The 53,904-nt window shown below is 61.4% G+C and carries 66 protein-coding genes and 2 tRNA genes (2 of these 68 only partly in view); 7 read left to right on the top strand and 61 right to left on the bottom strand.

Features of this window, described 5'->3' with window-relative positions:
- Both lysC and STHERM_RS02695 read left to right on the top strand, forming a co-directional pair.
- On the top strand, positions 1-756 hold the 3' portion of the coding sequence (lysC, locus tag STHERM_RS02700) for a lysine-sensitive aspartokinase 3 (RefSeq protein ID WP_013313356.1). Its footprint begins 588 nt before the window's first position; only the last 756 of its 1,344 coding nucleotides appear in the window; its start codon lies off the left edge, out of view; the stop codon is at positions 754-756.
- A 52-nt stretch (positions 757-808) separates the two neighbouring features.
- A complete protein-coding gene (locus STHERM_RS02695; protein ID WP_013313355.1) occupies positions 809-1,210 on the top strand; it encodes a J domain-containing protein in 402 nt (133 codons plus the stop codon).
- Positions 1,211-1,213: 3 nt separating this feature from the next.
- Here STHERM_RS02695 and STHERM_RS02690 read toward each other — a convergent pair whose 3' ends face one another.
- From STHERM_RS02690 to murG, 5 genes are read right to left on the bottom strand one after another with little or no spacing between them, the layout of a single operon-like run.
- Complete coding sequence (locus STHERM_RS02690; RefSeq protein WP_013313354.1) at positions 1,214-2,575, bottom strand: sigma-54-dependent transcriptional regulator; 1,362 nt, start codon at positions 2,573-2,575, stop codon at positions 1,214-1,216.
- Complete coding sequence (locus STHERM_RS02685; protein ID WP_013313353.1) at positions 2,572-3,738, bottom strand: two-component system sensor histidine kinase NtrB; 1,167 nt, start codon at positions 3,736-3,738, stop codon at positions 2,572-2,574. Before STHERM_RS02685 ends, STHERM_RS02690 begins: the two co-directional genes overlap by 4 nt.
- Positions 3,735-4,907 (bottom strand): DNA polymerase III subunit delta', encoded by a 1,173-nt coding sequence (locus STHERM_RS02680; RefSeq protein ID WP_013313352.1) that lies wholly within the window; start codon positions 4,905-4,907, stop codon positions 3,735-3,737. Before STHERM_RS02680 ends, STHERM_RS02685 begins: the two co-directional genes overlap by 4 nt.
- Before the next feature lie 11 nt (positions 4,908-4,918).
- A complete protein-coding gene (locus tag STHERM_RS02675) occupies positions 4,919-5,449 on the bottom strand; it encodes a CvpA family protein (protein WP_013313351.1) in 531 nt (176 codons plus the stop codon).
- On the bottom strand, positions 5,446-6,561 hold the full coding sequence (murG, locus tag STHERM_RS02670) for an undecaprenyldiphospho-muramoylpentapeptide beta-N-acetylglucosaminyltransferase (protein WP_013313349.1): 1,116 nt from the start codon (positions 6,559-6,561) through the stop codon (positions 5,446-5,448). Before murG ends, STHERM_RS02675 begins: the two co-directional genes overlap by 4 nt.
- A 66-nt stretch (positions 6,562-6,627) precedes the next feature.
- On the opposite strand from murG, the gene STHERM_RS02665 reads away from it, so the two are divergent.
- The 4 genes from STHERM_RS02665 (at position 6,628) to STHERM_RS02650 (ending at position 10,158) form a co-directional block, all read left to right on the top strand.
- A complete protein-coding gene (locus STHERM_RS02665; protein WP_041623183.1) occupies positions 6,628-7,398 on the top strand; it encodes a DUF6675 family protein in 771 nt (256 codons plus the stop codon).
- 84 nt (positions 7,399-7,482) lie between these two features.
- Entirely contained in the window at positions 7,483-8,136 is a 654-nt protein-coding gene (gene phoU / locus STHERM_RS02660) for a phosphate signaling complex protein PhoU (protein ID WP_013313348.1), read from the top strand.
- Between the two features lie 8 nt (positions 8,137-8,144).
- Complete coding sequence (locus STHERM_RS02655) at positions 8,145-8,825, top strand: response regulator (protein ID WP_013313347.1); 681 nt, start codon at positions 8,145-8,147, stop codon at positions 8,823-8,825.
- Positions 8,767-10,158, top strand: coding sequence for a sensor histidine kinase (locus STHERM_RS02650; protein ID WP_013313346.1), 1,392 nt, complete (start codon positions 8,767-8,769; stop codon positions 10,156-10,158). The genes STHERM_RS02655 and STHERM_RS02650 overlap by 59 nt, the downstream gene beginning before the upstream one ends.
- Positions 10,159-10,311: 153 nt before the next feature.
- Here STHERM_RS02650 and STHERM_RS02645 read toward each other — a convergent pair whose 3' ends face one another.
- The 55 genes from STHERM_RS02645 to STHERM_RS02380 form a co-directional block, all read right to left on the bottom strand.
- Positions 10,312-12,231 (bottom strand): beta-1,3-glucanase family protein, encoded by a 1,920-nt coding sequence (locus STHERM_RS02645; protein ID WP_013313345.1) that lies wholly within the window; start codon positions 12,229-12,231, stop codon positions 10,312-10,314.
- Positions 12,232-12,715: 484 nt separating this feature from the next.
- Positions 12,716-13,060: a VOC family protein gene (locus STHERM_RS02640; protein ID WP_013313344.1), complete on the bottom strand. Its 345-nt coding sequence runs from the start codon at positions 13,058-13,060 to the stop codon at positions 12,716-12,718.
- 124 nt (positions 13,061-13,184) lie between these two features.
- A complete protein-coding gene (gene pstB / locus STHERM_RS02635; RefSeq protein WP_013313343.1) occupies positions 13,185-14,021 on the bottom strand; it encodes a phosphate ABC transporter ATP-binding protein PstB in 837 nt (278 codons plus the stop codon).
- An 8-nt stretch (positions 14,022-14,029) separates the two neighbouring features.
- Complete coding sequence (pstA, locus tag STHERM_RS02630; protein ID WP_013313342.1) at positions 14,030-14,932, bottom strand: phosphate ABC transporter permease PstA; 903 nt, start codon at positions 14,930-14,932, stop codon at positions 14,030-14,032.
- Positions 14,929-15,855 (bottom strand): phosphate ABC transporter permease subunit PstC, encoded by a 927-nt coding sequence (pstC, locus tag STHERM_RS02625; protein WP_148223852.1) that lies wholly within the window; start codon positions 15,853-15,855, stop codon positions 14,929-14,931. Before pstC ends, pstA begins: the two co-directional genes overlap by 4 nt.
- Positions 15,856-15,963: 108 nt before the next feature.
- Positions 15,964-16,896 (bottom strand): PstS family phosphate ABC transporter substrate-binding protein, encoded by a 933-nt coding sequence (locus STHERM_RS02620; RefSeq protein ID WP_013313340.1) that lies wholly within the window; start codon positions 16,894-16,896, stop codon positions 15,964-15,966.
- A gap of 82 nt (positions 16,897-16,978) precedes the next feature.
- Positions 16,979-17,332, bottom strand: coding sequence for an SH3 domain-containing protein (locus STHERM_RS02615; protein ID WP_013313339.1), 354 nt, complete (start codon positions 17,330-17,332; stop codon positions 16,979-16,981).
- Entirely contained in the window at positions 17,329-19,314 is a 1,986-nt protein-coding gene (gene uvrB / locus STHERM_RS02610; protein WP_013313338.1) for an excinuclease ABC subunit UvrB, read from the bottom strand. Before uvrB ends, STHERM_RS02615 begins: the two co-directional genes overlap by 4 nt.
- 8 nt (positions 19,315-19,322) lie before the next feature.
- Positions 19,323-20,540, bottom strand: a complete 1,218-nt coding sequence (locus tag STHERM_RS02605; RefSeq protein ID WP_013313337.1) for a S1C family serine protease — start codon at positions 20,538-20,540, stop codon at positions 19,323-19,325.
- A 67-nt stretch (positions 20,541-20,607) separates the two neighbouring features.
- Positions 20,608-22,140 (bottom strand): YifB family Mg chelatase-like AAA ATPase, encoded by a 1,533-nt coding sequence (locus STHERM_RS02600; RefSeq protein WP_013313336.1) that lies wholly within the window; start codon positions 22,138-22,140, stop codon positions 20,608-20,610.
- Positions 22,141-22,183: 43 nt separating this feature from the next.
- Entirely contained in the window at positions 22,184-22,615 is a 432-nt protein-coding gene (gene rnhA, locus STHERM_RS02595; protein ID WP_013313335.1) for a ribonuclease HI, read from the bottom strand.
- The gene (locus tag STHERM_RS02590; RefSeq protein WP_013313334.1) at positions 22,612-23,235 is read right to left on the bottom strand and encodes a class I SAM-dependent methyltransferase; all 624 of its coding nucleotides are present in this window, start codon (positions 23,233-23,235) and stop codon (positions 22,612-22,614) included. The genes rnhA and STHERM_RS02590 overlap by 4 nt, the downstream gene beginning before the upstream one ends.
- On the bottom strand, positions 23,232-25,751 hold the full coding sequence (locus tag STHERM_RS12625) for a cache domain-containing protein (protein WP_013313333.1): 2,520 nt from the start codon (positions 25,749-25,751) through the stop codon (positions 23,232-23,234). The genes STHERM_RS02590 and STHERM_RS12625 overlap by 4 nt, the downstream gene beginning before the upstream one ends.
- 147 nt (positions 25,752-25,898) lie before the next feature.
- Entirely contained in the window at positions 25,899-26,342 is a 444-nt protein-coding gene (gene rplQ, locus STHERM_RS02580; protein ID WP_013313332.1) for a 50S ribosomal protein L17, read from the bottom strand.
- Positions 26,326-27,417 (bottom strand): DNA-directed RNA polymerase subunit alpha, encoded by a 1,092-nt coding sequence (locus STHERM_RS02575; protein WP_013313331.1) that lies wholly within the window; start codon positions 27,415-27,417, stop codon positions 26,326-26,328. The genes rplQ and STHERM_RS02575 overlap by 17 nt, the downstream gene beginning before the upstream one ends.
- 9 nt (positions 27,418-27,426) lie before the next feature.
- Positions 27,427-28,062, bottom strand: a complete 636-nt coding sequence (gene rpsD, locus STHERM_RS02570; RefSeq protein WP_013313330.1) for a 30S ribosomal protein S4 — start codon at positions 28,060-28,062, stop codon at positions 27,427-27,429.
- Between the two features lie 12 nt (positions 28,063-28,074).
- The gene (rpsK, locus tag STHERM_RS02565) at positions 28,075-28,446 is read right to left on the bottom strand and encodes a 30S ribosomal protein S11 (protein ID WP_013313329.1); all 372 of its coding nucleotides are present in this window, start codon (positions 28,444-28,446) and stop codon (positions 28,075-28,077) included.
- A gap of 12 nt (positions 28,447-28,458) precedes the next feature.
- Positions 28,459-28,824, bottom strand: coding sequence for a 30S ribosomal protein S13 (rpsM, locus tag STHERM_RS02560; RefSeq protein WP_013313328.1), 366 nt, complete (start codon positions 28,822-28,824; stop codon positions 28,459-28,461).
- Positions 28,825-28,833: 9 nt separating this feature from the next.
- Positions 28,834-28,947 carry a 50S ribosomal protein L36 gene (rpmJ, locus tag STHERM_RS02555; protein WP_013313327.1) on the bottom strand — a complete coding sequence of 38 codons (114 nt, stop codon included), beginning with the start codon at positions 28,945-28,947 and terminating at the stop codon, positions 28,834-28,836.
- A gap of 11 nt (positions 28,948-28,958) precedes the next feature.
- The gene (gene secY / locus STHERM_RS02550; RefSeq protein WP_013313326.1) at positions 28,959-30,281 is read right to left on the bottom strand and encodes a preprotein translocase subunit SecY; all 1,323 of its coding nucleotides are present in this window, start codon (positions 30,279-30,281) and stop codon (positions 28,959-28,961) included.
- Entirely contained in the window at positions 30,271-30,747 is a 477-nt protein-coding gene (gene rplO, locus STHERM_RS02545) for a 50S ribosomal protein L15 (protein ID WP_013313325.1), read from the bottom strand. The genes secY and rplO overlap by 11 nt, the downstream gene beginning before the upstream one ends.
- Positions 30,744-30,941, bottom strand: a complete 198-nt coding sequence (gene rpmD / locus STHERM_RS02540; RefSeq protein ID WP_013313324.1) for a 50S ribosomal protein L30 — start codon at positions 30,939-30,941, stop codon at positions 30,744-30,746. The genes rplO and rpmD overlap by 4 nt, the downstream gene beginning before the upstream one ends.
- 2 nt (positions 30,942-30,943) lie before the next feature.
- Complete coding sequence (gene rpsE / locus STHERM_RS02535) at positions 30,944-31,432, bottom strand: 30S ribosomal protein S5 (RefSeq protein WP_013313323.1); 489 nt, start codon at positions 31,430-31,432, stop codon at positions 30,944-30,946.
- An 8-nt stretch (positions 31,433-31,440) separates the two neighbouring features.
- Positions 31,441-31,809, bottom strand: coding sequence for a 50S ribosomal protein L18 (rplR, locus tag STHERM_RS02530; RefSeq protein ID WP_013313322.1), 369 nt, complete (start codon positions 31,807-31,809; stop codon positions 31,441-31,443).
- 11 nt (positions 31,810-31,820) lie between these two features.
- Positions 31,821-32,366 carry a 50S ribosomal protein L6 gene (gene rplF / locus STHERM_RS02525; protein ID WP_013313321.1) on the bottom strand — a complete coding sequence of 182 codons (546 nt, stop codon included), beginning with the start codon at positions 32,364-32,366 and terminating at the stop codon, positions 31,821-31,823.
- Positions 32,367-32,376: 10 nt separating this feature from the next.
- Positions 32,377-32,775 carry a 30S ribosomal protein S8 gene (gene rpsH / locus STHERM_RS02520; RefSeq protein ID WP_013313320.1) on the bottom strand — a complete coding sequence of 133 codons (399 nt, stop codon included), beginning with the start codon at positions 32,773-32,775 and terminating at the stop codon, positions 32,377-32,379.
- A gap of 9 nt (positions 32,776-32,784) precedes the next feature.
- Complete coding sequence (locus STHERM_RS11420) at positions 32,785-32,970, bottom strand: type Z 30S ribosomal protein S14 (protein WP_013313319.1); 186 nt, start codon at positions 32,968-32,970, stop codon at positions 32,785-32,787.
- A gap of 10 nt (positions 32,971-32,980) precedes the next feature.
- A complete protein-coding gene (gene rplE / locus STHERM_RS02515) occupies positions 32,981-33,541 on the bottom strand; it encodes a 50S ribosomal protein L5 (protein ID WP_013313318.1) in 561 nt (186 codons plus the stop codon).
- A complete protein-coding gene (gene rplX, locus STHERM_RS02510) occupies positions 33,541-33,876 on the bottom strand; it encodes a 50S ribosomal protein L24 (RefSeq protein ID WP_013313317.1) in 336 nt (111 codons plus the stop codon). The genes rplE and rplX overlap by 1 nt, the downstream gene beginning before the upstream one ends.
- 11 nt (positions 33,877-33,887) lie before the next feature.
- Entirely contained in the window at positions 33,888-34,259 is a 372-nt protein-coding gene (gene rplN / locus STHERM_RS02505; protein ID WP_013313316.1) for a 50S ribosomal protein L14, read from the bottom strand.
- A 17-nt stretch (positions 34,260-34,276) separates the two neighbouring features.
- Positions 34,277-34,576 (bottom strand): 30S ribosomal protein S17, encoded by a 300-nt coding sequence (gene rpsQ / locus STHERM_RS02500; protein ID WP_013313315.1) that lies wholly within the window; start codon positions 34,574-34,576, stop codon positions 34,277-34,279.
- 6 nt (positions 34,577-34,582) lie between these two features.
- Positions 34,583-34,771, bottom strand: coding sequence for a 50S ribosomal protein L29 (gene rpmC, locus STHERM_RS02495; protein ID WP_013313314.1), 189 nt, complete (start codon positions 34,769-34,771; stop codon positions 34,583-34,585).
- 5 nt (positions 34,772-34,776) lie between these two features.
- Positions 34,777-35,199 carry a 50S ribosomal protein L16 gene (gene rplP, locus STHERM_RS02490; RefSeq protein ID WP_013313313.1) on the bottom strand — a complete coding sequence of 141 codons (423 nt, stop codon included), beginning with the start codon at positions 35,197-35,199 and terminating at the stop codon, positions 34,777-34,779.
- Positions 35,200-35,201: 2 nt separating this feature from the next.
- Complete coding sequence (gene rpsC, locus STHERM_RS02485; protein WP_013313312.1) at positions 35,202-35,906, bottom strand: 30S ribosomal protein S3; 705 nt, start codon at positions 35,904-35,906, stop codon at positions 35,202-35,204.
- Between the two features lie 12 nt (positions 35,907-35,918).
- Entirely contained in the window at positions 35,919-36,278 is a 360-nt protein-coding gene (gene rplV, locus STHERM_RS02480) for a 50S ribosomal protein L22 (protein ID WP_013313311.1), read from the bottom strand.
- Between the two features lie 12 nt (positions 36,279-36,290).
- Positions 36,291-36,569 (bottom strand): 30S ribosomal protein S19, encoded by a 279-nt coding sequence (gene rpsS / locus STHERM_RS02475; protein WP_013313310.1) that lies wholly within the window; start codon positions 36,567-36,569, stop codon positions 36,291-36,293.
- Positions 36,570-36,578: 9 nt separating this feature from the next.
- A complete protein-coding gene (rplB, locus tag STHERM_RS02470) occupies positions 36,579-37,403 on the bottom strand; it encodes a 50S ribosomal protein L2 (protein ID WP_013313309.1) in 825 nt (274 codons plus the stop codon).
- A 14-nt stretch (positions 37,404-37,417) separates the two neighbouring features.
- On the bottom strand, positions 37,418-37,705 hold the full coding sequence (rplW, locus tag STHERM_RS02465; RefSeq protein WP_013313308.1) for a 50S ribosomal protein L23: 288 nt from the start codon (positions 37,703-37,705) through the stop codon (positions 37,418-37,420).
- Positions 37,706-37,715: 10 nt separating this feature from the next.
- Positions 37,716-38,342: a 50S ribosomal protein L4 gene (rplD, locus tag STHERM_RS02460; protein ID WP_013313307.1), complete on the bottom strand. Its 627-nt coding sequence runs from the start codon at positions 38,340-38,342 to the stop codon at positions 37,716-37,718.
- Positions 38,343-38,354: 12 nt separating this feature from the next.
- Positions 38,355-38,981, bottom strand: a complete 627-nt coding sequence (rplC, locus tag STHERM_RS02455; protein WP_013313306.1) for a 50S ribosomal protein L3 — start codon at positions 38,979-38,981, stop codon at positions 38,355-38,357.
- A 10-nt stretch (positions 38,982-38,991) separates the two neighbouring features.
- Positions 38,992-39,300: a 30S ribosomal protein S10 gene (gene rpsJ / locus STHERM_RS02450; protein ID WP_013313305.1), complete on the bottom strand. Its 309-nt coding sequence runs from the start codon at positions 39,298-39,300 to the stop codon at positions 38,992-38,994.
- Positions 39,301-39,363: 63 nt separating this feature from the next.
- Positions 39,364-40,554 (bottom strand): elongation factor Tu, encoded by a 1,191-nt coding sequence (gene tuf, locus STHERM_RS02445; RefSeq protein ID WP_013313304.1) that lies wholly within the window; start codon positions 40,552-40,554, stop codon positions 39,364-39,366.
- Between the two features lie 240 nt (positions 40,555-40,794).
- A complete protein-coding gene (gene rpsG, locus STHERM_RS02440; RefSeq protein WP_013313303.1) occupies positions 40,795-41,265 on the bottom strand; it encodes a 30S ribosomal protein S7 in 471 nt (156 codons plus the stop codon).
- A gap of 10 nt (positions 41,266-41,275) precedes the next feature.
- Positions 41,276-41,650: a 30S ribosomal protein S12 gene (gene rpsL, locus STHERM_RS02435; protein ID WP_013313302.1), complete on the bottom strand. Its 375-nt coding sequence runs from the start codon at positions 41,648-41,650 to the stop codon at positions 41,276-41,278.
- Positions 41,651-41,723: 73 nt separating this feature from the next.
- Positions 41,724-45,932: a DNA-directed RNA polymerase subunit beta' gene (gene rpoC, locus STHERM_RS02430; RefSeq protein WP_013313301.1), complete on the bottom strand. Its 4,209-nt coding sequence runs from the start codon at positions 45,930-45,932 to the stop codon at positions 41,724-41,726.
- Positions 45,933-45,943: 11 nt separating this feature from the next.
- Positions 45,944-49,438 (bottom strand): DNA-directed RNA polymerase subunit beta, encoded by a 3,495-nt coding sequence (gene rpoB / locus STHERM_RS02425; protein WP_013313300.1) that lies wholly within the window; start codon positions 49,436-49,438, stop codon positions 45,944-45,946.
- Between the two features lie 124 nt (positions 49,439-49,562).
- Positions 49,563-49,949, bottom strand: a complete 387-nt coding sequence (gene rplL, locus STHERM_RS02420; RefSeq protein ID WP_013313299.1) for a 50S ribosomal protein L7/L12 — start codon at positions 49,947-49,949, stop codon at positions 49,563-49,565.
- An 81-nt stretch (positions 49,950-50,030) separates the two neighbouring features.
- Positions 50,031-50,561 (bottom strand): 50S ribosomal protein L10, encoded by a 531-nt coding sequence (gene rplJ, locus STHERM_RS02415; protein ID WP_013313298.1) that lies wholly within the window; start codon positions 50,559-50,561, stop codon positions 50,031-50,033.
- A 10-nt stretch (positions 50,562-50,571) separates the two neighbouring features.
- Entirely contained in the window at positions 50,572-51,252 is a 681-nt protein-coding gene (gene rplA / locus STHERM_RS02410; RefSeq protein ID WP_013313297.1) for a 50S ribosomal protein L1, read from the bottom strand.
- 1 nt (position 51,253) lies between these two features.
- Complete coding sequence (gene rplK, locus STHERM_RS02405; RefSeq protein ID WP_013313296.1) at positions 51,254-51,685, bottom strand: 50S ribosomal protein L11; 432 nt, start codon at positions 51,683-51,685, stop codon at positions 51,254-51,256.
- A gap of 68 nt (positions 51,686-51,753) precedes the next feature.
- Positions 51,754-52,308 (bottom strand): transcription termination/antitermination protein NusG, encoded by a 555-nt coding sequence (gene nusG / locus STHERM_RS02400; protein WP_013313295.1) that lies wholly within the window; start codon positions 52,306-52,308, stop codon positions 51,754-51,756.
- A gap of 15 nt (positions 52,309-52,323) precedes the next feature.
- Positions 52,324-52,503: a preprotein translocase subunit SecE gene (secE, locus tag STHERM_RS02395; RefSeq protein ID WP_013313294.1), complete on the bottom strand. Its 180-nt coding sequence runs from the start codon at positions 52,501-52,503 to the stop codon at positions 52,324-52,326.
- A 23-nt stretch (positions 52,504-52,526) separates the two neighbouring features.
- Positions 52,527-52,600 (bottom strand) — tRNA-Trp (locus STHERM_RS02390).
- A gap of 13 nt (positions 52,601-52,613) precedes the next feature.
- Positions 52,614-52,784: a 50S ribosomal protein L33 gene (rpmG, locus tag STHERM_RS02385; protein WP_013313293.1), complete on the bottom strand. Its 171-nt coding sequence runs from the start codon at positions 52,782-52,784 to the stop codon at positions 52,614-52,616.
- A gap of 31 nt (positions 52,785-52,815) precedes the next feature.
- Positions 52,816-52,888: transfer RNA gene (locus tag STHERM_RS02380), tRNA-Thr, on the bottom strand.
- A gap of 90 nt (positions 52,889-52,978) precedes the next feature.
- Between STHERM_RS02380 and pgl the strand changes: the two genes are divergently transcribed.
- Positions 52,979-53,665: a 6-phosphogluconolactonase gene (gene pgl / locus STHERM_RS02375; protein ID WP_013313292.1), complete on the top strand. Its 687-nt coding sequence runs from the start codon at positions 52,979-52,981 to the stop codon at positions 53,663-53,665.
- Positions 53,666-53,714: 49 nt separating this feature from the next.
- On the opposite strand, the gene STHERM_RS02370 is transcribed toward pgl, so the two are convergent.
- Positions 53,715-53,904, bottom strand: partial view of an Lsa36 family surface (lipo)protein gene (locus STHERM_RS02370; protein ID WP_013313291.1) — the end only. 983 nt of this gene lie beyond the right edge of the window; 190 of the gene's 1,173 nt are visible here — the last part of the coding sequence; the start codon falls outside the window, past its right edge; the stop codon is at positions 53,715-53,717.

Raw genomic sequence — 53,904 nt, 5'->3', positions numbered from 1 at the left:
ACCACGAGCACACTGGGGAGGGGAGGATCGGACTACAGTGCCGCCATCGTGGGAGCCGGCCTGCATGCCTCGCGGATCGAGATATGGACGGACGTACACGGCGTGATGACGGCCGATCCCCGTATCGTTCCGGAGGCACAGCCGATCCCCCAGCTCAGCTACGAGGAGGCGGCGGAACTCGCCTACTTCGGAGCCAAAGTGGTCCACCCGTCCACCATCCAGCCGGCGGTGGAGAAGAACATCCCGGTCCTGGTGAAGAACACCATGGACCCGAACGGTCCCGGCACCACCATCACGCACCGGAGCCCGTACAAGGGCCTCAAGGCCATCGCCACCAAGCGGAACATCACGCTCATCACGATACAATCCTACCGTATGCTCAACGCATACGGGTTCTTGAGCAGGATCTTCGACGTGTTCGCAGAATACAGGACACCGGTGGACCTCATCGCCACCTCAGAGGTCTCGGTCTCCATGACCATCGACAACAAGGCGAACCTCCATCCCATCACGCGGGAACTCTCCAAGATAGGGAAGGTCGTAGTGGAAGAGGAAAAGGCGATCATCTCCCTGGTGGGCGAGGACGTGTGGAAGACCCACGAGACGATCCTCAACGCCTTCTCCGCCCTCCAGGGCATCCCGGTGAGGATGATCACCATGGGCTCCTCCCACATCAACCTTTCCCTCGTGGTGGCCGACGGGGACGGAGAGGAGTCCGTGCGGCGACTCCACCGAGCCTTCTTCGAAAAGGGATGAGACCGTTCTCCCGCGGGAGATACGGGAGGACGATACCCGAAACGGTGAGACCATGGATCCACTCATAGAACGAATGTTCCGTATCATCCGCGCGGAGCTCGCATCCTTCCGCCGCTCGCTGGGGTTCCTCACCGACGAGGAAGCCGACCCCTACTATCGGGAGGCGTGGGAGGAACTGGAAGCGTCGCTCGACGGGTACGCCGGTTCCTTCCACACTCGTGACCGCGTGCGCCCCTCGCTTTCCCCCGAGATCCTGGCGGCCTTTCGGGTCCTTGGGGTGGAACCGGGCAGCCCGTACGACACGGTGAAACAGGCCTATCGCGAAAAGCTCAAGAAGGTCCATCCCGACCGGGCCGGGAAGGAACAGGAGGAGGCGGCCACCCGCGAGACGCAACGTCTCAACGAGGCCTTCGAGACCCTCTCTGCCTGGTACCGGGAGGGACGATCGAGGTGAGCGTCATGGAACGACTTCCTCGAGACCGTATTCCTGGATCTTCCTGTGGAGCGTCTTCCTTCCTATGCCGAGTATCTGCGCCGCCCTCGACTTGTTCCCCTTGCAGTAGGCGAGCGTTGCGCGGATGATCTCCTTCTCCGCTTCCTCCAGCGAGGTGCCCACGGCGATACGGATGAGCCCTCCCCCTTCCGCCTCCTCACGGATCTGTGGAGGGAGATCCTCGGCCAGGATGATGGTCCCCTTGCACATCACCACGGCACTCTCAATGCAGTTGCGGAGTTCCCTCACGTTCCCCGGCCAGGAGTAGTTGTAGAGGATGGCACGTGCCTTGGGATCGATCCCCTCGATCTTCTTGCCGTTCTCCTCTGCGAGCTCCTTGAGAAAGGCCGCAATGAGGAGAGGGATGTCCTCCTTGCGCTCCCTCAACGGCGGCACGTGGATGTGCACCACGTTGAGGCGATAGTAGAGGTCTTCCCTGAACCGCCCTTCCTCTACCTCCCTCTTAAGGTCCTTGTTGGTGGCGGCGATGATCCGCACATCCACCTCGATGGTTCTCTCCCCTCCCACCCGCTCGAACTTCTTCTCCTGGAGCACGCGGAGGAGCTTCACCTGGACCGCAGGGCTTATCTCCCCTATCTCGTCGAGGAAGAGGGTACCCCCGTCCGCGAGCTCGAACCGCCCCCTCCGGGTGGCGTGCGCCCCGGTGAAAGCACCCTTCTCGTGACCGAAGAGCTCGCTCTCCAGGAGACTCTCCGCGAGGGCCGCGCAGTGGACTTTGATGAGTGGTTTGTCCCTCCGGTTCGAGAAGTAGTGGATGGCATCGGCGATCCGCTCCTTCCCGACCCCGCTCTCCCCGGTGATGAGGACCGAAGCCCGGGTGGGCGCCACCTGCTGGATCACCTCGAAGATCTGCTTCATCTGGGGACTCTTCCCGATGAGCATCCCGAACTTCTTCTGGCGCTCAAGTTCCCGCTGCAACTCCCTGTGCTGAAGCACCAACTCCCGGGTGGAGAGAGCCCGCTTCACCAGGAGGCCCAACCTGTCGAGGTTGAGGGGTTTGGTGAGGAAGTCGAAGGCGCCGTCCCTCATGGCCTGGACCGCGCTCTCGATGGTCCCGTGACCGGTGAGGATGATGACGGGCACCGTGGGATATCCACCAACCACGTATCTGAGGAGCTCATCCCCCGGCATGCCGGGCATCTTGAGGTCGGCGATCACCAGGTCGATGTCCTCTTCGTCGAGGATCTTTTTCGCCCGGTCACCGTCTTCGGCCAAAAAGACTTCGTACCCTTCCATCTCGAGAAAGGTCTTCAGCCCTTCCCTGATGTTCTTCTCATCGTCGGCGACGAGCACGTTGAACCTCATGGCTGCTCCCCGTTCCAGGTGATCCTTCGGGCCACGGTGGCCGGTATGGGGAAGAGAAGGGTGAACGTCGTGCCCTTCCCCTCCTTCGACTGAACCTCTATCTCCCCTCCGTGTTCCTGGACTATCTTATAGACCAGGGTGAGACCCAGTCCAGAGCCCGTGTCCTTGGTGGTGAAGTACGGTTCAAAGATTTTCTCCTTGAGGTGCTCCGGGATCCCCACACCGGTGTCCGAAAACGAGAGGGCGAGCCTCCCGTCCCGCAGCTGGGCCCAGACGGTGAGAACGCCTCCCTCGGGCATGGCCTGCACGGCGTTCTTTATGAGGTTGAGGAGGGCCTGCTTGATGTACCTTCGATCGAGGGAAAGGGAAGGGATGTCCTCGGGGATCCGGATGTCGACCCTCACGCCCGCTTGAGCGAGTTCGGGACCTACCAGGGAGAGGGTCTCCTCCACCAGCTCACGCACCGAGAGCTCCTCCCTCTCCAGATTGATCGGCCGGACTGCGAAGAGGAAATCCACCACGATACGGTTGAGCCGCTCGATCTCCTCCTTTATCACTCCCACGTAGGGAGACACCTCCTCGGTGGAGAGGCATCCTTTCTGGGAGAGGAGCCGCTCGATGAGCTGGAGATGGATACTGATGGCGCCCAGTGGATTCTTGATCTCATGTGCCACGCTCGCCGCGAGGGTGGTGAGCGAGGCGAGACTCTCCATGCGCTTGAGGCGCACCTCCTGGGCCCTCTGGTCGGTGACATCCTCCATGAGGACGAGCGTGCCCCTGATCATCCCGGCCCGCACGAGGGGTAGCACGTCCACCCGGAAGATGCGCCGCCTCCCCCCCAGATCAAAGGTGAACTCACGCCCACGCACCGTCTCCTCCCTCGAGAGGAGCGCGCGTACATGTTCCCGGATCTGGGTATCACGGACCGCATCCTCCAACCTGCGTCCCTCGCTGTCCTCCTCCACCACTCCGAGCCTCAGGGCCAGTCTATTGGCGAAGGCCAGCCTGTCGTCCTCGTCGAGCACCAGGATGGCTTCCGGAAGAGAGTTGAGGACGTCCTCGAGGCGGCCGTACTCCTCCACAAAGTCTTCGAAGACCCTCTTGAGCTGCTCCCTGTCGAGTTTCTCGAGCTTCCCCAACGTCCGCTCCAGAAAACCCCTCACGGCCGACCTCCCGAGTATGCGAGCTCCCGCTCGAGAAAGAGGGCCTCGAGCACCGTCTGCGGGTTCATGTTGAGATCCCTCACCCTGAAACACGCCCTCGAGAGGAGACGTGAGACATGTTCCACCTCTCCGGCAGGGGAGGAAGGCAGGAAGGAGGAGAGTTCATCCAGCGCCACCTCGTACCACGCCTCCCACTCCTCCCTGGGCACATCGAGGAGCGCGGGATCGAAGGCGGCCGTCCCCATCAGCATGCGGACGAATCCTCTCGCCTTCGCGGCAAGCCCCTCCTCTTCGAGTGCCGAGAACTGATGGAAAAAGGCCGAGAGATGGTCTGGAGGATCTGCAAGGCGGAAGATGCGGGCGAGGACACGACGCATCTCCTCTGTCGAGCGCTCGAAGAGCTGATAGTGTCGCACGCGGGAGAGTATGGTGGGGATGATGGCCGTCCGCCTGCGGGTGAGGAGGATGAAGTAGGTCCCTGCCGAGGGCTCCTCGAGTTCCTTGAGGAGGGAGTTCCGGGAGGCCTCCTGGAGGGTGTCGGCGTGTTCGAGGATCACCACGTGCGGGGTGCGGGAGGAGGAGAGGTGGACGGACGAGAGGATGCGCCGCACCATGGCCACCGGGACGCCGTCCCGGGGGACGAAGGCCTCGAGCTTCCTGCAGAACCCGAGGATACGTTCCCCCGCCTTGACCAGTCCCTCTCCGAGTTCTCCTCCCTCGGAGGAAGGATAGAACCCCTCGAGCAACTCCGTGATCTCCGCCACGAGGTCGAAGGCCTGCCGCACCTTCCCTTCCTCCCCCTCCCAGAGCACGGGGTCGAACCTCCGGGTGAGCTTGCGCACTGCCCTCACGAAGAGGAACCGTGTGGCCACGCCCGGAGCCCGCATGAGGGTGTCCCACGAGGCGCGTATCTCCTGCAGAAAACGCTTGGGTCCCACCACGAGGGTGAGGGGCTCGAGGAGAAGGCGCTGACGCCGGCAGGAGTCGCACGGACAGTCCCACGCCGCATCCCTCTCGCACGAGAGCACACGGCTGATCTCGAGGGCCATCGTGAGCTTCCCCGCATATGGAGGGCCTGAGATGAGCACCGAGGAAGGGAAGCTCCCTTCCTTCAATTCCCTCGAGAGCTGTGAGACCGCCTGGCTGTGGCCGATGATGTTCTCGAACATACGCCGCCCCCTCACAGGGAACCGGTCCCGCCCCCTCCACGCAGCATCCCTGCACCGGCCGCTTCACGCGCCGCATCCACCACACCCGTTGGATCGGGGAGCAAGGGGAGGAGGAGACGCGCGAAGAGGCTCGTACCGAGCATGCGGGTGGTGTCGACGAAGGGCTGGGCCTCGAGGATGAGAAGGATGACCGCCACCACTACAATCCCTTTTAGGATCCCCAGGAAGAACCCCAAGGCCTTGTCGAGGTTTTCGAGGTGTACCCGTTCGATGAGGGACTGGAGGGCGTTCTCCAGGAGTTTCACCACGGCGTAGACCACGATGAAGAGAGAGAGAAAGCCGAGCACGGGGCTCCAGGGAGAGGCGCCCAGGAGCGCATCGAAGAGTCCCGCAGCCCGGGAGGAGAAGAGGGCCCCCGCCGTAAGGCCGCCCCCCACGGCGAGCACCGACATGAACCCCTGGATGAACCCCTTTATGAGCCCCTGGACGATGAAGAATCCGATCACCCCCAGGAACACCACATCGAGCGCGGTAAGATTCATTCGTCACCTCCGTGTCGTCTTGTGGGGGACTCCGAGAGAAATCCCTCGATCACCCGGGCGATCGCCTCCGCTGCATCCGGCCGGGCGAGCTCCCGGATACGCTCTTCCAACGCCCTCCGCCGCCCCTCATCCCGGACGAGGCCCTCCACCACCTGCACCAGCCTCGCCGGCACCGCCTCACCCCCCTCGAGCACCACCGCCGCCCCCCGCTCCGCGAGCCTGCGCGCGTTCCTCACCTGGTCGCCACGGCTCCCCAGCTCCCTCCCGAGCGGCACGAGGACCGCCGCCTTCCCGCACGCCGCCAGCTCCGCCACCGCCCCCGCCCCGGCCCGCGACACCACCACCTGCGCGGCGGCGAGCACGTGGGGAAGCTCTCGTCCCAGGAAGGCCACGGGGTGGTACCCCTCCCGGCGCGGCGCCCGCTCCACATCCGGCCCGGTCTGGTGGATCACCTCGCACCACTCGAGGAGCCGGGGGAGGGCCGCCCACACCAGCTCGTTCACCTGACGGGCCCCCTGGCTCCCCCCCAACACCAGGAGGAGCGGCCGCCCGGGCCGTACGGGGAAGAACTCCCTCACCTTTCCCGGATCCCCTGAGCGCACCTCCGGCCGCACGGGGTTCCCGGTACACACCACCCGCGGTTCCCACTCCCTGGGGAAGAACGTGGCCGTCTCAGGCCACGAGGTGAGGATACGCGAGGCATACCGGGCCGTGATCCTGGTGGCGAGCCCGGGATCCAGATCGGACTCGTGCACCACCACCGGGATGCCCAGGATCGAGGCCGCGATCACCGGTGGCACCGCCACGTACCCCCCCTTGGAGAAGAGCACCCGGGGCCTGAGCCTCCTGAGGAGCAGGAGAGAGGCCATCACACCCACCCCCACTCGCCCCACATCCACCACGTTCTTCACCGAAAGGTACCTCCTCCACTTTCCCGCAGGCACCCCGTAGAACCGGACACCCGCCTCCTCCACCCAGCCTCTCTCCGGCCCCTTTCGCGAGCCGATCCACACCGCCTCCAGCCCGGGCACCCTCTCCTCGAGCACCCGGTGCACCGCGAGGGCCGGGAACACATGTCCCGCCGTCCCTCCTCCTGTGTAGACAATCCTCATGCAGTCACACCTCCACGAGCTACCGATCTTGACCCTCCCCCCGTTCCCCCGTATCGTAAGCCTATCATGCGAACGCACATCCCTGCAATTCTACTCCTCCTCGCGCTCCCCGGCTCCCTCCACGGACAGACCTTCCCTCTCTCCCCTCAGCAGGAAGAGACCCTCGAGACCACCGGTGAGCTCACCATCTACTTCGACGGCACACCCGAGCGCATCCTCTACCACGGCCCCCTCTCCCCGCTCATCCGCACCGACCTGGAGGACCTCTCCCCCACCATCGGCGTGGAATCCCTCTTCCGCCTCCCCATGCCGTCCTCTCTCCGCGAAGGCTCCGATCCCATACTCGACCTCTACAACATACTCCACCGGGTGAGCACCATGAAGGGCATCCAGTACTACTCGGCCAGCAGGGGCAGGATGCGCACCATGTTCCACGACGCCTACCGCATCGCCTCGCCCGAAGCGCGGGAGCCGGTCCCCGACCTCACCTTCACCGAACTCCCGCACGAGCCCGTCTCCATCACCATCTTCCAGGACGACTCCAGCTTCGGGAAAAACCTCTACCGGATCACCTACCGGGTGGAAGGCTCGTTCATCCTCCTCTCCATGGAGAACCTGGACACCCTCGCCTACATGGGCCTCATCCCCCTCGTCTCGCCCGGCGGCCTCCGCACCCACCTCGTGATCGTGCCCCGCGGGGAGGAGCTCATGTTCTACGGCATCTGCGGCGTCCGCACCATCCGCTTCTTCGGCATGGAGAAGCGCTACGCGAGCTTCTACAACCGTATCGTGGCCCTCAAGAACTGGTTCCAGAGCCAACTCCCCTTAAGGCCATAGCCGGAAGGACACTTTACCATCTTCTCACATCCCCCTTACCGATTCCTCACAGACTCTTTATACTATCTCGAAAAGGAGCATGTGATGAGACACCATCTCGAAGACGAGATTACCGACCTCAGGAACAACATCTTCTCCATGGGCATCCTCGTGGAAGAGACCCTCCACAAGGCCTACAGGGCCCTCAAGGAGCAGAACACGGACCTCGCGCAGGAGGTCTTCGAAGACGAAGAGGAGATCAACCGGCTCCAGCACACCCTCGAGCACCGCTGTGCCGAGATCCTCGCCACCGAACACCCGGTGGCAGGCGACCTCAGGGAGATCCTCACCTCCTTCAAGATCATCGCCAACATAGAGCGCATCGGGGACCACGCCGTCCACTTCGCCAAGGCCCTCATGCGGCTCAGGAACCGCGAGGTGCTCAGAGACCTCTCCCAGTTCTTCTCCATGGCGGAAGAGGGCATCTCCATGTTCCACGACGCCCTCACCGCTTACATCGAACGCGACGCAGAGAAGGCCAGGGAGGTGGCCTCACGCGACAGCCGCATCGATGAGATGCACGGCCAGATACTCCAGCACCTCTTCCGGCTCATCAAGGAACACCCCGACCAACCCGAGGACTTCACCTCGCTCCTCTTCCTCAATCGGTTCCTCGAACGCCTCGGTGACCACGTCACCAACATCTGCGAGTGGGTCGTCTTCAGCACCACGGGAGTCCACGAAGAGCTCAACCAGTAGGAGGCCCCATGACCATCCTGGTGGTCGACGACGAACCCGACATCGTGGAGCTCGTCCGCTTCCACCTCGAACGGGAGGGCTACGACGTGGTGAGCACAGGGGAGGGGAGGGACGCGCTCGAGAAGGCACGGAACCTGCTTCCCGACGCCATCATCCTCGACCTCATGCTTCCCGGTATGAGCGGGCTCGAGGTGTGCAGGCTCCTCAGGCAGCAGGACAGGACCTCCCACATCCCCATCCTCATGCTCACCGCAAAGAGCGAGGAGACCGACGTGGTGGTGGGCCTGGAGCTCGGGGCCGACGACTACATCACCAAACCCTTCAGCCCCCGCATACTCCTCGCCCGCCTCAAGGCCGTGCTCAAACGCACCCGCCCCCCGGAAGGAAGGAGCGACGAACCCATCGTGGTGGGCGAGCTCGTCATAGACCCTCATCGTTATTCCGTCCGCGTACGGGGACGAGAGATCATCCTCTCGGCCACGGAGTTCGCCATACTCAGCTTCCTCGCCCGGAACCCCGGGTGGGTCTTCTCCAGGCAGCAGATCATCGACGCGGTGAAGGGCGAGGACTACCCGGTCACGGAACGCGCCGTGGACGTCCAGATCCTCAGCATAAGGAAGAAGCTCGGCGATGCACGAGACTACATCCAGACCGTCCGGGGAGTCGGCTACCGCCTCCAGCCGGTCTGACCCGCTCTGGCCGGTCCGCCTCCTCCTCCCCCTCCTCCCCATCCTCGCCCTCTCGCTCCTCCCCCTCGCGCTTCCCCTCACCCCACCCCTCCTCGCCCTCCTCCTCCAGACCCTCCTCATCGCCTCCCTCCTCCTCCACCACGCCCTCCACCTCCGCCGCACCCTCCGCACCCTCAAGCGCCGCCTCCTCACCACCCCTCCCCCCCTCCTCCCCCACACCAGAACCCTCACCAACCCCTTCTCCCGGGCCCTTCAGCCCCTCGAGGAGGCCCTGCTCCACACCCTCGGCCAGACCCACACCCGCCTCCAAGACCTCACCGCCGAGAGCCACCTCTACCACACCGTGCTCACCCACATGGAAGAGGGGATCGTGGTCACGGACGGCCGCCTCCGCATCACCTACGCCAACCCACGCGCCCTCGAGATCCTCTCCCTCCCCCCCGAGCACCGCCTGAAACCCCTCCCCCAATTCCTCCGCTCCACCTCCCTCCTCGAGCACATCCACAGGACCCTCTCCTCAGGCACCCCCCTCACCCACACCCTCACCACCCCACCCCCCTCCTCCAGAACCATCCGACTCCACCTCATCCCCCTCCCCCCCTCCCCCTCGGAGCGCCTCCTCCTCGTGGCGAGCGACATCACCCGCCTCGAACGGCTCGAGCAGATCCGCCGCGACTTCGTCTCCAGCGTCTCCCACGAACTCAAGACCCCCATCACCACCGTCCTCGGCTACCTCGAGACCCTCAAAGACCTCCCCCCGGACGACGAGGCCACCCGCACGCGCTTCCTCGAGACCGCCCTCTCACACACCCACCGCCTCCACCAGATCATCGAAGACCTCCTGCTCCTCTCCCGCATCGAGCAGGCGGAGGCCCCCGTACCCCTCGAACGCGCACCCCTCGCCCCACTCATCCGGAGGGCCGTGGAGCTCGTACGGCAAGCCAGAGGCGAGACCCATCCCCTCACCCTCGAAGGCCCGGAGGACCTCGCGCTCCCCCTCAACCCCGGCCTCATGGTCCAGGCCCTCTACAATCTCATCCACAACGCCCTCACCCACACCCCACCCGGCACCCCCGTGGTGGTACGGTGGAGAAGCACCGGCTCATCCGTCCTCATCCAGGTGGAGGACCGCGGCCCCGGCATCCCACCCGAGGCCCTCCCCCGCATCTTCGAACGATTCTACCGGGTGGACACCTCCAGATCGCGCGCCACCGGCGGCACCGGCCTCGGCCTCTCCATCGTCAAGCACATCGTCCAGGCACACAAAGGTACCATCGACGTGCACAGCACCCCCGGGCACGGCACCACCTTCACCATACGCCTCCCGGGGTGAGTCGTTCTTCAGCTGCGCACCCGTGCGAAGGTCGATATCTCTCTGAACACCAGCATCTTCAACTCGTCCCCCGTAAAAAAAGGAGAGGCACCATTGCCTCTCCTTACCAAAAACCCAAGTATCGAAGCAGGCCCGGATCCACCCTCAATCTACCTACCAATACAGCTCTATCACCACAGCCCTCACGTTCGGGGCCTCGATAAGTGTGCTCTGATCGTTCACGTCATCGTAGCAGAACCCATATGCAAGCCCTCCCAGACTTATCTCATGCCAGAAGGCAGCGTACCAATTGGCGGGCGAGTCCAGATAGTAGTAGGCGGGATCATTCCAATAGGAAGAATCCGGATAGTGAACCACGTGACGATTGAATGCAGCACATATCCACGCTTCCAATGCGAGCTCAACCGTATTGCCGGAAGCGAGCACCCCAGAACCCTCAAGTATCTCGGTATCGTTCGGTCGTCTCTGAATGTAGAACTTCTGACCATCCTCCAAACGAGTAAACTCCATTCTGTGATCCGAAAGGACTCTTCCCTGGAAGGTTCCTAATGGGTGCGTTATGGTAAGCGTCTGATTCCTATACTGATTCCACACCGTATCCACATATGCGTCGAAGTATGAGGCGTTGGGTTTCCCTTCCCCGAAACTTTCCTTCGCAGGTGCAAGGATTCGGTAAGGATAGTGATTCAGGCTCCTGAACTCAGAAGGCACGTAGCTATCGAAGAGGGAAAAGACCTCATCCCTTGGACGATCGATTCCCACTTTCTTGACGAGTGTCCCCCCATCGGAATACACCGCAAGCGTATACGGGAAACCGAACTGATCGACCTGGGTGGTATTGCCCCAAAACGTGCCACTATGCACGGTGAACTCCGCCCAATCGAAGATGATTTCTTGATTCGGATCAGACGGATTACCAAGATCGGGCTGTACAATCCCCACACTTCCTGTCGCATCGACCACAGCACTCATGACCAGTGGAGAATCCATACTCATGTAAAGCCTTGCCGAGGTAAAGACCGGTGGCACCTGAAAACCAGCGATAGTATCCAATCTGAAGAACCACTGGTCACTCGTATCTCCTGCTTCAATCACCTTGGCAGTTCCCTCGGGGGTAAGATAACACCATCTATTCCCCCCATCCCGTCCAATGATTGCTGCATAGATTCGACTGTCATCTACACGGCCACCTGTCTTGTTGAGGAACTGTATCGTCAGTTCCATCCCAGGAGAAAGAGGTATAAACGAAGGAGACGATGATGGCGTGGGTGTAGGGGTGCTTCCGCTACCACCCAGGTAGGTGAACCGGATCCAGTTGATGTTCCACCCTCCGGAGACCGCATAGATCCCAAAGGCATGGTTCCCCGCAGGAATCGTCACTGTGTGGGACACCGTGGTCCAGTTCTGCCACCCACCCGTCGAGGGGATGCTCACCGACCCAAGCACGATCGACCCCGCATCCAGATCGGCGCTCAGCTGGCCTCCCCCGTTGAGGCTCGCCACGCGGTACTCGATGAGGTACTCCCCTCCCTCGAAGTACCGGCTCGCATACGCCATCCAATCACCCGCATCGATCCAGCCCACGTTGAGCCCGCCCTCAACACACGACTCCGTCTGCACCCCGCTCATCGCCGCATAGTCCTCGGCCTCGATCACAAACGTGGTGCTCCCCGCAGGCGTGGGCGTGGGTGTGGGAGTGCTCCCACCCGCGGTGTGCGTGTAGGAGTACCACCCCGTATCCTGCGCACCCGCGTTGAACCCGATGGTGAACCAGTAGTCGATCACATCACCCTCGGAGAGCCCATTCACCTCGTACCAGAAGTAGGTGCCATCCCGGTTCATGCGGACGTTGAGCTGTCCTCCACCGTTCACCTTGTAATGGACGTCGGCCCATCCTGCATCCGCAGCAGTGAGCCAGATCCGAGCAGTGTCGGCGTCCACATAGTCGCACCCACTCTCAAAGGCGGCACGGGAGACCAGGTCTCCACTCAGGTTGACGATCCCCCCTTCACATGCTATAAGCAGCATAAGTACGAGCATGAGGGGGGCAAGGTACGGAAGATAGCGTCTCATCTCCTTCCTCTCATATCAAAGGTATGGACCTCCCGACGGGAGGCCATGGACAAGAGGATCCGGGTGGCGGCCTGGATCCTCTTCTTTTGCTATGCTTGTTAGCGTTATCATTAAGATAATTCTACCTTACTCTTTTCCCTCCTGTCAACGAAAAACTGTGCTGTCCTTCTGCGTAACATCCCTGTATTTCGGTCAAGCTCGTGATAGATATCTCTGAACAAAGCAGGTGTGGCTCCCATAACTCCCAGTCAAGAGAGACGCGACACCCCTTCGCTTCGTCCATATTACGTCTCAGACAGAACCGTCCGCACACCCACTCCCCGATCTGCAGGCCTCCTCGCGTAGAGCCCGAGTATCCGAACGTGACAGGAATCTTCTGTAGTGGAGAACAATCCAAACACAAGACGAGGATATCAACTCCTATCGCTCGAATTGCCGCTCCGTATATCCGTTGATGAGGACCAGTGCGCGGAGATATTCTCGCTCACTTCTGCCACAGCCCGTACTGGATCCCGTCGAGGATACATATCGCCCACGTGCCCGTCTCTCCCTGTTTCGTAGGAGGGTATGCAATCAGCGCTCCGGCCGCCTCGGCCCTCCTCACTGCCGCCATGATATCACTTACCTCGAAGTAGGTGCGCACGATGGGTTGCTCATGGTCCCCCAGGGGAGATCGGACACCTACCAGTACCCCATTCGGCATAGTTGCCACTCGGGCGTTTCCGAGATCTTCCACCATGGTATCACATGAAAGCCCATACACCTGCTTCAGGAAGCTACACTGTGCCTCCACAGAGGTGCTCACGATCTCCACATAATGCACATGCATAGTATGCTCTCCTTTCGATGGATTTGGCCTTTGAAATGGGAAGTGGAACGGATGCTCCCATCTGAAAGAAACGGTCTCCATCTTACTTCATTTCTCCTGCACCTTCCTCTACAGCGCCTCCCCCTCATCCGAACTTCCCCGAGATGTAGTCCTCGGTGCGCTTCTTCTTCGGATTGAGGAAAAGTTCCCGCGTGGGACCGAACTCCTCGATATACCCTGCCCCCCAGTCCTCGTGCAGGTACATGAAAGCCGTGTAATCCGAGACACGCGCCGCCTGCTGCATGTTGTGCGTGACGATCACGATGGTGTACTGTCGGGCGAGCTCCTGCATGAGCTCCTCGATCCTCGCCGTGGAGATCGGATCCAGGGCCGAGGCCGGCTCGTCCATGAGGATCACCTCGGGCTTCACCGCGATCGTCCGGGCGATACAGAGGCGCTGCTGCTGGCCGCCCGAGAGGGCGAGCGCACTCTTACCCAGCACGTCCTTCACCTCGTCCCACAGGGCCGCCGCCCGCAGGCTCTCCTCCACGATCTCGTCGAGCGTGGCCTTGTCCTTTATCCCGTACATCCGGGGACCGTAGGCCACGTTGTCGTAGATGCTCTTGGGAAAGGGGTTCGGCTGCTGGAAGACCATCCCGATCCTGCGGCGGAGGAGCACGGGGTCCACATCGGGATCATACACATTCTTCCCGTGGAAGAGAACCTCCCCCTCGATCCGCACGTCCGCCACCACCTCGTTCATCCGGTTGAAGCACCGAAGGAGGGTCGACTTGCCGCACCCGGACGGACCGATGAAGGCCGTAATCCTGTTCTTATATATCGGAAGATTGATATCGTAGAGCGCCATGTGATACCCGTAGTACACCGAGAGCCCACGGGTCTCGATGATCACCTCTTCCTTGCCCTCCGGGACGGATCGGAACCGGCCGTCCGCCACCTGAAACTGCACCTCGCGATCCATACGACCTCCTACCACCGTCGCTTGGAGAATCTGTGCCGCAGATACACGGCAATACCGTTGAGCAACATGAGCGTCACCAGGAGCACGACGATCGCCGCCGGCACCACCCCGTGCTGGAACTCCGGCTTGGGATAGTCGGACCAGGCGAAGATCTGGAGCGGAAGGGCCCCAAAGGCAGAGAGCAGGCCCCTCGGAGGCGTGAAGATCGAATGGGCCACACCCACCATGATGAGGGGTGCGGTCTCACCCATGGCGTTCGCCAGGGCGAGGATGATCCCGGTCATGATCCCGGGGAAGGCCTCCGGCAGCACCACCGAGGTGATCATCTGCCACCGCGTGGTCCCCATGCCGAGCGAGGCGAAACGGTGCGAGTCGGGCACCGCCCTGATCGCCTCCTGGGCCGAGACGATCACGATGGGGAGCACCCTCAACATGAGGGTGAGGCCCGCCACGAGCAGGCACCCGATGGGCAGGTGCATCACACCCACGAACACCCCCAGACCGAGGAGCCCGTACACGATGGAGGGCACCCCCGCCAGGTTCGCGATGTTCGTCTCGATGAGGCGCGTGAGCCTCCCCTCCCTGGCGTATTCCTCCAGGTAGATCGCAGCCCCCACGCCGAACGGGAAGACCATAACCCCCACCAGGACGATAAGGTAGAACGAGCCTGCGAGGACCGGCCCCACCCCCGCCTTCTCGGGGAAGCGCGACGGCGGACTCGTGAGGAACTGCCAGTCGAGCCACCCTATAGCATCCGAGAACACGTAGACCAGGAGCCCCGCGAGCGAGAGGAGTCCCCACACCGTGGCGAGGAAGGCCACTCCAAGGAAGATCCTGTCCTTGATCCGCTCAGCCCCCACGCTGTGCCACAGCGTGGGAGTGTGAGGAGCACGCCCCGTGGTCTCTCTCATTGGTACTTCTCCCTGAAACGCCTGCGTATCCTGCCGGCGATGAGGTTGAGCCCAAGCGTGAAGAGGAAGAGCACGAGCCCCACCGCATAGAGGCTCTTGTAGGCCATGCTCTCACCCGTCACGTCGCTTATCCCCACCTCCACCATTGCAGCGGTCATGGTCTGGATGGGCCTCAGGAAGGCCTCGGCAGGATCGAAGATATTCACCATCCGGGAAAGGTTGCCCGCCGCGATGGTCACGGCCATGGTCTCCCCTATCACCCGCGAGATCCCCAGGATGAACGACGAGACGATGCCGGAGAGGGCCGAGGGGAGTACCACGGTCCTCACGGTCTGGAACTTGGTGGTCCCCAGGGCATAGGCGGCATACCTGAGCGAACGGGGCACGGCGCGCATCGCGTCCTCGCTTATGCTGCTCACCGTGGGGATGATCATGATGGCCACCACAATCGATGCGCTCAAGGTATTGAACGTGGAGATCTCGGGGAAGAGGTACGTCTTGAGGAAGGGAGTCACATAGACCAGGGCGAAGTACCCGTACACCACCGTGGGGATGCCTGCGAGCACCTCGAGGGCAGGTTTGAGCACGGCCCTGAGGCCCTCCGGCGCGTATTCGGCCAGGAAGATCGCGGTGAGCAGGCCGATGGGAAGGGCGATGAGGGCGGTGCACAGGGTGAAGGCGAGGGTGCCCGAGAGGAGCGGCAGGACGCCGAAGGAGTAGGGCTGGATGGTCGGGCTCCACCTCGTGGAGGTAAGAAAGTGGAGGGGAGAGACCTCTCTGAAGAACGAGAGGGAATCGACGAGCAGCACCAGGACGATCCCTGCGGTGATGAGCACGGACATGCCCGCCATGAAGAGGAGCACCCTCTGCACCCACCGCTCGGTTCTGTGGGGAGGGGGGGAAGGGGAGTTCATCTCACTCATATCACCTCACACAACCATGCACGCTTCTTTCTCTCTTACTGTATTTCGAAGGGGATATCAATAGGGGCGGGCAGCACCCGCCCCTGTTGGCGTTCGTACGCAGCGTGACTACTTCTTCGAGACCTCGGCGATGGCCTTTTCGAGCTTCGCGAGGTTCTCCTTCACCACCTCGTCGGTCACAGGCACGTAGCCTATCTCGCTTATGAGGCTGGAGTTCGTCCGCTCGATGTAGAACCTGACGAAGGCCGCCACCTCAGGCCGTGCGAGGGCGCTCTTCCTCACATAGATGAAGATGGGTCTCGAGAGCGGATACTCATACGTACGGGCCGTCTCGAGAGAAGGGGCCACACCGTTCACCTTGAGGGCCTTCACCCTGTTCGTGTTCTCCAGGTAGTAGGCCATACCGAAGTACCCGAGGGCGTACTTCGAGCCGGAGACCGCCTGGACGATGGTGTTGTCCTCCTCGGTGCCCTGGTAGTCGCTCCGGGAGAGGTCCTCCTCCCCCATCACCTTCTCGGTGAAGAAGTCGAAGGTGCCCGAGGCACTCGTGGGACCATAGAGCTCGAAGGGCTCATCCGGCCACGAGGGATCCACGTCGCTCCACTTTTGGGCAGGATCATCGGGCCGCCAGATGTGCCGGAGCTGCTCGATGGTGACATCGTCGACCCAGTCGGCATGTGGGTTGACCACCACGGTCACCGCATCGATCGCCACCTGGAACTCAAGGGCGTCGTCACCCTGCGCCCGCACCTGTTCGAGCTCGCTCTCCTTGATGGGGCGGCTCGCATCGTTGATCTCGGTCTTCCCCGGGATGAAGAAGTTCGTGAACCCTCCTCCGGTCCCGGTGGACTGCACCGCGATCTGGACGCCGGGCTGGATCCGGTTGAACTCCTCGGCCATCGCCACGGTGATGGGATAGACCGTGCTGCTCCCTGCAATACGTATGGTGCCGGAGAGATCCCCCGACTCTCCCTGACCTCCCGCCCACACGAAACCGGAGGCCAGGACGATCCCTGCAAGCAAAGACAGAACACGTCTCATATCGTTCCTCCTGTCAGAAATATATCTGGTACTATGATCCTGCTCGAATGTTAAATTCGTGTAAGACGGGAATCAAAGAGTGTTAAAAGCGCTCGATGAGGCGACGGGAAGCGGTCTCGGCCTGGAGTCTGATCCTGTAGCGCAAGAGATGGCCTTCACCCACCCAGCCCTCCTCCGTACCCCTCACCACTCTGCACCACGCTCCTTCCTCTTCCACGATCTCCAGCATGTCCCCCCTCCTGAGGATACCGACCACAGAACCGCCCGGAGGAGGCGCGTCCCACAGCCTTGCATAGGCGTCCTGCACCACGGCCCAGCGGAGCTCCTCGCTCAGAGGGGGAGAAGCCGGGACCTCGAGCGGAAGGGCACGGTCCTCCCTGCAGCCCGAGAAGAGGATGAGCGCGGCACACGCCAAGAGGAAGACCCGCCCTCTCATGCCATCTCCTTGAGGCGGGCGATCTCGTCCCGGATCACCGCGGCCATCTCGAACTCCAGGTTCTTGGCGCGCTCCAGCATCTCCTTCTCGAGGCGCTGGATGAGCTTCTTCCGCTCGGAGGGGACGAGGATGTTGTATCCGTGGACCAAGACTTCGATCTCCTTCCGTTCCACCTCTTCCTTGACCTTCATCTTGCGCTCGAGGATGTCGCGCACCGACTTCTGGATGGTCTGTGGGGTGATGCCGTGTTCCCTGTTGTAGGCCTCCTGGATGGTTCGACGCCTCCTCGTCTCCTCTATGGCCTCCCGCATCGCATCGGTCACCCGATCGGCGTACATGATGACCTTGCCCTCGGCGTTCCTCGCCGCCCGACCCATGATCTGGATGAGCGAGGTCGCCGACCGCAGAAACCCTATCTTGTCGGCATCGAGGATCGCAACCAGCGCCACCTCAGGAAGATCGAGCCCCTCCCGGAGGAGGTTGATCCCCACCAGTACGTCGAACTCGCCTGCCCGCAGGTCGCGCAGGAGCTCCACCCGCTCTATGGTCTCCACCTCGGCATGGAGGTACCGCACCCTGAGCCCCAGGGACTGCAGGTAGTCGGTGAGATCCTCGGCCATCTTCTTGGTGAGGGTGGTCACCAGCACCCGCTGGCCCTTCTCGACCCGCTTCCTGATCTCGGCATACAGATCGTCGATCTGCCCTTCAGTGGGTCGCACCTCCACCTCCGGGTCCAGGAGCCCGGTGGGACGGATGATCTGCTCCACCACCTGGGATGACTTGGAGAGTTCCTCCTCCTCGGGGGTGGCCGACACATAGATCACCTGTGGCACGATCGCCTCGAACTCCTCGTACCTGAGGGGCCTGTTATCAAGAGCCGAAGGGAGCCTGAAGCCGTACTCCACCAGGGAGAGCTTCCTCGAGCGGTCGCCCTCGTACATGGCCTTGAGCTGGGGTAGGGTCACGTGCGACTCGTCGATGAAGACGAGGAACCTGTCGGGGAAGTAGTCGAGCAAGACCGCGGGACGCTGCCCCGGCTTCCGGCCGGAAAGGTGACGCGAGTAGTTCTCTATCCCGGAGCAATAGCCCATCTCCTCGAGCATCTCGAGGTCGTACTCGGTCCGTGCCTTGAGGCGCTGGGCCTCCACGAGCTTGTTCTGGGAGAGGAGCTCCCGGTAACGTTCCTCAAGCTCCTCCCGGATGCCCTGGATGGCACTACGGATCTGCTCCTCGGGGAGGACGAAGTGCTTCGCCGGATAGACGAAAAGGCTCTTCCTCTCGTCGAGCACCTCCAGGGTGAGGGGATGGACCACCTTTATGGAGACCACTTCGTCCCAGTCGAGTTCCACCCTGTAGACATGCTCGAGATAGGCGGGGTAGATGTCCACGACCTCTCCCCGCACCCTGAAGGTGCCGCGCGTGAGCACCGCATCGTTTCGCTCGTACTGGAGGCTCACGAGCTGCTGCTTGAGCATCCCCAGATCGAGGTGCTGCCCCACATCGATCCTCACGCGCATCTCCCTGAAGTGCTCGGGATTTCCCAGTCCGTAGATGCACGAAACGGTCGCCACCACGATGACGTCGGGCCGTTCCATGAGACTCGCGGTGGCCGAGAGCCTGAGCCTGTCGATCTCTTCGTTAATAGAGGCGTCCTTCTCGATGTAGAGATCCTTGGAGGCCACGTAGGCCTCGGGCTGGTAGTAGTCGTAGTAGGAGACGAAGTACTCCACGGCGTTGTGAGGGAAGAATTCCTTGAATTCACGGTAGAGCTGGGCGGCGAGGGTCTTGTTGTGGGAGATCACCAGGGTGGGGAGTTGCACCTCCTCCACGATCTTCGCCATGGTGAAGGTCTTCCCGGACCCCGTCACTCCTTTGAGTGTCTGATACCTGTAGCCCTTCTTCACCCCCTCCGACAGGAGGGCGATCGCCTTCCCCTGATCACCCGCTGGCCCGAACGGGGCCTCCACCCTGAAACCGCTCATGCCGCCTCCTAGTTCCAGTTGAAACGCTCAGGTCGTTTGGAGAGCGGGATGGAAAGCGTCACCACCTTCCCATCGCGTACCACCTTCACCTCCACCGTCTCACCCGGCTTGTTGTCCTCGAGCGCGGCGTAGAGGTCGGCGAGGCTCCCCACCGCCCGGCCGTCCACCTCCACGATGATATCCCCTCCCAGGTAGATGATGCTCCGCCCGTAGCGCACGGCCTTGTCCGGAGAACCGCCCTTCAGACCCGCCTCGGCCGCAGGGCTTCCCGGTTCCACCTTGGAGACGAGAATCCCTCTCGAGACGGACAGATCGGCGTAGCGCACCAATGCAGGGAAGAGCTGCACGGGGACGATATCGATCCACCCGCGCTCCACGTACCCGTGGGCGATGAGCTCAGGAACCACCCGCTTCGCCGTGTCCACCGGCACCGCGAACCCCACGCCCACCGATCCACCCGAGGGAGAATAGATCATGGTATTGATCCCGATCATGTAGCCGCGGGAGTCGAGGAGAGGCCCCCCGGAGTTGCCCGGATTGATGGAGGTGTCGGTCTGGATCATGTCCTGTATGATGAGGCCGTCCTCGGTCCTGACGGGCCTCCCCAGGGCCGACACCACCCCCACGGTGAGGGTACGTTCGAGTCCGAACGGGTTTCCTATGGCGAGCACCTTCTGGCCCACCTTGAGGTCTGAGGAGCTTCCCATAGGGATCACCACGAGGTCCTTATCTCGAGGATCGAACTTGAGGACCGCAAGATCGTTCTCTGGATCCACCCCCACCACCTCACCCTCGTACTGACTCCCATCGGCAAGGGAGATGAAGACCTTGTAGGCACCCTTGACCACGTGGTAATTCGTGAGCACGTAGCCCCGCGCGTCGATGATGGACCCGCTCCCGGTCACCCCCTCCTGGGGAACCGGCTCGAGGAACCAGTTGTAGGCGAGGGTCTCAGTGGTGATGTTGACCACCCCGCGGTTCCTCGTCTCGTACACGCGGATGTTCTCGAGTTCGTCCTCGCTGTATCGACCCGCCCCCTCGGCCACGGGGATGAGCGCCTCGGCCCCGGTATCCACGGGGATCTCCGGCAGCACCGCCTCGGACTGCCCAGAGGCATCCCGCCCCCCCATCGAACGCCCCACCCCCAGCCCCAGACCGAGCGCAAAGAGGAAGAGCCCAACAGCTCCGATCACGACGAGTGTACGGGTCCAGAACGTGCGCATCATCCGCCTTCCCTCGTGTGTGGTCCTCCTACAATATAACGGGAAGGACGAGGGGTTGCCAAGCGTACGCTCAGAGCTCCGACCAGAAAAAGTCCATGTCGCCGTATCGTCTGTAGTGCACCGCCTCGAGGAGATGATCCTTCTGGATACGCTCGGACCCCTCGAGATCGGCGATGGTCCGTGCGAGCTTGAGGATCGAGGCGCAGGCCCGGGAGGAGAGGGAGAGCTGTTCCACCGCCTTGAGGAGCAGGCGTTGCTCCTCGTCTCCCAGGCGGCAGTGGGTCTCCACCTCCTCCGGAGTCATCGAGGCGTTCCTTGAATACTCTCTCCCTGCGAACCGCTCCCGCTGGATGGCCCAGGCGCGCTCCACCCGCTCCCTCACCGCAGCGCTCGGCTCAGGACGATCGGAGAGGAGGACCTCGGGTGACTCCGGGCTCACGGGGAATCGGATGTCGATGCGGTCGAGGAGCGGTGCCCCGATCTTCCGCCAGTAGCGCTTTATCTCCTGCACACTGCAGGCGCAGACCGCGCCCTCCCTCCCCAGGTTGCCGCATGGGCAGGGGTTGGCGGCGAGGATGAGCTGGAAACGCGCAGGATACCAGAAGGAGTGTCCGGCCCGGGAGAGGGTGATGCGGCCCGTCTCTATGGGTTCTCGGAGACTCTGGAGGATGGAGGCGCGAAACTCCGGCGCCTCGTCCATGAAGAGCACACCCTGATGAGCGAGCGAGATCTCTCCGGGACGTACCTCCTTCCCCCCTCCCACCATGCCCTCCACCGTGGCGGAGTGGTGGGGGGCTCGGAAGGGGCGCCGATTCGAGTAGGTCCTCCGTGAGCCGTTCTGGAGCTCACCGGCGAGCGAGTAGACCTGGAGCACCTCGAGGCGCTCCTCCTCCGAAAGGGGAGGGAGGATCGAGGGGAAGGTGTAGGCCCCCATGGTCTTGCCCGAACCGGGAGGCCCGAAGAGGAAGACGTGGTGTCCCCCGGCCGCCGCCACCTCGAGGGCGCGACGCAGATAGGTCTGTCCCTTGAAGGAGGAGAAATCGTGCTCCCATTCCTCCTCGACTCCGACCCCCGTCCCCTTCTCCTCCCGGTCCTCCGGGAACCCGGCCTCCACCACCTCCACCGCCTCCTCCAGCGATCCCACCCCGAAGACCCGCACCCCCTTCACCACCGTGGCCTCGGCCACGTTCGCCGCCGGCACAACCGCCACCCGCACCCCCTCCCTCCTCGCCGCGATCAGGCTGGACAGTACCCCTTCCACCGGCAGGACCTCGCCCGAAAGACGCAACTCGCCCATCACCAGGACCACCCCCTCCGCGGCCTCCACCTGCCCCGAAGCCGCGAGGAGGGCGAGCGCGATCGCCAGATCGTACCAGGCCCCCTTCTTGGGTAACCCCGCCGGTGCGAGATTGATGAGTACGCGCTTCTGAGGAAAGGAGAAGCCACTGTTCTTGAGCGCCACCCTGATCCTCTCCCGCGCCTCCTTCACCGCCGTTCCGGCGAACCCCACCACCTCGACCCCCGGTATCCCCTTCCTGATATCCACCTCCACCCGTACCACGATCCCCTCATATCCCCAGGGAAGGAAACTCACCACCTGCATGGCACCTCCCACCCCCTCTGACATCCGCACCGCACGCCCCGCTTCATCCTCCTGCCTTGAGCGCCGCCAGATGGGCCATCCGGTCGCACACCTCGTTCCACCCCACCCCCGCATGCCCCTGCACCCAGACCCACTCGAGCTCCACCTCCGCGGCGAGCCGCCACAGCCGCTCCCACAGGTCGCGGTTCTTCACATCCCTCCTGTCCCTCGTCTTCCATCCGTTCGCGAGCCACCTGTCGATCCACTCGGTGATCCCGCGCCGTACGTACTCCGAATCGGTATACACCCGCACCCTCCCCCCCGCATCCACCCGCTCCAAGGCCTTGATCACCGCAAGGAGCTCCATCCGGTTGTTGGTCGTCATCCTCTCACCCCCGAACGCCCCCTCACCCTCACCGTCCCTCACCACCACGTAGGCCCATCCACCCGGACCGGGATTCCCCTTGCACGCACCGTCGGTATACACCTCTATCACAGCCCCCCCTTTCGGCACACCAGTGTAAGATCGTTGTCCATGTAGTGCTCCATCACCTCCACCCGCCACGGGCCTGCTTCCGCCAACCGACGCACCCGATCCACCTCGTAGTAGAAGTACTCGGGCTCCGGAAACGGAGACTTCACCGATAGCATACTACACACCACCGCCCGCCGGGCGAGGGAACGGAACACCCCCAGGGCCCGCCCGAGGAAGGCATAGTTGTCCTCTACCCTCAGGTTGAACATCCCCGAGGCATACACCACGTCGAAGGAGTGCGGGGGAAAGAGATCCTCACTACAGACATCCCCCACCATGAAGCGCCCCTCCGGCCAGGAAGTCCTCGCCTGTTCCACCATTGCAGGGAGGATGTCCACTCCGGTGTAGTCGCACGCGACGCCCTCCCTCTTGAGAAACCCATAGAGATCCCCCAGACCGCACCCCACATCCAGGAGCGAACCCCCTTCGAGAGGGACATGATCGAGGAGCACCCTGAATCGACGTTCCTGGGCCTCCCTGCTCTCCCAGCCCACCGCCAGATGTCGTTCCCGGGGTGAACGCGAGAACTCCTTCAGCCGTTCGACATAGTAACCCTGGATACGATCGAAGAACTCCCTCATTCGTGGAGGAAGTATTTCAAATACTCCTCCACACTGTCAATCTCTTCCTTGTATCCGAGGAAGAGATACCCCTCCTTCCCCTCCAGCCACACTGGGAGCCAGAGACTCCGCCGCGTCATCGCCGCATCCGTGGGAGAGAGGAACGGAGCGTACCAGGGGATCTCCTCGAGTGGTACGCCTAGCCACACCACCTTCCGTTGGGCGAGCTCGGACCAGAGGGGATCATCACCGGTGATTCGCATCCTCTTCGCCCACGCCGCATCGAGCCCCAGGGCCTGGCGCACCACGAACCCCTCCTCCTGCCGCACGAAGAGACCTCCACAGACCGCACCCACTGAGCGGGTGAGTTCCATGAGCGATTTCAGCATCCCCACCTGTGAACGGGAGAACCGGGAGAGATAGGGATCGTACTCGAGCCCGTCCTCTCCGAGGGGAAGGCGCTCCGGCCTGCGACCTCCTCCATGCCCTTCCTGCGGCGCCTCCACACGTGCCCGAGCCACTCTCCTATAGACCTCCTCCCGGATCCTGTAGATCCCGTTCTCCTCCTCGACAGGAGGCTGCACGAACCCACCGCTTCTGAGGACAGAGAGAGGAAAAACCCGGACCTTCTCTTCCCTCAGGAGACGCTCATACAGGGCCTTCCGCTCCGGAGGGATCCCCACCGTCTCCACCTGGGAAGAGATCCTACGATACTCGGGTCTGAAGGAGAAGAGCGCGGAGGAGAGACTCCCCACTTTCACGGGAAGAGGCTCGGGCTCCACGACATCCTCCTCGACCACAGTCCCTCCCACCTCCCGGTCGACATCCTCCTGCTTCTCCTCGATGAGATGTTCGAATTCCTCCAGAACCGCCACCAATTCCCCTTCGTCCTCGGGGGGGAGGGCCCCCTGCGGGATGGACACCTCCTCCACCTCCCCGATCTCCTCCACTTCCCCGATCTCCTCCACTTCCCCGATCTCCTCCACCTCCCCGATCTCCTCCACCTCTCCGACCTCCTCCACCTCCCCGATCTCCTCCACCTCCCCAATCTCCTCCACCTCCCCGACCTCCTCCACCTCCCCGACTTCCTCCACTTCCCCGACCTCCTCCACCTCCCCGATCTCCTCCACTTCCCCGACTTCCTCCACCTCCCCGACTTCCTCCACCTCCCCGACCTCCTCCACCTCCCCGATCTCCTCCACCTCCCCGACCTCCTCCACCTCCCCGATCTCCTCCTCTTCGTCCGCCACGCCAACCGCTCCCTCCCTCACCCCCACATCCCCCACACCCCCGCCGGCGGGCAGCACCCCCTTCACCGCGACCCCCTCCTCCAAACGTCGCACCAGATCCTCCAGGAGCTCCTCGAGTCGCCGGAGCCGCGGCCCCTCCCCCACCACCGCCTCGGCCACCCTGAGCACCTCGTCCCACACCCTGTCGAGGAACCGCTCCACCTCCGGAAGCCGATCGGGAGGTACCCTGAGCCCCTCGAGGACCCTGCTCCGTATCTCCCCCTTCCTCGCTTCGAGCTCCTTCCGCTTCCTCGTCCACTCCAGATCCTCCCTCCCCTCGAGCACCTCCCCCACCACCTCACGCTCCAGTCTACGAAGCCGCCTCAAGGCCTCCACCACCGGATCCCGACGCAGATTGAGCAGAAAGAACACCAGGAGGAAGACCGATGTCCCCACTACCCCCAAGAGGAGGGCCATGAGCAACGGAGAGAGGCTGAACGCCGCCTCGGGAAGGAAGGCCACGAGACGCCCCACCGTCCCCTCATACTCCACCCCCACCCACACCTCTCCCCCCCGCTCCACCCTGAGCGCCCCCCCACCCACGGCGCGAAGTTCCTCCGCGGAGAGCGAGCCGCTCACCACCAGGGAACCCTCATCGAGGACATGGAGACGTTCCGATGGGGCGAGGAGCCCCTCCTTCGCGAGCAGGAGCCCCAGATCACCCACCCGCATGTGCGCATAGAGCATCCCCGCCACCTCGCCCAGCTCGTCACGCACGGGGATCCGTACCACCACCTCCTGTGATGCGGGATCCAGGTGGACATCACGATCATCGAACCGTCCCTCACGGAAGCCCAGCCCCTCCCGCCGGGCCACCTCGTCCCAGTTCCGGTACACGATCCTCGATGCCGACCGCTCCCGTACATCCTCCGCCCTGGTGCTGAAATGTATCCTCCTCCCGTCGAGACCCACCACGCGGACGAAACCGAGCTCCGGAAACCGCGCTGAGAGCTCCGCGACCAAGTCGAAACGCCTCTGCACATCCTCTTCCGACTGACTCGTCCGGAAGACCCTCTGGAACGCAGGATCCGCTGCGAGCCCCGAAAGGTACTCTCTCCACCCCTCCATCCTCGAGCGTATGAGCCCGTCCACCGCCACGAGCCGATCCACGGCGTGCTCGGTCACCAGCGGCCGCAGGAGGCGCACCTCCACCTCCCGGATCCCCCCCAGGGTGCCGGCAAGCACGACGAGGGCCACCGTGACTACCGAGACGAACAGGCTCACTCCGAGTTTCTGCACACTCCTCATACCACCACCTGATCTCCCCCTTCAACATCGGCAGGAACACACCGGATACTTACCCCTTCAAAACATAGCCCTCCGCCGCGGCCATGTCAAAGCCAGGACGAAAAAAAGGGGCCCACCGGCCCCTCCATACGGCGCTGATCACCCACACTATTCCTGAGCAGCAGTTTCCTCTTCCTTGGAGCCCGACTCGGCCTTCTTTTCCTCACGCTTCTTCTTCTCGGGCTTCGCCTCGACCTTCCGCTCCACCAGCTCGAGGATCACCATACTGGCGGCATCTCCCCTCCGCTCTCCGAGCTTCAAGACCCGGGTATACCCTCCGGGCCGGGAGACGAAGCGCGGGGCGATATCCGTGAACAACTTGGCAAGCACCGCCTTGTCCTGTACGAAGCGCGCCACCATCCGCCTGTTGTGCACCGAATCCACCTTGGCTCTGGTGATGAGCCGTTCGGCATACCGCCTCACCTCCTTGGCCTTCACCTCGGTGGTCCTGATCCGCTCGTGGCGGAAGAGGGAAGTCACCATGTTCCGTATAAGGGCCTTCCTGTGAGACGACTTACGACCAAGCCTGTTGAAGCTAATCCTGTGTTTCATCGTTCTCCTCTTCCTCTGTAGTCGACTCGCTCTCCTGACTCTCGGGCAGCCGCACCCGCTCAAGGGCCGCCTTGTATGCAGAGGGGTCCCTCATACCAAGGGAGAGGTTCCACTCCTTGAGCTTCTCCTTTATCTCGAGAAGGGACTTCTTCCCGAAGTTGCGCGTCTTGGAGAGCTCCTCCTCACTCTTGGAGACCAGATCTCCGATCGTCCGGATATTCGCATTCTTGAGACAATTGCTCGACCTCACCGAGAGCTCGAGCTCCTCGATCGGGGTCTCCAGGAGCCTCCGGATCTGTTCCTCCTCGTGATCGAGCTGACGCACGTGGGAGATCGCATCCTCATCGAAGTTGATGAAGACCGTGAAGTGCTCCTTCGCCAGCTTCGCCGCTTCGCCCAGCGCATCCTCCGGTGAGATGGAGCCGTCCGTCCAGACCTCCAGAATGAGCTTGTCGTAATCCGACCTGTGGCCCACACGCGTGTTCTCCACATCGAAACGCACACGCTGGATCGGCGAGTAGAGCGCATCGAGCGGGATCGTCCCCACGACCTCGATATAGTTCTTCTGGACCTCGGCCGGTACGTACCCACGTCCGAGATCCACCTGCATCTCCATCTCGAAGTGCGCATCCTCCATGAGGGTCATCACCCTGAAGTCCTTGTTCATCACCTCGAGCTGATCCACCTCGAAGTCCGCCCCGGTCACCTCCTTCGGCCCCTTGAACTCCACCATCACCGTCTTCTGCTCCATCTCGTCAGGCAACTGGACCCTCAGAAGCTTCAGGTTGGCGAACAACTCCAGGGTATCCTCCACCACACCCGGAATCTGCTCGTACTCGCTCGAGAGCACGTGGGCCGTGCCCTGGTCGTCGTACCACGTGATACGTACCGCGGAGATCGCATATCCCTGTATCGATGAGAGGAGTATCCGCCGGAGTGTGTTCCCGATGGTCACACCGTAACCCCTCTCGAAAGGATACGCGGCGAACTTGCCGTAATGGGCGTTCGTATCGAGATGCTCCACCGTGATACTCGTGGGTAGCACAAATCCCTTAAGGAGGTTCTTACGTGCCATTCACACTCCTTACTTAGAATACAACTCGACGATGAGGTTCTCCTTGATATCGGCAAGGTCGGTGATATCGCTTCTCATCGGGATCATCTTCACGGTACCCACAAGATTGTCGGGATCCACCTCAAGCCAGGACATCACTCCCGACCGCGTGTACTCCTTGAGGCTCTCCTTGAAAACGAGAAGCTTCTTGCTCTTCTCTCGGATCTCCACCCTGTCACCTTCGCGGACGAGGTACGAGGGGATGTTCACCTTCCTCCCGTTCACCAGCACGTGCCCGTGGCCCACGATCTGCCGGGCCTGTTTCCTCGAGGAGGCGAAGTGCATCCGGTACACGATGTTGTCGAGCCTCCGCTCCAGGAGGATGATGAGGTTGTCACCGGTCTTCCCCGGCATCTTCTCGGCCATGTGGAAGAACCGCCGGAACTGGGCCTCGCTCATGTTGTAGAGCCTCTTGAGCTTCTGCTTCTCCCGGAGCTGAATCGCATAGTTGGATGGTTTCCTCATGCGGGCATACTGTGCCTTCCCCGGTTTGGGCCGGTTCTTCGCCATCGCACACTTCGGTGTATAGCATCGCTCTCCCTTGAGGAAGAGCTTACGTCCTTCAGCCCTGCACAATCTGCACTGTGGTCCGATGTAGCGTCCCATACACGTTCTCCCTTATACCCTTCGTGCCTTCCGAGGTCTGCACCCGTTGTGGGGAATGGGTGTGATGTCGTGGAGCGACCTTACTCTCACGCCGAGCGCATCGATGGCCCGGATCGCAGCCTCCCGCCCCACACCGGGCCCCTTCACGTAGACATGCGCCTCCTGGAGTCCGTGATCCATCGCCTTTTTCACTGCGGTCTCGGCGGTCACCTGAGCGGCGTAAGGCGTGGACTTCTTGGCACCCCTGAAACCGAGGGCCCCCGCACTCGCCCACGAGACACAGTTGCCGTTCATATCGGTCACCGTGACGATCGTATTATTGAACGTCGCCTGGATGTATACCTTTCCTTCGTAAACGGTCCGCTTTTCCTTTTTCTTGGCCAAAGCTCACCCCCATCACTTCTTCTTGTTGGCCACGGTCTTCCGCTTTCCTTTGCGGGTCCGTGCATTGGTCCGGGTACGCTGCCCCCGTACGGGCAGTCCTTTCCTGTGCCGCAAGCCGCGGTAACAGCCTATGTCCATGAGGCGCTTGATGTTGAGCGCCACTTGCGTCCTGAGTCGTCCCTCGACGGTGTACTCGTTCTCGATCACCTGCCTGAGCTTCTGGACCTGATCCGACGTGAGTTCGCTCACCTTGGTCTCATAGGGGATGCCGGTTTTCTCGCAGATCTTCCGCGCAGACGCTCGACCGATCCCATAGATATAGGTGAGAGCTATCTGGATCTGTTTGTTCGGCAGATCGACTCCCGCTATACGAGCCATTGGGCCTCCTTACCTCTGCCTCTGCTTGTGTTTAGGGTTTTCACAGACCACGCGGACCACCCCTCGCCGCTTTATGATCTTGCACTTTTCACACATCTTCTTTACGCTCACTCGCACTTTCATGACACACTCTCCTACAGATTTCTCGCACGGAGCTTACCGCGCCGCACGAGCCCATCCTGATGATGCATCTTGAGGTGTCCCTCTATCTGGGACATCGTATCCAGGTCCACCCCCACCATGATGAGGAGCGACGTACCTCCCATCAGGTAGGCGAGCCTCGACGGAAAATGAAACACCTGCTGCACGAGCGTGGGGATGATGGCGATGAACGCCAGAAACAGTGCACCCGGAAGGATAATCCTATTGAGGATGTTTGTAAAGTACTCCTCGAGTTTCTCCGCCCGCACGCCCGGCACCGACCCTCCGTGCTCACGGATATTCTTCGCCAGCTCCATGGGATTGAGGGTCACCTGGGTGTAGAAATAGGCGAAGAAGATGATGAGGAGGGTGTAGAGCACGAGGTACCATACCCCACCCGGCCTGAGCCAGTAGGCCACGTCGGCCAACCATCCCACCCTCGTTCCGAGCATCTGGGCGATCTGGAGGGGGAAGAGGAGTACCGAGGAAGCGAAGATCACAGGGATCACCCCCGAGGGATTGAGCCTCATGGGGATATAGGTGTTCTGCACACCGTAGACCCTCCTGCCCACCACCCGCTTTGCGTAGTGCACCGGGATCTTCCGCTGGCCCTGCTGCTCGTAGATCACCAGTATGATCACCGCGACGAACAGCACGAGCACGAGGAGGGCCACCACGGGATTCAATTCACCCAGCTGTATCTGTTCGACGAGCTGGATGAAGGCCTGCGGAAGCCTCGCCACGATCCCCGCAAAGATGATGAGGGAGATACCGTTCCCGATCCCCCGCTGGTTCACCTGCTCGCCGAGCCACATGAGGAACAGACTCCCCGTCGTCACGGTGAGCATGCCGAGCAACACGAACGAAAGCTTGGGAAGCACCACCGCATCGGGGATGGCGTCCGCATACTGGGCCACGATGAACGACTGGATGAGACTCACCAACACCGTCCCGTACCGGGTATACCGCTGGATCTTCTTCCTTCCACCCTCCTCCTCCGCGATGGCCTTGAGTGAGGGGAACATCACGAGAAGGAGCTGCATGATGATGCTCGCCGTGATGTAGGGCATCACGCCGAGCATGAAGATGGAGAAGTTCTTGAACGCTCCACCGGCGAAGAAGTCGATGTAGTCGGTTATCGAAGTGAGACCCTCGGTCTGCTGCTGGAGATAATACTGCTTGAGTGCGGTGATGTTGATCCCGGGGATGGGAAGCGCGGCCCCTATCCTGAACACGATAAGGACTGCCAGCGTGAAGAGGACACGCCTCCTGAGCTCGGGTATCCTGAACACCTGCGAAATCGGATTACTGGCCATTGTTCTCCACCTGCGAGGGGGTTACGAGCACGACCTTTCCGCCCGCGCTCTCGATCTGGAGCTTGGCGCTCGCGGAGATCGCCGGCACTTCCACCGTGAGCTTCTTCGTGATACGGCCGTTCCCTAGTATCTTCACGCTCTCCACCGAACGTCTGATGATCCTCTTCTGCTTCAAGGTCTCCAGGTTCACCACCTCGTTGTCGTTGAACTTCTCGTTGAGGATCTCCAGATTCAAGACCGCGTATTCCTTCCGGAACGCCCCGTTGTTGAACCCACGTCGAGGAAGGCGCCTGTAGAGCGGCATCTGTCCACCTTCAAACCCGGGTCTCACGCCTCCCCCGGAGCGGGCGTTCTGCCCCTTGTGCCCCTTGCCGGAGGTCTTGCCCTTCCCGGATCCAGGGCCCCGCCCCACTCGCCTGGATGCCTTCGCTGCTCCGGACGGTACGATAATCTCCTTTGCGCTCATCCCTCTATCTCCTCAATCTGAACAAGGTGTGCAACCTTTCTGATCATACCTTCGATGGAAGGAGTAAGCTCCTTCTCCACCACTGCGTTGAGCTTGCGCAGGCCCAGCGCAGCCACGGTCTTGCGCTGATCCGGCTTCCTACCGATGGTACTCCGGACCAGCTTGATCCTCACCTTCTTTGCCTTCTTCGCCATGACTAGCTCCAGATCTCCGAAAGACTCTTACCCCGGTTCTTCGCCACCTGACCGGGGACGAGCAGGCTCTGAAGTCCCCTGAAGACCGCCTGCACCACGTTCGTGCTGTTCCTCGATCCCATCACCTTGGTGAGCACGTCACTGTATCCCGCCGCCTCCAGCACGGCGCGTACAGGTCCACCCGCGATCACCCCGGTACCCGGAGCAGCGGGCTTGAGGAGCACCCTCGTACTCTTGAACTTCACCTGTATCTCATGAGGAAGCGTCCCATGCTGCATGGGCACGGTCACCATGCTCTGTTTCGCCTTCTGGATGCTCTTCCTGATCGCTTCGGTCACATCGTTCGCCTTCCCGTAGCCGTATCCCACCGACCCCTTTCCATCCCCCACGACGCTCAGTGCGGTGAACGAGAAGCGCCGTCCACCCTTCACCACCTTCGAGACACGGTTGAGACTGACCAGCGTTTCGATAAACTCTCTATCCTGATCCATGATTCCTCCTAGAACTCCAGACCGGCTTTCCGGGCACCTTCTGCTATCGCCTTCACGATACCGTGATAGGGATACCCGTTTCTATCGAAGGCGATCCTCTTGATCCCTTTCTCGAGTGCACGTTTCCCGATCACCTCGCCCAGTTTCTCCGCGTCGGCCACACACTTCCTGAGCGACGAGAGATCCTTCTCAAGGGTGGAAGCCGCGACGAGGGTGTGTCCCTTCGAGTCGTCGATCACCTGTACGTAGAGGTGCCTGTTGCTCTTGAAGACCGTCATACGGGGTCGCTCAGGAGTACCGTAGACGTTCTTCCGCACCCTCAGTTTTCTCTTGAGTCGCTTTCTCCGTTTCTCCTTGATGAGCTTTTCCGTTTTCATACGCCTACCACCTACTTCACTCCAGCTTTACCGACCTTGCGGCGGACCATCTCGTTCTCGTATCTGATCCCCTTGCCCTTGTAGGGCTCCACCGGCCGGAGGGAACGGATTTCCGCAGCCACCTTACCCACCAGGGCCTTGTCGATCCCGGAGACCCTGATACGGGTATTCTCCTCGACGGTGACCGTGATCCCCTCGGGGATGAGATACTCGATCGGCATGGAAAAGCCGAGGGAGAGGACCACGACATTCCCCCTCACCTCGGCACGGTAACCGATCCCGTTGATGAGGAGGACCTTCTCGAATCCCTCGGAGACGCCCTTCACCATGTTGTGTATGAGCTGTCTATAGAGCCCATGAAAGGAACGAGCCTTCTTGGTATCGTTCTTCCGCTCCACCCTGCACACACCCTCTTCCACTTTCACCTCTACCTCGGGGCGATACTCCATCGAGAGCACGCCCTTCGGCCCTTTCACCTCGACCCGCCTCTCCTCGGAGTCCACCTGTACCTGTACCCCCTGAGGGATGACCACAGGCAATCGACCCAGCCTGGACATACCTAGCCTCCTACCAGATTGAACATATCAGCTCGCCACCGACCCTGCGCTCCCGCGCCTTCTTATCGGTGATGACGCCCTCGGAGGTGGACACGATGAGCGTTCCATACCCGTTCTTTATACGAGGCATCTCCTTGTAGCCGGAATAGATGCGCCGCCCCGGCTTGGAGATCCTCGAGAGCTCATGGATCACGGGCCTCTGCTGCTCATCGTACTTCAAGAAGATCCTGATGAAGGGCTTCTCACTCACCACGACCTTTTTGAAGTTCTTGATGTACCCCTCGTTCTTGAGGATCTTGATGATCTCGAGCTTGAGCTTCGAGGGCACGATATCCACCTTCTCATGCCGCGCCAGCGAGGCATTTCTGATCTTCGTCAGCATATCTGCAATGGGATCCGATACGCTCATACCCCTCTCCTACCAGCTTGATTTCGTCACACCAGGGATAAGTCCCTCGCTCGCGAGCTTCCTGAAGCACACCCTGCACATCTCAAAATCCCTCATATACCCGCGAGGTCGGCCGCAGATCTTGCATCTGTTATGTTTCCTCACCCTGTACTTGGGTTCGCGCTGCGACTTGATAATCAATGCTTTACGAGCCATATCTCTCCCCTCAGGACGCCTTTCTGAACGGCATTCCAAGTTTTTGAAGGAGGCTGAAGGCCTCTCTATCGGTCTTCGCGGTGGTCACGATGGTCACATTGAACCCCGTGACGCGTTCCACCGAATCATAGTCGATCTCCGGGAATATGATCTGCTCCGTGATACCCAGAGAGTAATTCCCATGCCCGTCGAAGGAGTTGGGGTTGAGGCCTCTGAAGTCCTTGATCCGGGGAATCGCCACATGGATGAGCCGATAGAGGAACTCATACATGCGGAGCCCACGAAGCGTCACCATGGCCCCCACCTCCATTCCTTTCCGCACCTTGAAGCCCGCGATGGACTTCCGAGCCTTTCTCTTGATCGCCCGCTGGCCGGCGATGAGCGTGAGCTCCTCCACCGCTAGGTCGAGCAGGCGTTTGTTCTGGATCGCCTCCCCCACACCCATGCTGAGCACGATCTTCTCCAGTCGGGGGACCTGCATGACATTCCTGTAACCCATCTCTTCCATGAGCTCCTGCTTCACCCGTTCCTCATACAGTGTCTTCAGAATGGGAACCTTTACCTCTGCCATCACACCACTTCTCCAGTTCGTTTTGCGTATCTTACCTTCTTCCCGTCGACGAACTTATAGCCGAGACGGGTGGGTTTTCCATCCTTCGCAAGGTACATCACGTTGGAAATATGGATGGGGGCTTCCACCTCGACGAACCCACCGGGCTCGTTCGCACTCCGCCTGCGCACGGCCTTCTTGACCAGATTCACCCCCTCCACCACGACTCGTCCCCGCTCCCGATCCACACTCAATATACGGCCGGTCTTCCCCTTGTCCTTCCCGGCGATCACCATCACAGGATCGTTCTTCTTCAGCTTGTACTTCACGGCAGTCTTCTTCCTCTGTATCGCCATGCGACGACCTCCTACACCACTTCAGGGGCGAGCGAGAGGATCTTCATGAACTCGGCGTTCTCCCTGAGCTCTCGCGCCACAGGACCGAACACCCGTCGGCCCCTCGGATTGTTGTGGTTGTCCACGATGACACAGGCGTTGTCATCGAAACGGATATATGTCCCGTCCGGACGACGCACTTCCTTCTTCGTGCGCACCACCACCGCCCGCTGGACAGTACCCTTCTTCACCGGAGCATCGGGGAGCGCCTCCTTCACGGAGACCACGATGAGGTCCCCCAGGGTGGCATACTTCTTCCTCGTACCGCCGAGCACCTTGATACACTGCACCTTCTTGGCACCACTGTTGTCTGCCACATTGAGATACGTTTGCACCTGGATCATACCTCACCCCCGTCTCTCTACTGAGCTCTTTCCACGATCTCAAGGAGCCGCCACCGTTTCTCCTTACTGATGGGGCGGGACTCGACCACCCGGACGACATCACCCACTCGGGCCTCGTTGAGCTCATCGTGGGCCTTGACCTTCTTGGTCCGGGTCACGTATTTCTTGTACAGAGGATGGAGCTTCCTCCTTCGCACCGCCACAACGATCGTCTTGTCCATCTTATCGGAGACCACCTCACCGACAAGAATCCGCTTTCTCTCTGTCCTTATTGGCTTCTTCACGTTACCTTCCACAGCAGTCTCCTTCGGCGTCATACTTTCCTACGCCTCTCTGTGATTATGAATGAGGAAATTGAGTCTCGCTATGTTCCGCCGCAGCGTACGCACCTCGAGCGGATTGTCAAGGTGTCCCACCACCTTCTGGAAGCGGAGTTCCTGGTAACGCTTCACGAGCTCCTCCCGCTTCGCGAGAAGTTCCCTGTAGCTCAAATCCTTAAAGCTGTTCCTCATGGCCCTCACTCCGCATGCAATCGTTCTACGATCTTGGTCTTGATGGGAAGCTTCGTCCCCGCAAGACGGAGAGCCTCCATGGCGAGGTCCCTGTCAACCCCTGCGACTTCGAAAAGGACTCTTCCTCTCTGCACCACGGCGACCCAGGCCTCGGGACTCCCCTTCCCCTTCCCCATACGGGTTTCGGCGGGCTTCTTCGTGTAGGGCTTGTCGGGGAAGATACGGATCCACACCTTTCCTCCTCGGCGGATCTTCCTCGTGAGCGCCACACGGGCGGCCTCGATCTGACGGCTCGTGACCCACTCGGGCTCAAGAGCCATGAGACCGAACTCACCGAAGGCCACGGTATTTCCACGGGAGGCCTTTCGCCTGAGCAACCCCACCTGACGCTGCTGTTTCCTATATTTGACCCTCTTGGGACTCAGCATAGCTAACTCCTTCTCCTGGAGCGATTTTCACGACGGGGCGTCACGATGGTCCCCGCATCCTGTTTCACAGCCTTACCCAAGGTCTCGCCATGGAAGATCCACACCTTGACCCCTATCACGCCGTAGGTGGTTCGTGCCTCGGCAAACCCGTAGTCGATGTCGGCCCGCAGGGTATGAAGCGGGACCCTCCCCGCCATCTGCACCTCCGACCGCGCGATCTCGGCTCCTCCCAGACGCCCCGACACCCGCACCTTGATGCCCTGCACCCCGGCCTTCATGGCGTTGGCCACGGCGAGCTTCATCACCCGCCTGAAAGAGGCCCGATGTTCGAGTTGGGCAGCGATGTTCTGAGCCACCACCTGCGCATGGGCCTCCGGGCGCTTTATCTCCTTTATCTTGATCTGGAGCTTCTTCGAGACCATCTTCTGCAACTCGGCCCCGATGCGCTCTATCGTCGCCCCCTTCGCACCTATGAGGACACCGGGCCTCGGCGTGTGGACCACCAGCATGACACGCTGCGGATGTCGTATGATCTCCACATCGCCCACGTTCGCCGCCTTCGCCTCGGGGAGAGCGAGAAGACGCTTCCTGAGGAGGAGGTCCTCATGGAGGACTTTGGCATAGTCCTTGAGATCCACGAACCACTTCGATTTCCACGTCTTATTGATACCCAGTCTCAGTCCGTAAGGATTGACTTTCTGGCCCACGGTCTGCCCCCATTATCCTTTTTGTGGTAGCTCATCCACTACGACGGTGATGTGACTCATCCGCTTGAGGAGGATGTCAGCCCTCCCATGGCTCCGCGGCCACAGCCGCTTGAGACGAGGTCCGTCGTCCACCCTGAGCTCCTTCACATAGAGCATGTCTTCGTCGAGGTTCTTGTTGAGATAGAGCGCGTTCGCCGCCGCCGAGTCGATCACCTTCTTGATCAACCTGGCCCCTTTCTGGGGCATGTGCTCCAGGATGGCAACCGCCTCGGGATAACGCTTCCCCCGTACGAGGTCAGCCACGGGTCTCACCTTCTTGGGAGACACGAGCAGGTATCGCGCCCGAGCCCTGTATCCTGACTTCTCTTTCATACCTTCCACCCGTTACTTCGAAGCCTTTTTGTCGGAACCCGCATGCCCCCGAAAGATCCGCGTAGGGGCAAACTCTCCCAGCTTGTGACCGACGAGATCCTCGGTGATGTACACCGGAACCCAGGTCTTCCCGTTGTACACGGAGATCGTCAAACCCACCATCTCCGGAATGATGGTAGACGCCCGCGAGAAGGTCTTGATCATCCGCTTCTCGCCGCCCTTTGCCATGGCGAGCACCTTCTTGTAGAGGCTCTTTTCGACATAGGGTCCCTTCTTTACTGATCGTGCCACAGCCCGCTCCTATTTCCTTCGTTTTACAATGAACTTGTCGGAAGGCTTCCGCCTCTTGCGGGTCTTGTACCCCTTGGTCGGGATGCCGGTGGGGGACACGGGATGCCGACCGCCCTTGCTCCGTCCTTCACCTCCACCATGGGGGTGATCAACAGGGTTCATGGCAGTACCCCTCACCTTCGGCCTGCGCCCGAGCCACCTCGACCGGCCGGCCTTTCCCAGCACCACGTTCATATGGTCCTCGTTCCCGACCTCACCCACCGTGGCGTAGCACTTCTTGAAGACCATCCGCATCTCACCGGAGGGGAGCTTGAGGGTCACGTAATCCCCCTCCTTCGCCATCACCACGGCCCCTGTCCCGGCGGAACGGACCATCTGTCCGCCCTTGCCAGGATAGAGCTCCACGTTGTGGACCGCGGTACCCAACGGAATCCTCTCGAGAGGGAGGGCATTTCCCACCGCTATCGGCGCATCCTCGCCGCTCTGGACCACCGCCCCCCGCTCGATACCCTTTGGAGCGAGGATGTACCGCTTCTCGCCGTCGGCATACGCCACCAGACAGATGACGGCACTCCGGTTGGGGTCATACTCGATGGTCTTCACCACACCCGGAACACCATGCTTGTCCCTTTTGAAGTCGATGATCCGATAGAGCCTCTTGTGCCGTCCACCCCTCCGCCTGACAGACACCCTCCCCCCGGCGCCACGTCCCGCCTTGAACGGGAGCCCTTCGACCAGCGACTTCTCGGGCTCGACCTTGTCGAGGGCACTAAAATCGAGGCTCGTCTTAAATCTCAATCCCGGCGTTATCGGTTTGTACTGCTTGAGTGCCACACCGCCCTCCTGTCTCACGCGGACTCAAAGATATCGATGGTCTGCCCGGGAGGAAGCGTGATGACCGCCTTCTTCCAGGAGGAGGTCCTCCCCGGCTGTCTGCGCATCCTCTTCGGCTTGCCCTTCACCCTGATCACATTGCACGCGACAGGCTCCACCGAAAAGAGCTCCCTGATGGCCTGCTTTATCTCGAGCTTATTGGCCCGCGCATCCACCCTGAACACGTACTTGTTCTCCTTCTCCCTGAGGATATTGGCCTTCTCGGTGAGCACGGGCGCAATAATCACCTCATGCGGATCCATACCTCATCTCCTATCGATCCAAAAAGGTATTGAGTTTCACGGCTGCGGATTCCTGGACCAGCACCTGATCCGCATAGAAGACGTCGTGAACCCTGAGCTTGTCGTACGTATGGACGAGAAGCCACGGGATGTTCCTGCCGGCGCGTTTCGTGAGCGCACTCTCTTCCCCGATGACGAGCAACACCCGCCGCCCCTCCGGATTGAGGGCCTGAAGGGCCTTCACCATGTCCTTCGTCTTCCCGGATTCCACGACGAAATCCTCGACGACCCTGAACGCATTCTCCCTCAGCTTGAGACTGAGAACAGACCTGTAGGCGAGCCGCTTCACCTTCCTCGGGAGCTTGTACCCGTACTCCCGCGGCTTGGGCCCGAAGACCACGCCACCCCCGACCCAAAGAGGGGAACGCCGCTCGCCCGCCCTCGCCCGCCCCGTCCCTTTCTGGCGCCAAGGCTTCCGACCGCTGCCGGACACCTCGGCCCTCGTCTTGGTGGAGGCGGTCCCCACGCGCATATTCGCCAGCTCGTTCCTGATCGCGTGATAGATGCTCCCGTGGCTCACCTCACAGGCGAACACCCTGTCGTTGAGCTCTATCGTCTTTATGGGCTCGCCCTTGAGCGAATACACCTGCGTTTCCATCGACAAACCTCGCTATCGCTTCTTTTTCGCCCGGGTGACGATCACCACCCCTTTCCTCGGACCGGGCACCGCCCCCTCCACAAGGAGACACCCTCGCTCCTTGTCCACCTCCACGATCCGCAGGTTCTGCACACAGACCTGCACACCGCCCATCCTTCCGGCCATCTTCGTACCCTTGAGCACCTTGGAGGGATAGGCGGACTGACCCGTGGAACCATGGGCCCTGTGGAACTTGGAACCGTGCGACGCCGGACCGCCGCTGAACCCGTGCCTCTTCATCACCCCCTGATAGCCCTTACCCTTCGAGAGCCCGCGGACATCCACGAACCGCACTCCCTCGAAGATCTCCACCCCTATCTCGTCGCCCGGCTTGTAGTCACCCTCGAAATCCCTGATCTCGCGGAGCACCTTCTTGGGCTCGAGCCCCCGCTTCTGGAACTGACCGAGATAGGGCTTCACAGCCCTCGATGCCTTGAGGGGGAAGGCCCCAAGGACGAGCGCCCGGTAACCGTGTCGCTCGGGTGTGCGCACATCGACCACGGTATTCTTCTCCACCTTGATCACCGTCACCGGGACCACGTATCCATTGGCGTCAAACACCTGGGTCATCCCCAGCTTCCTACCGATTACTCCCACCATGGCTCCACTCTCACTGCTTGATCTCGACATCCACCCCTGCCGGCAACTCGAGCTTCATGAGCGCATCCATGACCGCCGGGGTGGGATTGAGGATATCGACGAGCCGCTTATGGATCCTCATCTCGAACTGCTCCCGCGACTCCTTGTTCACATGAGGCGAACGAAGAACCGTATACTTACGAATGTGCGTAGGAAGGGGCACCGGACCGGAAACCTTCGCCCCAGCCTTCTGAGCCGCCTGCACGATCGCCTGGGCACTCTGATCTACGAGTTCCGTATCGAACCCTTTCAACCTGACTCGAATCTTCTCGCCTGCCATCGTTCCTCCAAAATGCGAGCCTTACCACCTTCCGGCAGTAAGGCCCGCTGCCTCTTCGTCTCGTTACTCAATGACCTCGATCACCTGCCCGCTCGCGACGGTGCGCCCTCCCTCACGAATGGCGAACCTGAGCCCCTTGTCCATGGCAACAGGGGTGATGAGCTCGACGGTGATCTCGGCATTGTCACCGGGCATCACCATCTGCTTGTCGTCCGGGAGGTAGACCGAACCGGTCACATCGGTGGTCCTGAAGTAGAACTGCGGCCTGTACCCGGAGAAGAAGGGGGTATGACGCCCACCCTCCTCCTTGGTGAGACAGTAGATCGCAGCCTTGAACTTCTTGTGCGGGGTGATGGAACCGGGCTTCGCGAGCACTTGGCCGCGCTCCACCTCGTCCTTGTCGATACCCCTGAGGAGACACCCGACATTGTCACCGGCCTGCCCCTCGTCGAGGATCTTATTGAACATCTCGACACTGGTGACGACGGTCTTCTTGGTCTCGCCGAAGCCCACGATCTCGACCTCGTCACCGGGACGGATCACACCCTGATCGATACGACCGGTGACCACCGTACCACGCCCCTGGATGGAGAAGACGTCCTCGATCGACATGAGGAAGGGCTTGTCCACCGCCCTCTGCGGGAGCGGAATGTACTCGTCCATCGTCTCGAGGAGCTCCTTGATGCAGGCAGTGGCCTCCGCATCGTCGGGGTTGGTCATCGCCTTGTAGGCGGAACCCTTGATGATCGGCGTATCGTCCCCGGGGAACTCGTATTTGTTGAGGAGCTCCCTGATGTCCATCTCCACGAGCTCGATGAGCTCGGGATCGTCGACGAGATCGATCTTGTTGAGGAACACCACGATCGCAGGCACGCCCACCTGCCGGGCGAGGAGCACGTGCTCCCTGGTCTGCGCCATCACGCCGTCGTCGGCCGCCACCACGAGGATCGCACCGTCCATCTGGGCTGCACCGGTGATCATGTTCTTGATATAGTCGGCATGCCCCGGACAGTCCACGTGCGCATAGTGGCGCTTGTCGGTCTGATACTCGATGTGCCGGGCATTGATGGTGATACCTCGAGCCTTCTCCTCCGGCGCGTTGTCGATGTCGTCATAGCTGAAGGCCTTGGTACCGTAGTTACGCGCACAGAACCCAGAGATAGCCGCAGTGAGCGTGGTCTTACCATGGTCGACGTGGCCGATGGTTCCGACGTTTATATGCGGCTTCGTCCTTTCAAACTTCTCCTTCGCCATTCCATTCCTCCTGAAAAAATCTGATTACATACACACTATCTCATCTGCACCTGCAGATGGCGCATACTGCGAGGCCTGTATTGTAGTGAGGGGTTTCCCCTTTGTCAAGCGGGAAAGACAAAGAACCAAGAGAAAACCACCTCACCGCCTCTCATTCGCCTTCCTCGAAGGCCGACGGCCGCGAAGGCAGGCGGTCGGTTTGGCCATCTCCGATAAACCTACCAGAGAAGAGCCGTCACCCTACCATCTATAGTGAGCAAAGGCCTTGTTGGCCTCCGCCATCCTGTGCGTATCCTCTCGCTTCTTGAAAGCGACACCGGTGGAATTGTACGCATCCAGGAGTTCGTCGGCAAGCCGGTATTCCATCGGCTTGCCCTCCCTTCCCCTGGCGGCATCGATGATCCAGCGCATCGCGAGGGCTTCCCGTCGGGTCTCACGGACCTCCACGGGAACCTGGTAGGTCGCACCGCCCACACGACGGGAACGAACCTCGACCACCGGCTTCACGTTGTCCACCGCCCTGAGAAACACCTCGAGCCCCGGCTTTCCGGTACGCTCCTCCAGGATCCCAATCGCCTTGTACACGACGCTCATGGCGATGGACTTCTTCCCGTCCCACATGAGGCGATTGATGAACTTCATCACCTCGCGGCTGTTATACTTGGGATCCGGCATGATGTGCCGGGCGATCGCCTTCTTTCTCCTGGACATCGCGCGCTCCTTACGCCTTGGGCCGCTTGGCCCCGTACTTCGACCGACCCCGTCGCCGATCCTCAACCCCCAGGGCATCCTTGGCACCACGGATGATGTGATAACGGACACCGGGGAGGTCCTTCACACGTCCACCCCTCACGAGCACCACCGAGTGCTCCTGAAGGTTGTGTCCTATCCCCGGGATGTACGCGGTCACCTCGATCCCGTTCGAGAGACGGACACGAGCGACCTTACGGAGGGCCGAGTTCGGCTTCTTCGGCGTCACCGTCATCACACGGGTGCACACCCCCCGCTTCTGCGGGCACGACTGAAGCGCCGGAGACTTGCTCTTGTTCTTCGCCTTCTTCCTTCCGAACCGGATAAGCTGATTTATCGTAGGCATATCCGCTCTCTCTCCTTACTCATACTCCCTGAGGGTAGCAGGACTCTACCAGCTCAGGGGCAAAATGTCAAGTCTAGATCTCGAGGGTCTCCTCCTGGGATCGCGCCTCGAGCAGCTCCCTCACCTTGAGGTCGAGATCCTGCTTGTGTTCGTCGTAGAGCTTGATCTCTCGATACCGCTGGACCCCCGTCCCGGCAGGGATGAGGTGACCGATGATCACGTTCTCCTTGAGCCCTCGCAGGTAGTCCACCGATCCTGCGATCGCGGCATTGGTGAGCACCCTGGTGGTCTCCTGGAAGGAGGCCGCAGCGATGAAGGAATCGATGCTGAGGGAAGCCTTGGTGATACCGAGGAGCAGAGGCCGAGCCACGGCGGGTTGTCCGCCCTGCCGTCGCACACGCTCGTTCTCCTCGAAGAACTCCCGTCTGTCGACCTGTTGGCCGTAGATGAACTTGGTGTCTCCCACCTCGACGATCTCCACCTTCTTCATCATCTGCCTGATGATGATGGCGATGTGCTTGTCGTTGATCTCCACCCCCTGGAGCCGGTACACCTCCTGTATCTCGTTGAGGAGGAATGCCTGAAGCGCGTTTTCTCCCAGAATCCGGAGGACCTCGTGGGGGCTCACGGGGCCCTCACAGAGTTTCTCGCCCGCCTCCACGTGGTCGCCTTCCCGGACGAGGAGGTGGCGTCCCATGGGGATGAGGTGCTTGTATTCCCGACCGAACTCGTCCTCCACCACGATCACCCGCTTGCCCTTCACGATACCATGGAAGTGCACCGTGCCGCTCACCTGGGCGAGGACCGCGGCGTTCTTGGCCTTGCGGGCCTCGAAGAGCTCACCCACCCGGGGCAGACCACCGGTGATGTCCATGGTTCGGACGCTCTCCCTGAGCATCCGCGCGAGGGTACGACCAGCGGTGATGCGCTCCCCGTCTTCCACGTTCACATAGGCACCGCCCGGGAGGTAGTACACGCCGAGCTCGTTGCCCTCGTCGTCCTCTATCACGATCCTGGGCTGGAGACGTTCGAGCTGGTGCTCGGTGATCTTCTTCTCTATCTTCCCGGTATCCTCGTTCACCTCCTCCCGGAGGGTCGTGCCCAGTACCATGTCGTGGTACTTCACCACACCGCTCTGTTCCGCGATGATGGGCTCACTGAAGGGGTCGAAGACCGCGATGGTCTCTCCCGCATCGAGCACGTCGCCCGGATGGACGAAGATCTCCGATCCGTTTCTGATCTCCACCGACTGTTCCTGGGCCACGAGGAGGAGCCTGTCCCCCTTCAGGCGGACGATGGCGTTGTGGCCGGAGAAGATCTCCTCACCCGATGCACGCCTGAGGAGGGGCTGCCCCGTCATCACCTTCTGATCATCCTCTACGAGCACCTCGTCCTTCTCGTCGAGGGCGTGCGTCTCGAGGATCCTCCGGGCCTTCACTTTCCCGCGACGGGTGAAGAGGCGTATACCCGTCTCCAGCTCCACGACATTGCCCTCCAGCGATTCCACGAGCACCGGGTACTTGAGATACACGCGGTTCTCCTCCACCACCCTGGTGGCAGTACCCCCGATGTGGAAGGTACGCATGGTGAGCTGGGTACCCGGCTGGCCGATCGACTGCGCAGCGACGATGCCCACCGCTTCCCCTATCTCCACGAGGCGGTTGGTCGCCAGGTTACGGCCGTAACACTTCTGACACACACCGTGCCGTGCCTCACAGGTGAGCACGCTCCGCACCCGCACCGCCTCTATACCGGCCTCCTCGATCTCACGCGCCTTCTCGTCGGTGATCTCCTGGTCCACGTCCACGATGATCTCGCCGGTGATGGGATGCTTCACCCGTTCGATGGTGAACCGTCCCTTGATCCTGTCGGCCAGGTTCTCCACGATCTCCTCACCGTCCTTGAGGGCGCGCATCTCGATCCCGTTGATGGTACCGCAGTCCTCTTCGTTCACCACCACGTCCTGGGCGATATCCACGAGCCGTCTCGTGAGATAGCCGGCGTCCGCGGTCTTGAGGGCCGTGTCGGCGAGCCCCTTACGCGCACCGTTCGTGGAGATGAAGTACTCGATCACCGAGAGCCCTTCCTTGAAGTTCGCCCTGATGGGCAGCTCGATGATCTCTCCCGACGGTTTCGCCATGAGACCGCGCATCGCCGCAAGCTGCCTGATCTGGCTCCGGCTTCCACGGGCCCCCGAGTGGGCCATCATGTAGAGCGGGTTGAACCCATCGCGATCCTCCCTGAGGACCTTCATCATCACGTTGGTGAGGTCTTCGTTCGTCTTGCTCCACACCTCGATCACGCGGTTGTATCGTTCCTCGTTCGTGATGTGCCCTGAGAGGTACTGCTCCTGGATGGCGGCGACCTTCTGGTTCGCCTCCTCTATCATCGCCTTCTTGTCCTCGGGAACCACCACATCGGCCAGCGAGAAGGTGGTACCGGAGAGGGTCGCATACTTGAAGCCGATCTCCTTCATCGCATCGAGGAGACGGACGGCAACCCCCCGTCCCTTCTCCTGGTACACGCGCCCCACGAACTGCCTGAGCTCCTTGTCGGTGAACACCTGGTTCACGAACTCCAACTCGGGCGGGAGGGCCTGGTTGAAGATCACCCGGCCCGCGCTGGTCTCCACGAACGCACCGTTGTGGGGGGCCTTGGAGACGCGCACCTTCACCAGGGCGTGGTAGTCCACCGCCCCGCACTCGGCCGCGTACACGAGCTCGTCCTCCGAGGCGAAGTACCGCCCCTCGCCCTTCGCCCCCTTCTTCACCTGGGTGAGGTAGTAGATGCCGAGGACCATGTCCTGTGAAGGGAAGACGATGGGTTTACCGTTCGCGGGATTGAGGAGGTTCCGCGAGGAGAGCATGAGGGTCCAGCACTCGGTCTGGGCGGCCTGGGTGAGCGGCACGTGCACCGCCATCTGGTCGCCGTCGAAGTCCGCGTTGTAGGCGTGACACACGAGGGGATGGAGCTTGATCGCCTTCCCCTCCACGAGCACCGGCTCGAAGGCCTGGATCCCCAGTCGGTGGAGGGTGGGCGCCCGGTTGAGGAGCACGGGGTGCTCCTGGATCACCTCGTCGAGCACGGCCCAGACCTCGTCGGCCTCCTGCTCCACGAGGGTCTTGGCCCGCTTGATGTTGTAGACCACCTCTCGCTCCACGAGCTTGCGCATGATGAAGGGCTTGAAGAGCTCGAGGGCCATCTTCACTGGCAGCCCGCACTGGTGCATCTTGAGCTCGGGTCCCACCACGATGACCGACCGTCCGGAGTAGTCGACGCGTTTCCCGAGCAGGTTCTGGCGGAATCGCCCCTGCTTGCCCCTGAGGATGTCCGAGAGCGACTTGAGGGGGCGGTTGGAGGCGCCTTTCACCGCCCGTCGCTTCTTGGAGTTGTCGAAGAGGGCGTCCACCGCCTCCTGGAGCATGCGCTTCTCGTTCCGGATGATGATGTCAGGGGCATTGAGGGCCATGAGCCGCTTGAGCCTGTTGTTGCGGTTGATGACCCTCCGGTAGAGGTCGTTGAGATCCGAGGTGGCGAACCTCCCGCCGTCGAGCTGTACCATGGGCCTGAGCTCGGGCGGGATCACCGGGATCACGTCGAGGATCATCCACTCAGGCCTGTTGCCCGAGTCCCTGAACTGCTCCACGAGCTCGAGCCGCTTGAGGAGACGCTTGTCCGCCTTGGGCCCCTTCTCCAACATCTTGGCCCGGAGCTCCGCGGCGAGGGCGTCCAGATCCAGGTTCTTGAGGAGGGTCCGGATCGCCTCGGCCCCTATCCCCGCGGTGAACGACATGCCGTACCGCTCGCGGGCCTCGAGGTACTCCTCCTCGGTGAGGAGCTCCATCTTCTTGAGATCCGTGTCACCCGGATCGATCACGATGTACTGCTCGTAGTAGAGCACCGACCGGAGGGCCGAGACACTCAGGTCGAGGAGGAGCCCCATGCGGGAGGGCACGGAGCGGTAGAACCATATGTGGGAGACAGGGGCGGCGAGCTCGATATGCCCCATCCGCTCCCTCCTCACCTTGAAGTGGGTCACCTCGACGCCGCACCGGTCACAGACCACCCCCTTGTATCGGATGGACTTGAACTTCCCACAGTAACACTCCCACTCCTTGGTGGTACCGAAGATCCGCTCACAGAAAAGACCGTCGCGCTCCGGCCTGAGGGTGCGGTAGTTGATGGTCTCCGGCTTCTTCACCTCCCCGTAACTGCGAGCCCTGATGAGTTCCGGGGAAGCGAGCATTATCCTGATTGCAGCAAACTCCTGCATGTTCTTCATGCCCGGGCCTCCTAGAATTTTTCACCCTGGCGGGTGAGGAGTTCTTCGTCCCGCTCGGTGAGCGGAACGGGCTTACCCTTCGTGTCCTGCACCGTGATATCGAGGGCAAGGCCTCTCAGCTCCTGGACGAGCACATTGAAGGACTCCGGGATCCCCGGAGAGGTCGAGGGCTCGCCCTTGACGATGCTCTCGTAGATCTTGGTGCGTCCTTCCATGTCGTCGGACTTTATGGTGAGCAGCTCCTGGAGGGTATTCGCCGCGCCGTAGGCCTCCAGAGCCCATACCTCCATCTCCCCGAGACGCTGACCGCCGAACTGGGCCTTTCCTCCGAGCGGCTGCTGCGTCACGAGGGAGTAAGGACCGGTGGAACGGGCGTGCATCTTGTCGTCCACCAGGTGGTTGAGCTTGAGCATGTACATGTAGCCCACCATCACCGGCTGATGGAAGGCCTCCCCCGTTCGTCCGTCGTACAGGGTGGTCTTGGAGGTCTCGGGGAGACCCGCCTCCCTCAGCTTCTCCTCGATCATCTCGGGACTCGCCGATTCGAAGACCGGCGTGGCGTACCACTCGTCGAGGGCCACGGCAGCCCATCCCAACTCGGTCTCGAGTATCTGGCCCAGGTTCATTCGGGAGGGCACGCCCAGGGGATTGAGGCAGATGTCCACCGGGGTGCCGTCCGCGAGGAAGGGCATGTCCTCCTCCGGGAGGACCCGGGAGATGACACCCTTGTTCCCGTGACGTCCCGCCATCTTGTCACCTTCCTGGAGCTTCCGCTTGGAGGCCACAAGGACCTTCACCACCTCCTCCACACCCGGAGGAAGCTCGTCACCCTCGGACCTGCGGAGGCGCTGCACGTCGATCACCGTCCCCTCGGCGCCGTGCGGCACCCTGAGGGAGGTGTCCCGCACGTCCTTTGCCTTTTCTCCGAAGATCGAATTGAGGAGCTTGAATTCCGGCGTGAGCTCGGCGTCGGACTTTGGAGTGATCTTTCCCACCAGGATCGAACCCGACTTCACCTTGGCCCCGATCCTCACGATTCCCTCTTCGTCGAGGTGCTCGAGGTGTTTCTCGCTCACGTTCGGGATGTCACGGGTGATCTTCTCCGGCCCCAGCTTCGTCTCCCGCACCTCTATCGAGAACTCCTTGATATGTATGGAGGTGAACACATCCTGCTTGAGGAGTCGCTCCGAGATGAGGATGGCGTCCTCGAAGTTGTACCCGTACCAGGGGACGAAGGCCACGAGCACGTTCCGTCCCAGGGCGAGCTCGCCCTTGAACGTGGAGGGTCCGTCCGCGAGCACGTCCCCCTTCTCCACCCGCTGCCCCTTGTTCACGATGGGGCGTTGGTTGAAGCACGTATCCTGGTTGGTCCGCTGGTACTTCTGGAGGAAGTAGATGTCCCGCTCCCTCTCGTCGGTGACCCCGTCCGGCTTGATCACCACCTTGGTGGAAGAGACGTATTCCACCACCCCGGCACGCCTCGCCTTCACCACCACACCGGAGTCGTAGGCGCACCGTCGCTCCATGCCGGTCCCCACCCTGGGGGGCTCCGGGAAGATGAGGGGCACGGCCTGGCGCTGCATGTTCGACCCCATGAGGGCCCGGTTCGCGTCGTCGTGCTCGAGGAAGGGGATGAGCGAGGCCGATGCGGACACGATCTGCCGCGGCGAGACATCCATGTACTGGATCGCCTCGGGCGGCCGGGTGGTGTAGTCGCCCCCCTTCCTCACCGAGACCTGGTCCGTGAGGAACCGGCCCTTCTCGTCGATGGGCGCATTCGCCTGGGCGATGAAATACTTCTCCTCGTCCATGGCCGTGAGATACTCGATCTCGTTCGTGACGCGGCCGTCCTTCACCTTGCGGTAGGGGGCCTCGAGGAACCCGTACTCGTTCACCCGCGCGTAGAGTGCGAGCGAGAGGATGAGTCCGATGTTCGGACCTTCCGGGGTCTCGATGGGACACATCCTCCCGTAGTGGGTGTAGTGCACGTCCCGCACCTCGAATCCCGCCCGTTCCCGGGAGAGCCCTCCGGGCCCGAGGGCGTTGAGCCGTCGCTTGTGGGTGAGCTCGGAGAGCGGGTTCACCTGATCCATGAACTGCGAGAGCTGGCTCGATCCGAAGAACTCCTTGATGGCCGCCACGATGGGCTTTATGGAGATGAGGTCCTGGGGCTTTATCGTATCGCTCTCCTTGAGCGACATGCGTTCCTTTGCGATACGCTCCATACGGGAGAAGGCGGTCTTGAGCTCGGCGGTGAGGAGCTCTCCCACCGATCTCACACGCCGGTTCCCGAGGTGGTCGATATCGTCCACCGGTTCCTCGCCGATGTACACCTTGATGAGGTGGCGCATGGTGTTCACGATGTCGTCGAGCGTGAGCACCGTGGTCGAGAGAGGCGGATCATAGTCGAACTTCTTGTTCAGCTTGTAGCGCCCCACGTCGCCGAGGTCGTAGCGGCGCTCGGAGAAGAACATGGCCTGGAGGTCCTTCTCCGCGTTCTCTATGGTGATGGGATCCCCGGGCATGATGGCCGAATACACGGCGATGATGGCATCCTCCTTGGTGGGCTCGTCGATCCCCTCCTCCTCCCGGGTGTATTTGGCCTCCTCGCGGTCGAAACAGTTGAGGATCACCTCCGAATGGAGGGAATCCGGATGTTCGTCGTCGATGACCCACACGCGCTCCACGCCGGCATGGAGGAGCTCGTCCATCTCGTGGGGGTGGATCTTCGCTCCAGCACGGAGGAGCTTCTTCTGATCGGGGCCTTCGCCCGTGCACACGTCCCTGGCGAGCACCCTCCCCACGACCGCATCCTTCGTCTCCGGGGAGACCGCCACCTCCTTCGTCTCGTAGAAGGCCGAGATGATCTTCTCCCTCGTATCGAACCCGAGGGCACGGAGGAAGAGGGTCCCGAGTATCCGTTTCTTTCTATCTATTTTCGCATAGATGAGGTCCTTCTTGGCGTCGACCTCGAACTCCAGCCACGAGCCTCTGTAGGGGATGATACGGGCTCCATAGACACCCTTCTCGTGGGAGAAGATGACGCCCGGCGATCGATGAATCTGGCTCACCACCACGCGCTCAGCTCCGTTGATGATGAACGTCCCCCTGTCGGTCATGAGGGGGATATCACCGAGATAGATCATCTTCTGACGAATCTCGCCGGTTTCGAGAAAGATGAGGTTGATCTGCGCCTTGAGCGGCACCGCGTAGGTCAACCCCTTCCTTTTGCACTCCTCTTCGGAGTACTTGATGGCCTCGAAATCCAGGGTGTAGAAGTCATACTCGAGACGCATGTCGCCGTTGGGACTCTCTATGGGGAAGGAGGACCGGAAGACCTCCTCCAGGCCCTGGACCGCGAGAGGTTCCCCTTTCCTTATCTTTTCGGCTTGCAGAAACTTCTCGTATGAACTAAACTGGACTTCGAGAAGATTCGGCAGATCCATCACCTCCGGACGGCCGGTGGTGAGGAGCTGGCGTGTTACCTCGGTGTCTCTGCTAAACATCAGGCTTCCCCCTACAGAGTAATGGGTTTACACAAGAAGCAGACCTGGGTGATCATGAGAAAACACACCACCAGACCCGCGTCTGGTGGTGTGAGAATCGCACTGCAGGTTGTATAGTGCATCCTTATTTAATCTCGACAACGGCACCTGCTTCTTCGAGTTTTTTCTTGAGCTCTTCGGCTTCCTGTTTGGAGACCCCTTCCTTGACGGCCTTACCCGGAGCCTCCACGAAGTCCTTGGCCTCCTTGAGACCGAGGCCCATGACTTCCCGGACCACTTTGATGACCGGGATCTTCTTGCCGTCGGCCACCCCCTTGAGGATCACGTCGAACTCGCTCTTCTCCTCCTCCTGGGGAGCTGCTGCACCGGCAGCGGGAGCCGCCGCCACCGCCACGGGGGCCGCCGCGGTCACACCGAACTTCTCCTCCATGGCCTTGACGAGCTCGGCCACTTCGAGCACGGTCATCTGCGAAATCGCGTCCAGGATCTCTTCGGTACTGAGCTTTGCCATATTATCTTCTCCTCTCAATGTAGTATTGTTTGATTCATCAGCGATAGCATGGCAAGACATGAAGACTAACGCTGATGGATATCACCCCTGTTCCATCTTGTCGGCGAGCGCCTTGAGGGTCCTCACCAACTTGGTGGTCACCCCGTTGAGCGCGTACACCAGGTTCTGGAGCGGCGCATTCATGGTCCCCATGAGTGTGGCCAGGAGCTCGGCCCTCGACGGTAGCTTGGAGATGGCCTCCACCTGCTGCGCACCGTAGAGCTGGCCGTCGATGTATCCCGCCTTCACCTTGATGGGCGTCTCGTTCACGTACTTGAAGATGGTCTTCGCCACCACCGCGGGATCTTCCTTGGCCACCGCCACGACCGTGGGCCCCAGCAGGACCTCGTCCAGACCCGTTATCTCGAGCTCGGAGAAGGCGAGCTTCGCAAAGCGATTCTTCACCACCTTGAGGATGGCCTGCTGCTGGCGCAGCTCGTTCCTGAGCCTGGTGATCTGCTCCACCGTAAGGCCCCGGTAATCTGCAAAGATATACCCCTTCCCTTCCTCGAGGATCTTCTTTATCTCTTCCACGCGCGCGCGCTTCTTCTCGGTCACTCGTGTGGTATACATGGCCGTCTCCTTATCGCTCGTCCCACTTAACTTTGACTCCCGGCCCCATGGTGGACGAGAGGGTCACGGACTTGATGAACGCCCCCTTCGTATCGGCCGGGCGCCGGTGCCGCATCTCATCGAGGGCCGCGTTCACATTCTCCACGATCTTCTCGGGCTCCATGGAGACCTTCCCCACCGCGAGGTGGACGACCCCCGTCTTGTCGGCACGGAACTCCACCTGGCCCTGCTTGAGGTTCTCCACCGCTCCCTTTATGTCCATGGTCACGGTTCCCACCTTGGGATTGGGCATGAGCCCGCGGCGCCCGAGGATGGGCCCGAGCTTTCCCACTTCCTTCATCATGTCGGGAGTGGCCACCGCCACATCGAAGTCGAGCCACCCCTGCTGTATCTTCTCGACGAGATCGGTATCACCCACATAGGTCGCACCCGCCTCACGAGCCTCTTCGGCCTTGTCGCCCCTCGCGAAGACGAGGATGCGCTTCTCCTGACCGAATCTGTGCGGCAGGGTCACGGTGCCGCGCACCGTCTGTCCCTTCTTGAGGTTCACCTTGACCGAGAGCTCCACGGTCTCGTCGAAGTTCGCATAGGAGAGCTCCTTCACGAGCTCGACCGCCCGCTCGAGCGGATACCGCTCCTGCCGGGCATACTTCTTCACCGCCTCCAGGTACTTCTTTCCGTGTCGCGCCATACTAGCCCTCCACTTCCACACCCATGCTGCGGGCGGTCCCCTTGATGATCCTCATGGCCGCCTCGATATCGTTGGCGTTGAGATCCGGCATCTTCTGCTCCGCGATCGCGCGCAGCTGCTCCTTGGTGAGCTTTCCCACCTTCACCTTGTGAGGTTCTGCCGACCCCTTCTCGATACCGAGGGCCTTCTTGATGAGCACCGCGGCAGGCGGAGTCTTGAGCTCGAACGTGAAGGTGCGATCCTTGTAGATGGTGATCACCACCGGAACGATGAGCCCCGGCTCGACGTTCTTGGTGGCGTCGTTGAACTGCTGCACGAACTGCGGCGCACTCACCCCGTGAGGGCCGAGGGCCGGCCCGACGGGAGGGGCGGGAGTGGCCTGCTGCGCCGGCAGCTGCAACTTGAGGACTGCGGTCACCTCTTTCTTCGCCATCAGTCTGCTCCTTCTGGTACGATCGCCCCGGCGAGGGGCTCCCAGTAGTCCGGAGAGAGACTCTCTCCCTATATCTTCTCCACCTGGAGGAAATCCACCTCGATGGGCGTCGCCCGCCCGAAGATTCCCACCAGGACACGGAGCTTTCTCCGCTCCTCGTTCACTTCCTCGATGGTTCCGGTGAAGGACTCAAACGGCCCTTCCACGATGCGCACCGTCTCACCCACGGAGAAGGTCTCGCCGAAACGGAGATGCCGCTCACCCTTGAGCTCCCCGGTCTTCTGGAGGATCTGCCTGAGCTCCTCCTGGGAGATGGGGTGCGGCTTGCTCTGCCCCGTGGTTCCTACAAACCCCGTCACCCCGTTGATGCGACGGATCTGGGCACACACATCCCGCCAACCGATATCGGGAAGGTCCAGTTCGACGAGGACGTAGCCCGGGAGAAACTTCCGGGTCGTGACCTTACGCTTGCCGTCCTTCACCTCGACGACCTCTTCTTCCGGAACCTTCACGTCGAGGATGTACCGGGAATATGGCTCTTCCTCCATCAGCTTCCGCAGCGTCTTCTCGACCCTGTTCTCATACCCGGTATACGTATGGAGGACATACCATCCCCGTGCCATCGAACCCGCCTTTCCCTAGAATATCACGTCAAGCAGAAACAGGAGCAAGAGGTCCACCGCCCCGAGCACCAGGGCGAAGATCGCCACCGACACGATGACCACCTGCGTGGACCCCTGCACATCCTCCCACGAGGGCCAGGTGACCCGCTTCATCTCCGCCCACACGTCCTTGAAGAACTGTATGATCTTTCGCATCCCGGCACTCCTAAAAAAATATGCAGGCCAGGCAGGACTCGAACCTGCAACATCCGGTTTTGGAGACCGGCGCTCTACCAATTGGAGCTACTGGCCTATCTACACGACAGCTATTTGACCCTTGTCTCCACATGAAGGGTGTGTTTCCTGTCGAACGGACAGTACTTTCTCAGCTGGAGCTTGCCCTGGAGCCTTCTGTTCTTCTTGGTGGTGTAGTTGCGTCGGTTGCACTCGGAACATGCGAGGGCGATGATCTCGACTGCCTTTCCCTTCTTTGCCATTTATACGCGCTCCTTTCACCAATGACGAAAGAGCCTCCGACCGGACTTGAACCGGTGACCCCATCCTTACCATGGATGTGCTCTACCGACTGAGCTACAGAGGCATCCAGCGTGGAGCATAAGATAGCAAAACTGCGCGTCTTTGTCAACGCATCCTCTTCACTTTTCGGGGTCGGCGGCATATACTGTGCTCCATGGAACGCCTCGACCTTCGGACAGGGGTGGCGCCGGCGGTGGAGTGGATCGCCGGGGTGCTCGGCCTCTACAGGGATGAGCCGCACCTCGTGGTGGGGCTTCCCGGCGGGCGGTCGGTGGTACCCGTGCTCGAGGCCTTGAGAGAGAGGGACGACCTCCCGTGGGACCGGTGCGTCTTCTTCCTGGTGGACGAGCGGTGCGTGCCCCCGGGAAGCCCGGAGAGGAACGATGCCCTCCTCGAGCGGGTCTTCTTCAGGCCCCTCGTGGAGAAGCGGTGGATCACCCGGGACCAGGTGCACCCCTACGAGTACCGCGGGGAGGCGGAGGACTGGGGGCTCGAGGCCTACGAGCGCGCCCTCAGAGGCTACCGGGAGGCCTTCCACCTGGTGGTGCTTGGAGCAGGGGAGGACGGGCACGTGGCCTCGCTCTTTCCGCGGCATCCTTCCATCTGGGACGACAGCCCCTTCTACATACGGGTGGAGGAGGCGCCCAAACCCCCACCCCGGAGGATAAGTGCGAGCAAGACCCTCCTCGAGAGCTCGGAGGCCTGCCTCCTCCTCTTCATGGGGGAGGGGAAGCGAGAGGCCTACCGCCGCTTCCTCGACCCGGAGCTCCCCCTCGCCGACTGCCCTGCGAAGCTCGCCTTCGAGGTGGACCGGCTCGCCGTGGCCACGGATCTCGGATAACAGAAAGAGGCGCCCCGGAGGGCGCCTGGGCTGTGCCTCCCCCTCTCTATTAGAACGTGAGGCCGAGCGTGATCCCTGCATTGAACCCGGAACCCTCGTTGATGTAGTAGGTGAAAGGTATCTCGAGGGATATCGGCCCCAGGAGCAGCCCTACACTCGCGAAGACCTTGGGGTTGAGGAACGTGGGGCCTCCCTCCGTGCCCGCATCCAGGACTGCGGACCCGGGGGTGATAGTTCCA

The organism is Spirochaeta thermophila DSM 6192 (assembly GCF_000147075.1).
In the GTDB taxonomy this organism is placed as follows: Bacteria; Spirochaetota; Spirochaetia; order Winmispirales; family Winmispiraceae; genus Winmispira; species Winmispira thermophila_A.
Note: the sequence above shows the minus strand (reverse complement) of the source record. Positions and strands in the feature narration are given on the sequence as shown.

Excerpts from the sequence above, each read along its gene's own strand:
- STHERM_RS02695 (WP_013313355.1), top strand. The coding sequence starts at position 809 with ATGGATCCACTCATAGAACGAATGTTCCGTATCATCCGCGCGGAGCTC.
- STHERM_RS02690 (WP_013313354.1), bottom strand. The coding sequence starts at position 2,575 with ATGAGGTTCAACGTGCTCGTCGCCGACGATGAGAAGAACATCAGGGAA.
- STHERM_RS02680 (WP_013313352.1), bottom strand. The coding sequence starts at position 4,907 with ATGTTCGAGAACATCATCGGCCACAGCCAGGCGGTCTCACAGCTCTCG.
- STHERM_RS02675 (WP_013313351.1), bottom strand. The coding sequence starts at position 5,449 with ATGAATCTTACCGCGCTCGATGTGGTGTTCCTGGGGGTGATCGGATTC.
- murG (WP_013313349.1), bottom strand. The coding sequence starts at position 6,561 with ATGAGGATTGTCTACACAGGAGGAGGGACGGCGGGACATGTGTTCCCG.
- STHERM_RS02665 (WP_041623183.1), top strand. The coding sequence starts at position 6,628 with ATGCGAACGCACATCCCTGCAATTCTACTCCTCCTCGCGCTCCCCGGC.
- phoU (WP_013313348.1), top strand. The coding sequence starts at position 7,483 with ATGAGACACCATCTCGAAGACGAGATTACCGACCTCAGGAACAACATC.
- STHERM_RS02655 (WP_013313347.1), top strand. The coding sequence starts at position 8,145 with ATGACCATCCTGGTGGTCGACGACGAACCCGACATCGTGGAGCTCGTC.
- STHERM_RS02650 (WP_013313346.1), top strand. The coding sequence starts at position 8,767 with ATGCACGAGACTACATCCAGACCGTCCGGGGAGTCGGCTACCGCCTCC.
- STHERM_RS02645 (WP_013313345.1), bottom strand. The coding sequence starts at position 12,231 with ATGAGACGCTATCTTCCGTACCTTGCCCCCCTCATGCTCGTACTTATG.
- STHERM_RS02640 (WP_013313344.1), bottom strand. The coding sequence starts at position 13,060 with ATGCATGTGCATTATGTGGAGATCGTGAGCACCTCTGTGGAGGCACAG.
- pstB (WP_013313343.1), bottom strand. The coding sequence starts at position 14,021 with ATGGATCGCGAGGTGCAGTTTCAGGTGGCGGACGGCCGGTTCCGATCC.
- pstA (WP_013313342.1), bottom strand. The coding sequence starts at position 14,932 with ATGAGAGAGACCACGGGGCGTGCTCCTCACACTCCCACGCTGTGGCAC.
- pstC (WP_148223852.1), bottom strand. The coding sequence starts at position 15,855 with ATGAGTGAGATGAACTCCCCTTCCCCCCCTCCCCACAGAACCGAGCGG.
- STHERM_RS02620 (WP_013313340.1), bottom strand. The coding sequence starts at position 16,896 with ATGAGACGTGTTCTGTCTTTGCTTGCAGGGATCGTCCTGGCCTCCGGT.
- STHERM_RS02615 (WP_013313339.1), bottom strand. The coding sequence starts at position 17,332 with ATGAGAGGGCGGGTCTTCCTCTTGGCGTGTGCCGCGCTCATCCTCTTC.
- uvrB (WP_013313338.1), bottom strand. The coding sequence starts at position 19,314 with ATGAGCGGTTTCAGGGTGGAGGCCCCGTTCGGGCCAGCGGGTGATCAG.
- STHERM_RS02605 (WP_013313337.1), bottom strand. The coding sequence starts at position 20,540 with ATGATGCGCACGTTCTGGACCCGTACACTCGTCGTGATCGGAGCTGTT.
- STHERM_RS02600 (WP_013313336.1), bottom strand. The coding sequence starts at position 22,140 with ATGCAGGTGGTGAGTTTCCTTCCCTGGGGATATGAGGGGATCGTGGTA.
- STHERM_RS02590 (WP_013313334.1), bottom strand. The coding sequence starts at position 23,235 with ATGAGGGAGTTCTTCGATCGTATCCAGGGTTACTATGTCGAACGGCTG.
- STHERM_RS12625 (WP_013313333.1), bottom strand. The coding sequence starts at position 25,751 with ATGAGGAGTGTGCAGAAACTCGGAGTGAGCCTGTTCGTCTCGGTAGTC.
- rplQ (WP_013313332.1), bottom strand. The coding sequence starts at position 26,342 with ATGAAACACAGGATTAGCTTCAACAGGCTTGGTCGTAAGTCGTCTCAC.
- STHERM_RS02575 (WP_013313331.1), bottom strand. The coding sequence starts at position 27,417 with ATGGCACGTAAGAACCTCCTTAAGGGATTTGTGCTACCCACGAGTATC.
- rpsD (WP_013313330.1), bottom strand. The coding sequence starts at position 28,062 with ATGGGACGCTACATCGGACCACAGTGCAGATTGTGCAGGGCTGAAGGA.
- rpsM (WP_013313328.1), bottom strand. The coding sequence starts at position 28,824 with ATGGCTCGTATAGCGGGAGTCGATCTGCCGAACAAACAGATCCAGATA.
- rpmJ (WP_013313327.1), bottom strand. The coding sequence starts at position 28,947 with ATGAAAGTGCGAGTGAGCGTAAAGAAGATGTGTGAAAAGTGCAAGATC.
- secY (WP_013313326.1), bottom strand. The coding sequence starts at position 30,281 with ATGGCCAGTAATCCGATTTCGCAGGTGTTCAGGATACCCGAGCTCAGG.
- rplO (WP_013313325.1), bottom strand. The coding sequence starts at position 30,747 with ATGAGCGCAAAGGAGATTATCGTACCGTCCGGAGCAGCGAAGGCATCC.
- rpmD (WP_013313324.1), bottom strand. The coding sequence starts at position 30,941 with ATGGCGAAGAAGGCAAAGAAGGTGAGGATCAAGCTGGTCCGGAGTACC.
- rpsE (WP_013313323.1), bottom strand. The coding sequence starts at position 31,432 with ATGGATCAGGATAGAGAGTTTATCGAAACGCTGGTCAGTCTCAACCGT.
- rplR (WP_013313322.1), bottom strand. The coding sequence starts at position 31,809 with ATGAAAACGGAAAAGCTCATCAAGGAGAAACGGAGAAAGCGACTCAAG.
- rplF (WP_013313321.1), bottom strand. The coding sequence starts at position 32,366 with ATGTCCAGGCTGGGTCGATTGCCTGTGGTCATCCCTCAGGGGGTACAG.
- rpsH (WP_013313320.1), bottom strand. The coding sequence starts at position 32,775 with ATGAGCGTATCGGATCCCATTGCAGATATGCTGACGAAGATCAGAAAT.
- STHERM_RS11420 (WP_013313319.1), bottom strand. The coding sequence starts at position 32,970 with ATGGCTCGTAAAGCATTGATTATCAAGTCGCAGCGCGAACCCAAGTAC.
- rplE (WP_013313318.1), bottom strand. The coding sequence starts at position 33,541 with ATGGCAGAGGTAAAGGTTCCCATTCTGAAGACACTGTATGAGGAACGG.
- rplX (WP_013313317.1), bottom strand. The coding sequence starts at position 33,876 with ATGGCGATACAGAGGAAGAAGACTGCCGTGAAGTACAAGCTGAAGAAG.
- rplN (WP_013313316.1), bottom strand. The coding sequence starts at position 34,259 with ATGATCCAGGTGCAAACGTATCTCAATGTGGCAGACAACAGTGGTGCC.
- rpsQ (WP_013313315.1), bottom strand. The coding sequence starts at position 34,576 with ATGACGCCGAAGGAGACTGCTGTGGAAGGTAACGTGAAGAAGCCAATA.
- rpmC (WP_013313314.1), bottom strand. The coding sequence starts at position 34,771 with ATGAGGAACAGCTTTAAGGATTTGAGCTACAGGGAACTTCTCGCGAAG.
- rplP (WP_013313313.1), bottom strand. The coding sequence starts at position 35,199 with ATGCTGAGTCCCAAGAGGGTCAAATATAGGAAACAGCAGCGTCAGGTG.
- rplV (WP_013313311.1), bottom strand. The coding sequence starts at position 36,278 with ATGAAAGAGAAGTCAGGATACAGGGCTCGGGCGCGATACCTGCTCGTG.
- rplW (WP_013313308.1), bottom strand. The coding sequence starts at position 37,705 with ATGGATCCGCATGAGGTGATTATTGCGCCCGTGCTCACCGAGAAGGCC.
- rplD (WP_013313307.1), bottom strand. The coding sequence starts at position 38,342 with ATGGAAACGCAGGTGTATTCGCTCAAGGGCGAGCCCATAAAGACGATA.
- rplC (WP_013313306.1), bottom strand. The coding sequence starts at position 38,981 with ATGGTGGGAGTAATCGGTAGGAAGCTGGGGATGACCCAGGTGTTTGAC.
- rpsJ (WP_013313305.1), bottom strand. The coding sequence starts at position 39,300 with ATGGCAGGCGAGAAGATTCGAGTCAGGTTGAAAGGGTTCGATACGGAA.
- tuf (WP_013313304.1), bottom strand. The coding sequence starts at position 40,554 with ATGGCGAAGGAGAAGTTTGAAAGGACGAAGCCGCATATAAACGTCGGA.
- rpsG (WP_013313303.1), bottom strand. The coding sequence starts at position 41,265 with ATGTCCAGGAGAAAGAAGGCGATCGCCCGGCACATCATGCCGGATCCC.
- rpsL (WP_013313302.1), bottom strand. The coding sequence starts at position 41,650 with ATGCCTACGATAAATCAGCTTATCCGGTTCGGAAGGAAGAAGGCGAAG.
- rpoC (WP_013313301.1), bottom strand. The coding sequence starts at position 45,932 with ATGAAGAACATGCAGGAGTTTGCTGCAATCAGGATAATGCTCGCTTCC.
- rpoB (WP_013313300.1), bottom strand. The coding sequence starts at position 49,438 with ATGTTTAGCAGAGACACCGAGGTAACACGCCAGCTCCTCACCACCGGC.
- rplL (WP_013313299.1), bottom strand. The coding sequence starts at position 49,949 with ATGGCAAAGCTCAGTACCGAAGAGATCCTGGACGCGATTTCGCAGATG.
- rplJ (WP_013313298.1), bottom strand. The coding sequence starts at position 50,561 with ATGTATACCACACGAGTGACCGAGAAGAAGCGCGCGCGCGTGGAAGAG.
- rplA (WP_013313297.1), bottom strand. The coding sequence starts at position 51,252 with ATGGCGCGACACGGAAAGAAGTACCTGGAGGCGGTGAAGAAGTATGCC.
- rplK (WP_013313296.1), bottom strand. The coding sequence starts at position 51,685 with ATGGCGAAGAAAGAGGTGACCGCAGTCCTCAAGTTGCAGCTGCCGGCG.
- nusG (WP_013313295.1), bottom strand. The coding sequence starts at position 52,308 with ATGGCACGGGGATGGTATGTCCTCCATACGTATACCGGGTATGAGAAC.
- secE (WP_013313294.1), bottom strand. The coding sequence starts at position 52,503 with ATGCGAAAGATCATACAGTTCTTCAAGGACGTGTGGGCGGAGATGAAG.
- rpmG (WP_013313293.1), bottom strand. The coding sequence starts at position 52,784 with ATGGCAAAGAAGGGAAAGGCAGTCGAGATCATCGCCCTCGCATGTTCC.
- pgl (WP_013313292.1), top strand. The coding sequence starts at position 52,979 with ATGGAACGCCTCGACCTTCGGACAGGGGTGGCGCCGGCGGTGGAGTGG.